The sequence below is a fragment of the Crossiella sp. CA198 genome, from assembly GCF_052078295.1.
GTDB lineage: Bacteria > Actinomycetota > Actinomycetes > Mycobacteriales > Pseudonocardiaceae > Crossiella.
Genome location: NZ_JBQJIM010000015.1, coordinates 170,518 through 226,924, shown reverse-complemented (window position 1 = coordinate 226,924; position 56,407 = coordinate 170,518). Strand labels below are relative to the sequence as shown.

Annotated in this window: 57 protein-coding genes (1 of these 57 cut by a window edge); 40 read left to right on the top strand and 17 right to left on the bottom strand. The window is 67.2% G+C overall.

From position 1 onward, the window contains the following. On the top strand, positions 1-922 hold the 3' portion of the coding sequence (locus ACTOWY_RS25730; protein ID WP_441312239.1) for a ThiF family adenylyltransferase. Its footprint begins 185 nt before the window's first position; the window shows 922 of its 1,107 coding nt (coding positions 186-1,107); the start codon falls outside the window, past its left edge; the stop codon is at positions 920-922. Positions 923-925: 3 nt separating this feature from the next. Here ACTOWY_RS25730 and ACTOWY_RS25725 read toward each other — a convergent pair whose 3' ends face one another. The 3 genes from ACTOWY_RS25725 to ACTOWY_RS25715 form a co-directional block, all read right to left on the bottom strand. Next, positions 926-3,085, bottom strand: a complete 2,160-nt coding sequence (locus ACTOWY_RS25725; RefSeq protein WP_441312238.1) for an ATP-binding protein — start codon at positions 3,083-3,085, stop codon at positions 926-928. A gap of 84 nt (positions 3,086-3,169) precedes the next feature. Continuing rightward, positions 3,170-6,103: an AfsR/SARP family transcriptional regulator gene (locus ACTOWY_RS25720; protein ID WP_441312237.1), complete on the bottom strand. Its 2,934-nt coding sequence runs from the start codon at positions 6,101-6,103 to the stop codon at positions 3,170-3,172. 235 nt (positions 6,104-6,338) lie between these two features. Next, the gene (locus ACTOWY_RS25715; protein ID WP_441312236.1) at positions 6,339-6,929 is read right to left on the bottom strand and encodes a hypothetical protein; all 591 of its coding nucleotides are present in this window, start codon (positions 6,927-6,929) and stop codon (positions 6,339-6,341) included. Between the two features lie 270 nt (positions 6,930-7,199). Here ACTOWY_RS25715 and ACTOWY_RS25710 point away from each other — a divergent pair, with 270 nt between their 5' ends. Genes ACTOWY_RS25710 through ACTOWY_RS25685 form a run of 6 tightly spaced genes read left to right on the top strand, consistent with a single transcriptional unit; the run spans position 7,200 to position 16,192 of the window. Continuing rightward, positions 7,200-7,997 carry a hypothetical protein gene (locus tag ACTOWY_RS25710; protein ID WP_441312235.1) on the top strand — a complete coding sequence of 266 codons (798 nt, stop codon included), beginning with the start codon at positions 7,200-7,202 and terminating at the stop codon, positions 7,995-7,997. Between the two features lie 37 nt (positions 7,998-8,034). Next, positions 8,035-9,162 carry a hypothetical protein gene (locus tag ACTOWY_RS25705; protein ID WP_441312234.1) on the top strand — a complete coding sequence of 376 codons (1,128 nt, stop codon included), beginning with the start codon at positions 8,035-8,037 and terminating at the stop codon, positions 9,160-9,162. Continuing rightward, positions 9,159-10,628, top strand: a complete 1,470-nt coding sequence (locus ACTOWY_RS25700) for a hypothetical protein (RefSeq protein WP_441312233.1) — start codon at positions 9,159-9,161, stop codon at positions 10,626-10,628. The genes ACTOWY_RS25705 and ACTOWY_RS25700 overlap by 4 nt, the downstream gene beginning before the upstream one ends. Continuing rightward, a complete protein-coding gene (locus tag ACTOWY_RS25695) occupies positions 10,625-11,944 on the top strand; it encodes an AAA domain-containing protein (RefSeq protein ID WP_441312232.1) in 1,320 nt (439 codons plus the stop codon). Before ACTOWY_RS25700 ends, ACTOWY_RS25695 begins: the two co-directional genes overlap by 4 nt. A gap of 16 nt (positions 11,945-11,960) precedes the next feature. After that, positions 11,961-13,202: a metallophosphoesterase family protein gene (locus ACTOWY_RS25690; RefSeq protein ID WP_441312231.1), complete on the top strand. Its 1,242-nt coding sequence runs from the start codon at positions 11,961-11,963 to the stop codon at positions 13,200-13,202. Further along, the gene (locus ACTOWY_RS25685; RefSeq protein ID WP_441312230.1) at positions 13,190-16,192 is read left to right on the top strand and encodes an AAA family ATPase; all 3,003 of its coding nucleotides are present in this window, start codon (positions 13,190-13,192) and stop codon (positions 16,190-16,192) included. The genes ACTOWY_RS25690 and ACTOWY_RS25685 overlap by 13 nt, the downstream gene beginning before the upstream one ends. A gap of 616 nt (positions 16,193-16,808) precedes the next feature. Here ACTOWY_RS25685 and ACTOWY_RS25680 read toward each other — a convergent pair. After that, entirely contained in the window at positions 16,809-17,204 is a 396-nt protein-coding gene (locus ACTOWY_RS25680; RefSeq protein WP_247757848.1) for a DUF397 domain-containing protein, read from the bottom strand. Between the two features lie 19 nt (positions 17,205-17,223). Then, positions 17,224-18,132, bottom strand: a complete 909-nt coding sequence (locus tag ACTOWY_RS25675; protein WP_441312229.1) for a DUF5753 domain-containing protein — start codon at positions 18,130-18,132, stop codon at positions 17,224-17,226. A gap of 549 nt (positions 18,133-18,681) precedes the next feature. Between ACTOWY_RS25675 and ACTOWY_RS25670 the strand changes: the two genes are divergently transcribed. From ACTOWY_RS25670 to ACTOWY_RS25595, 16 genes are all read left to right on the top strand, one after another. Then, entirely contained in the window at positions 18,682-19,191 is a 510-nt protein-coding gene (locus ACTOWY_RS25670; protein ID WP_441312228.1) for a hypothetical protein, read from the top strand. Positions 19,192-20,353: 1,162 nt separating this feature from the next. After that, positions 20,354-20,620 (top strand): hypothetical protein, encoded by a 267-nt coding sequence (locus tag ACTOWY_RS25665; RefSeq protein ID WP_441312227.1) that lies wholly within the window; start codon positions 20,354-20,356, stop codon positions 20,618-20,620. Positions 20,621-20,832: 212 nt separating this feature from the next. Beyond that, entirely contained in the window at positions 20,833-21,945 is a 1,113-nt protein-coding gene (locus ACTOWY_RS25660; protein ID WP_441312226.1) for a helix-turn-helix domain-containing protein, read from the top strand. After that, complete coding sequence (locus ACTOWY_RS25655) at positions 21,942-22,214, top strand: hypothetical protein (RefSeq protein WP_441312225.1); 273 nt, start codon at positions 21,942-21,944, stop codon at positions 22,212-22,214. The genes ACTOWY_RS25660 and ACTOWY_RS25655 overlap by 4 nt, the downstream gene beginning before the upstream one ends. After that, entirely contained in the window at positions 22,211-22,651 is a 441-nt protein-coding gene (locus ACTOWY_RS25650; protein WP_441312224.1) for an RNA polymerase-binding protein RbpA, read from the top strand. The genes ACTOWY_RS25655 and ACTOWY_RS25650 overlap by 4 nt, the downstream gene beginning before the upstream one ends. Beyond that, the gene (locus ACTOWY_RS25645) at positions 22,648-23,187 is read left to right on the top strand and encodes a hypothetical protein (RefSeq protein ID WP_441312223.1); all 540 of its coding nucleotides are present in this window, start codon (positions 22,648-22,650) and stop codon (positions 23,185-23,187) included. The genes ACTOWY_RS25650 and ACTOWY_RS25645 overlap by 4 nt, the downstream gene beginning before the upstream one ends. Before the next feature lie 41 nt (positions 23,188-23,228). Beyond that, positions 23,229-24,275 carry a DegT/DnrJ/EryC1/StrS family aminotransferase gene (locus ACTOWY_RS25640; RefSeq protein WP_441312222.1) on the top strand — a complete coding sequence of 349 codons (1,047 nt, stop codon included), beginning with the start codon at positions 23,229-23,231 and terminating at the stop codon, positions 24,273-24,275. Positions 24,276-24,321: 46 nt separating this feature from the next. Further along, positions 24,322-24,609, top strand: a complete 288-nt coding sequence (locus ACTOWY_RS25635; protein WP_441312221.1) for a hypothetical protein — start codon at positions 24,322-24,324, stop codon at positions 24,607-24,609. A gap of 101 nt (positions 24,610-24,710) precedes the next feature. Continuing rightward, complete coding sequence (locus ACTOWY_RS25630) at positions 24,711-25,097, top strand: hypothetical protein (protein WP_441312220.1); 387 nt, start codon at positions 24,711-24,713, stop codon at positions 25,095-25,097. Next, entirely contained in the window at positions 25,090-25,689 is a 600-nt protein-coding gene (locus ACTOWY_RS25625; protein ID WP_441312219.1) for a DUF3558 domain-containing protein, read from the top strand. Before ACTOWY_RS25630 ends, ACTOWY_RS25625 begins: the two co-directional genes overlap by 8 nt. Positions 25,690-25,809: 120 nt before the next feature. Further along, positions 25,810-26,922, top strand: a complete 1,113-nt coding sequence (locus ACTOWY_RS25620; RefSeq protein WP_441312218.1) for a hypothetical protein — start codon at positions 25,810-25,812, stop codon at positions 26,920-26,922. Continuing rightward, positions 26,919-27,683, top strand: a complete 765-nt coding sequence (locus tag ACTOWY_RS25615; RefSeq protein ID WP_441312217.1) for an ESX secretion-associated protein EspG — start codon at positions 26,919-26,921, stop codon at positions 27,681-27,683. Before ACTOWY_RS25620 ends, ACTOWY_RS25615 begins: the two co-directional genes overlap by 4 nt. 110 nt (positions 27,684-27,793) lie before the next feature. Beyond that, entirely contained in the window at positions 27,794-28,105 is a 312-nt protein-coding gene (locus ACTOWY_RS25610) for a hypothetical protein (protein WP_441312216.1), read from the top strand. 1 nt (position 28,106) lies between these two features. Next, complete coding sequence (locus tag ACTOWY_RS25605; RefSeq protein ID WP_441312215.1) at positions 28,107-29,120, top strand: WXG100 family type VII secretion target; 1,014 nt, start codon at positions 28,107-28,109, stop codon at positions 29,118-29,120. 23 nt (positions 29,121-29,143) lie between these two features. Further along, a complete protein-coding gene (locus ACTOWY_RS25600) occupies positions 29,144-29,413 on the top strand; it encodes a hypothetical protein (protein ID WP_441312214.1) in 270 nt (89 codons plus the stop codon). After that, positions 29,410-30,048, top strand: a complete 639-nt coding sequence (locus ACTOWY_RS25595) for a DUF3558 domain-containing protein (protein ID WP_441312213.1) — start codon at positions 29,410-29,412, stop codon at positions 30,046-30,048. Before ACTOWY_RS25600 ends, ACTOWY_RS25595 begins: the two co-directional genes overlap by 4 nt. A gap of 204 nt (positions 30,049-30,252) precedes the next feature. On the opposite strand, the gene ACTOWY_RS25590 is transcribed toward ACTOWY_RS25595, so the two are convergent. Then, entirely contained in the window at positions 30,253-31,524 is a 1,272-nt protein-coding gene (locus ACTOWY_RS25590) for an FAD-binding protein (RefSeq protein WP_441312212.1), read from the bottom strand. Next, positions 31,521-33,815: a tetratricopeptide repeat protein gene (locus ACTOWY_RS25585; protein ID WP_441312211.1), complete on the bottom strand. Its 2,295-nt coding sequence runs from the start codon at positions 33,813-33,815 to the stop codon at positions 31,521-31,523. The genes ACTOWY_RS25590 and ACTOWY_RS25585 overlap by 4 nt, the downstream gene beginning before the upstream one ends. A gap of 303 nt (positions 33,816-34,118) precedes the next feature. Between ACTOWY_RS25585 and ACTOWY_RS25580 the strand changes: the two genes are divergently transcribed. Both ACTOWY_RS25580 and ACTOWY_RS25575 read left to right on the top strand, forming a co-directional pair. Next, a complete protein-coding gene (locus tag ACTOWY_RS25580; protein ID WP_441312210.1) occupies positions 34,119-34,652 on the top strand; it encodes a GGDEF domain-containing protein in 534 nt (177 codons plus the stop codon). Positions 34,653-34,850: 198 nt separating this feature from the next. Further along, positions 34,851-35,183 (top strand): winged helix-turn-helix transcriptional regulator, encoded by a 333-nt coding sequence (locus ACTOWY_RS25575; RefSeq protein WP_247757867.1) that lies wholly within the window; start codon positions 34,851-34,853, stop codon positions 35,181-35,183. 4 nt (positions 35,184-35,187) lie between these two features. Here the strand turns inward: ACTOWY_RS25575 and ACTOWY_RS25570 are convergent, their stop codons facing one another. Next, positions 35,188-35,793: a hypothetical protein gene (locus ACTOWY_RS25570; RefSeq protein ID WP_441312209.1), complete on the bottom strand. Its 606-nt coding sequence runs from the start codon at positions 35,791-35,793 to the stop codon at positions 35,188-35,190. 217 nt (positions 35,794-36,010) lie between these two features. Between ACTOWY_RS25570 and ACTOWY_RS25565 the strand changes: the two genes are divergently transcribed. Then, positions 36,011-36,373: a hypothetical protein gene (locus tag ACTOWY_RS25565; protein WP_441312208.1), complete on the top strand. Its 363-nt coding sequence runs from the start codon at positions 36,011-36,013 to the stop codon at positions 36,371-36,373. A 76-nt stretch (positions 36,374-36,449) separates the two neighbouring features. Here the strand turns inward: ACTOWY_RS25565 and ACTOWY_RS25560 are convergent, their stop codons facing one another. Beyond that, complete coding sequence (locus tag ACTOWY_RS25560; RefSeq protein ID WP_441312207.1) at positions 36,450-37,082, bottom strand: prepilin peptidase; 633 nt, start codon at positions 37,080-37,082, stop codon at positions 36,450-36,452. A 401-nt stretch (positions 37,083-37,483) separates the two neighbouring features. Here ACTOWY_RS25560 and ACTOWY_RS25555 point away from each other — a divergent pair, with 401 nt between their 5' ends. The 14 genes from ACTOWY_RS25555 (at position 37,484) to ACTOWY_RS25490 (ending at position 49,492) form a co-directional block, all read left to right on the top strand. Beyond that, positions 37,484-37,918 (top strand): hypothetical protein, encoded by a 435-nt coding sequence (locus tag ACTOWY_RS25555; RefSeq protein WP_441312206.1) that lies wholly within the window; start codon positions 37,484-37,486, stop codon positions 37,916-37,918. Next, positions 37,912-38,775 (top strand): hypothetical protein, encoded by an 864-nt coding sequence (locus tag ACTOWY_RS25550; RefSeq protein WP_441312205.1) that lies wholly within the window; start codon positions 37,912-37,914, stop codon positions 38,773-38,775. Before ACTOWY_RS25555 ends, ACTOWY_RS25550 begins: the two co-directional genes overlap by 7 nt. 133 nt (positions 38,776-38,908) lie before the next feature. Beyond that, a complete protein-coding gene (locus tag ACTOWY_RS25545) occupies positions 38,909-39,616 on the top strand; it encodes an SAF domain-containing protein (protein WP_441312204.1) in 708 nt (235 codons plus the stop codon). Next, positions 39,616-40,452: a MinD/ParA family ATP-binding protein gene (locus tag ACTOWY_RS25540; protein WP_441312203.1), complete on the top strand. Its 837-nt coding sequence runs from the start codon at positions 39,616-39,618 to the stop codon at positions 40,450-40,452. Before ACTOWY_RS25545 ends, ACTOWY_RS25540 begins: the two co-directional genes overlap by 1 nt. Then, positions 40,449-41,900, top strand: coding sequence for a CpaF family protein (locus ACTOWY_RS25535; protein ID WP_441312202.1), 1,452 nt, complete (start codon positions 40,449-40,451; stop codon positions 41,898-41,900). The genes ACTOWY_RS25540 and ACTOWY_RS25535 overlap by 4 nt, the downstream gene beginning before the upstream one ends. Next, positions 41,897-42,820, top strand: coding sequence for a type II secretion system F family protein (locus ACTOWY_RS25530; protein ID WP_441312201.1), 924 nt, complete (start codon positions 41,897-41,899; stop codon positions 42,818-42,820). Before ACTOWY_RS25535 ends, ACTOWY_RS25530 begins: the two co-directional genes overlap by 4 nt. Beyond that, a complete protein-coding gene (locus ACTOWY_RS25525) occupies positions 42,817-43,710 on the top strand; it encodes a secretion system protein (protein WP_441312200.1) in 894 nt (297 codons plus the stop codon). The genes ACTOWY_RS25530 and ACTOWY_RS25525 overlap by 4 nt, the downstream gene beginning before the upstream one ends. A 49-nt stretch (positions 43,711-43,759) precedes the next feature. Beyond that, complete coding sequence (locus ACTOWY_RS25520) at positions 43,760-43,945, top strand: hypothetical protein (protein WP_441312199.1); 186 nt, start codon at positions 43,760-43,762, stop codon at positions 43,943-43,945. A gap of 76 nt (positions 43,946-44,021) precedes the next feature. Next, complete coding sequence (locus tag ACTOWY_RS25515; protein WP_441312198.1) at positions 44,022-44,438, top strand: TadE/TadG family type IV pilus assembly protein; 417 nt, start codon at positions 44,022-44,024, stop codon at positions 44,436-44,438. Continuing rightward, complete coding sequence (locus ACTOWY_RS25510) at positions 44,435-44,932, top strand: TadE/TadG family type IV pilus assembly protein (protein ID WP_441312197.1); 498 nt, start codon at positions 44,435-44,437, stop codon at positions 44,930-44,932. The genes ACTOWY_RS25515 and ACTOWY_RS25510 overlap by 4 nt, the downstream gene beginning before the upstream one ends. A gap of 2 nt (positions 44,933-44,934) precedes the next feature. Then, the gene (locus ACTOWY_RS25505) at positions 44,935-45,375 is read left to right on the top strand and encodes a pilus assembly protein TadG-related protein (protein ID WP_441312196.1); all 441 of its coding nucleotides are present in this window, start codon (positions 44,935-44,937) and stop codon (positions 45,373-45,375) included. A 57-nt stretch (positions 45,376-45,432) separates the two neighbouring features. Beyond that, positions 45,433-45,900 (top strand): hypothetical protein, encoded by a 468-nt coding sequence (locus ACTOWY_RS25500; RefSeq protein ID WP_441312195.1) that lies wholly within the window; start codon positions 45,433-45,435, stop codon positions 45,898-45,900. A 68-nt stretch (positions 45,901-45,968) separates the two neighbouring features. Then, positions 45,969-48,884 (top strand): BTAD domain-containing putative transcriptional regulator, encoded by a 2,916-nt coding sequence (locus ACTOWY_RS25495; RefSeq protein ID WP_441312194.1) that lies wholly within the window; start codon positions 45,969-45,971, stop codon positions 48,882-48,884. Positions 48,885-48,973: 89 nt separating this feature from the next. Then, positions 48,974-49,492 carry an NUDIX domain-containing protein gene (locus ACTOWY_RS25490; RefSeq protein ID WP_441312193.1) on the top strand — a complete coding sequence of 173 codons (519 nt, stop codon included), beginning with the start codon at positions 48,974-48,976 and terminating at the stop codon, positions 49,490-49,492. Here ACTOWY_RS25490 and ACTOWY_RS25485 read toward each other — a convergent pair. The 8 genes from ACTOWY_RS25485 to ACTOWY_RS25450 all read right to left on the bottom strand — a co-directional run bounded on the left by ACTOWY_RS25485 (position 49,479) and on the right by ACTOWY_RS25450 (position 56,200). After that, positions 49,479-50,351, bottom strand: a complete 873-nt coding sequence (locus ACTOWY_RS25485) for a class I SAM-dependent methyltransferase (RefSeq protein ID WP_441312192.1) — start codon at positions 50,349-50,351, stop codon at positions 49,479-49,481. The two genes, ACTOWY_RS25490 and ACTOWY_RS25485, sit on opposite strands and share 14 nt — an antisense overlap. Before the next feature lie 77 nt (positions 50,352-50,428). After that, positions 50,429-51,349: a DUF2797 domain-containing protein gene (locus ACTOWY_RS25480; RefSeq protein ID WP_441312191.1), complete on the bottom strand. Its 921-nt coding sequence runs from the start codon at positions 51,347-51,349 to the stop codon at positions 50,429-50,431. 30 nt (positions 51,350-51,379) lie between these two features. Next, positions 51,380-52,075 (bottom strand): dTMP kinase, encoded by a 696-nt coding sequence (locus tag ACTOWY_RS25475; protein ID WP_441312190.1) that lies wholly within the window; start codon positions 52,073-52,075, stop codon positions 51,380-51,382. Positions 52,076-52,095: 20 nt separating this feature from the next. Continuing rightward, positions 52,096-53,154, bottom strand: coding sequence for a hypothetical protein (locus ACTOWY_RS25470; protein ID WP_441312189.1), 1,059 nt, complete (start codon positions 53,152-53,154; stop codon positions 52,096-52,098). Next, positions 53,154-53,972 (bottom strand): hypothetical protein, encoded by an 819-nt coding sequence (locus ACTOWY_RS25465; protein ID WP_441312188.1) that lies wholly within the window; start codon positions 53,970-53,972, stop codon positions 53,154-53,156. Before ACTOWY_RS25465 ends, ACTOWY_RS25470 begins: the two co-directional genes overlap by 1 nt. After that, the gene (folE, locus tag ACTOWY_RS25460; RefSeq protein WP_441312187.1) at positions 53,969-54,670 is read right to left on the bottom strand and encodes a GTP cyclohydrolase I; all 702 of its coding nucleotides are present in this window, start codon (positions 54,668-54,670) and stop codon (positions 53,969-53,971) included. Before folE ends, ACTOWY_RS25465 begins: the two co-directional genes overlap by 4 nt. Before the next feature lie 139 nt (positions 54,671-54,809). Next, entirely contained in the window at positions 54,810-55,514 is a 705-nt protein-coding gene (locus tag ACTOWY_RS25455) for a 7-carboxy-7-deazaguanine synthase QueE (RefSeq protein ID WP_441312186.1), read from the bottom strand. Then, positions 55,511-56,200, bottom strand: coding sequence for a 6-pyruvoyl trahydropterin synthase family protein (locus ACTOWY_RS25450; protein WP_441312185.1), 690 nt, complete (start codon positions 56,198-56,200; stop codon positions 55,511-55,513). The genes ACTOWY_RS25455 and ACTOWY_RS25450 overlap by 4 nt, the downstream gene beginning before the upstream one ends. Positions 56,201-56,407 lie beyond the last annotated feature (207 nt).

Here is a 56,407-nt window from a genome sequence, read left to right as displayed (position 1 = left end):
CCGTTTCCCCGGCAAGACCCGAGGTGACGTGCTGGAGGACCTCGACTGCCTTCGTCAGGACGGGCGTCTCGAAGACGCCGCCGAACCAGACCCCGTCGAGCTGTCCGCGGCAGAGCGGGAACGGTATGGCCGCGGCCAGGCGTACTTCCGGTGGGTCGACCGCCTCCCGCGATCGACGAGCTGGGCAGCCCAGAAGTTGTTGCGGCAGGCGCACGTGACGGTCGCCGGGACCGGCGGCGCGGGTGGCATAGCCGCGCTGGCCCTGGCCGTCTCCGGGGTCGGCCACGTGCACTGCCTGGATCCCGACAGGGTGGAACTGTCCAACCTCAACCGCCAGATTCTGTTCACTGAAGCCGACCTGGGACGTCCCAAGGTCGAGGTGACTGTAGAACGCCTGCGGGCGCACAACTCCACCATCGAGATCACCGGGGAACGCACCACCATCGACGGCCCCGCCGTACTGCGCCGGCTGGCCATCGGCTGTCATGTCCTGCTGGTCACGGCTGACGACCCGCCAGAGATCCGGTCCTGGGCCAACCGGGCTTGCCAGGAGACCGGCACCGCCTGGGTGCACGCGGGCTACCACGGACCGCAGGTCAACATCGGCCTGTACCGTCCGGGCCCCGGGCCCTGTTATGACTGCGCTCTGGCCGCGCAACGGCAACGGCGAGCGGAGCAGCCGCCGGTGACCTTGTGGCCCGGCGCGGATCTGGCCACCCCGGTGCAGGCCGCGAACATCTCGTCGGCGGGGACGGCAGGCTTGATGGCCGCGCACGCGGTGATGAGCCTGATCACCGGCGCTCCAGCGTTGCCAACCAACTGCGAGATCGGCGTCAACCTGGCCACGCTGCGCGAAAGTTCCACGGTCGGTCCAGCGGAACCACGGTGGGATTGCCCGACCTGTGGCCCGGCCGGCGTCTGACCTTCATCGCTGCCCGCCGCCGACCCTGTGCTGGATGTCGGCGGCCCGGGTGGCCAGGGCCTCGGCTTGGGCCTCGTCGAAGCCGTCAAGCAGCGCGGCGGCCTCCTGGAGAAGCTGGTGTGCTCGCGCCAGATCACCGAGGTGTTCCCAGGAGGTCGCCGCCGTCACCAGCGCGGTCGCGAGGTACTGCTCGGCCCCGGCCAACTGCCGGAACAGCGCGGCGGCGCGACCGGCGATGTCGATCGACCGCTCGTGCTCGCCCAGCGCCTGCCGGGCCACCGCGGTGCGGTGCATCGCATCGGCTTCCCCGACCTGGTCTCCGGCCTGACGGCGTAGCTGGAGTTCCCGTTCGGCATGGGTCAAGGCTTGCCGGAACTGGCCCAGTTCCAGGCTGATCTCGCCGAGGTTGGCCTCCACGATCGCCTCCGGACGCCCACCACCGACCCGCCGGGCCGTCGGCAGCGCTTGCCGGAAGTAGGCCAGCGCCTCCTCGAAGCGCTGCTGGCTCTGCCGCACCTGCCCGAGACCAACGAGCGCGCCGTAGTGCCGCCTGGGGTTATCCAGCTCCTCGGCCAGGGCGAGTTCACTGCGGTAGTCGGCCTCCGCCTCGGCAAGCCGCCCCAGATCCGAGTAGGTGTTGGCCCGCAGGGTGAACAACCATGCCGCCGCGGCCCGGTTTCCGATCCGCTGGGCGAGGTCGACACCGTGGGTGTGCATGTCCACCCGCACCGCCCACAGCGCGCGTTGACGGAAGGTGAGAAACCGCGCGGCTTCGGCGAGACAGAGAGCCGGCTCGTGGAGCTGGTGACGGACCGCAGCGCCTAGGGCGGTGCCCAGGTTGTCCAGTTCGGCATCCAACCAGGCCAGCGCCTGCACCCGATCAGCCAACGGCACGTCGGCACCCACTTGCGCCAGCGTGCTGTCGAGGAACCACAGGCCGGGGAAGACGAGCCGGTCGGCGAACTGGGCAATGCGGGCATACCAGGTGATCACGGAGACCGTTGCCGACCGTCGATCCTCGGCGGTGTCGTCGTGGTCGGCTCGGTGGGCGGCGTAGGCGTGCAGCAGGTCGTGGCAGCGGTAGCGCCTGCGCCCGACCGGCTCCACGAGATGGGCCGCGGTGAGAGCCTCTAGCAGCCGGTAGGCACGGGCAGGCTCGATGCCGGCGAGCACGGCGGCGGCCTCGACGCCGAACTCCGGGCCGGGATGCAAGCCCAGTCGCCGGAACAGCAGGGCCTGGTCGGCGGGCAGCTGGGTGTAGGACCAGTCGAAGACGGTGCGTACGGCGCTGCGGTCGTCGCCACTGCTGCTGAGGGTATCCAGGTGGCTCTCCTCGCTGGTGATGTCCTCCACCACATCGGCGACGGTGGTGTGCGGGCGCACGGCGATGCGGGTGGCGGCTACCCGCAAGGCCAGTGGCAATCGCGCACAGAGGCGGATGAGTTCGGCCACCGCGGCGGCTTCGGCGTCGGCTCGCTCCGGGCCGATGATCCCGCGCACCAGGTCCTCGGCTTCGGCGGAGGTGAACAGGTCCACGGTCAGCGGGGTCGCCGCCTCGGCCACGGCCAGCCCGGTCAGGTTTGCCCGGCTGGTTACCAGCACCAGACATTTTGGGGCGCCGGGCAGTAGCGGCCGGACCTGGTCGGCGCTGCCCGCGTTGTCCAGCAGGATCAGCGTCTGCCGCTCGGCCAGCAGTGACCGGTACAGCGCGGTCTGGGCATCCAGCTCGGCGGGGACGCGGTCCTCGGCGACCCCGAGATCGCGGAGGAACGCGGCCAGCACCAGTGCCGGGGCGACCGGGGTGCTGGGACCGTGGCCGCGTAGATCGGCGTACAACGTGCCGTCGGGGAAGTGGTGCTGCGCGCGGTGCGCCCAGTGCACGGCCAGTGTGGTCTTGCCGACTCCGGCGGTACCGTCCAGCACTGCCAGCGCCATGGTTCCGGGGCTGGGGCGGGGGTGGGTGCTCAGCAGGGTGTCCAGGGCGGCGAGCTGATCGGCGCGCCCGGCGAAGTCCCGCAGCGCCGGGGGAAGCTGTCGGGGCGCCGACGCGGCTGGCAGCGGGGCGGGCGGGGACAGGACGAGCTGGTGGATGGTGCCAGCCTGCACTACATGTCCGGTGACGCTGCCACTGATCTGGTTGCGCACGTCGATCCGCTCGGTCACCTATCCAGTCTCGCCCGGTCACTGAGCACGCTATGCGGGATCTGGCGGAGGCCACCCGGTCGGACCAGCATCCCCAGGCCCGGGTCAGGACTCGTTGAGCTGGTCAAGCAACTCCTGGGCCTGCTGAGCAAGCTTCTGGGCGCTGGGGTCGGAGAACTCCGCCACACCGGAGAGGGCCTGCCGACACCACCGCCGCGCCTCCACATGATCACCGTGGTCCTGCCACACCCGCGCCAGACCTAGACACACCATGCCTTCCGTTACCCCGTCGGCTGCGTCGTGCAGCAACGGGAGGGCTTGCTGGTAGTGGTCGAGTGCTTCGTCGAAACGCCGCCGACCCCGGTAGAGGTTGCCGAGGTTGTTCAGGGTCTGGCCTTCGCCGTGACGATCGTGCACCTCACGGTGCGCCTCCAACGCTTGCTCGAAGTGGTCGAGTGCTTCGTCGAAACGCCGCAGACCCTGGTAAACGACGCCGAGGTTGTTCAGGGTCTGGCCTTCGCCGTGACGATCTTGCACCTCACGGCAAATGAGCAAGTCCTGCTGGAAGTGGTCGAGCGCTTCGTCCAAACGCCACAGGTCCTCGTAGAGGTTGCCGAGGTTGTTCAGGGCCTGGCCTTCGCCGTGACGATCGTGCACCTCACGGCGTATCGCCAGCGCTAGCTGGAAGTGGTCGAGTGCTTCGTCGAAACGCCGCAGACCCTGGTAAACGACGCCGAGGTTGTTCAGGGTCCGGCCTTCGCCGTGACGATCGAGCACCTCACGGCGTATCGCCAGCGCTAGCTGGAAGTGGTCCATCGCCTCGTCGAAACATCGCGCAAACGCAAGTGCCTCCCCCAAGTCATTCAGCGCTTGGCCCAGCGCCTGGGGATCATGGGTGTGCTCGGCTGCGGCGCGCGCATCCCGCTGGACCGTGATCCAGTCCGCTGCGTGCTTTCGGAGCAGGAAGAAGCGCTGGAGCCGGGCCGCAAGCTGATGGGCATGGCGACCGTCTCCGGAGAGAACGGCCCGAGCCGCGGCCGCGACCAGGGTGGGGTACTCGATGTCCAACCACGCCAGTGCGGCGTCACGCCCGCCGAATCGCTCCGATCGCGCATCCGGCCCGGTAGTCGGGTTTAGCCAGGCGTCAGCAGCTCCGGTGGTTTCCAGATAGTGCTCCATCAACCGGGTGCTGGCCTGGTCCTGATCCTCAGCGGATTCCTCCTCCCGGACACGCTCGTAGGCATACAGACCAATGAGGTCATAGAACCGCCACCACCCTACTGGCGGAATACCCGGCTCCAGCAGGTTGGCCCGGCGAAGCTCAGCCAGCAACCGGCTGGTGGTGCGCAGCGGCCGGTCGATCAACGCGGCAGCCGCCTCCACACTGGTCTGCGCGCCGGGGTTGAGCGCCAGCAACCGGAACAGTCGTGCCTGCTCGGGTTTGAGAACCTGGTAGGACAGGGAGAAGGCAACCCGGACTCCCAGGTGGTCGTCGTGCTGAAGTTCTTGCAACCGGCTGGCACTGTCTGCCAACAGTTCAGCCAACTCGGCTACCGGCCGCTCCGGCGCATCGGCCAGCAACGACGCGACGATCTTCAACGCCAGCGGCAGATACCCACACCAGCGGGCCACCTCAGCCGCGGCACCTGGTTCGGTGGCAATCCGCTGATCCCCATGCCGGGAGCCGCGCAGGTGATCGTCAAGTAGCTGCACCGCCTTGTCCGGGGTAAGGATCTGCAGGTCCAACTGCTCCAAGCAGTCCAGGCCGGACAGGGAGCAGCGGGAGGTGACTATCACGCGATGGGCCGCACTGCCCGGCAACAGCGGGCGCACCTGATCGCTGCTCGCGGCGTTGTCGGCGATGATCAGCACCCGCTGGCCCGCGCGGGCACGGGCGGCCAGCACCGAGCGGAACAACGCTGCGCGGTCACCCTCCTGACTCTGGTCGGCGGGCACACCCAGCTGCGTCAATAGGGTGAACAGCGCATCCTCTGGGCGTAGCTCTGGCTGGAGCGAGTGGCCACGCAGGTCGACAAACAACACCCCACCGCCGAACCACCCCCGATCCAGCGCCTCATGCGCGGCGTAGACGGCCAGGGTGGTCTTGCCGACCCCGGCCCGACCGCTAACCCTCGTGCCGATCAGCAACACTCGCTGCTCAGGCGAGGACTGGAGGCGCTCAAGCAGCCAGTCGACCTGCACCTTCCGCCCAACCAACCGTGGCCGGGGGCCCAGGGCCATCGGCGGACCCATCGTGAAGTCCGTGACGGCAGGCGCAGGCGCGGGCGCATCCAGTTCCGGAGCGGCACGCCGGATCTGCTCGATCCGGTTGCGCAACTCCCTCCCCGGCTCGGTGTCATGCTCGCGCGCCAGGTAGGTCCGGAAGGTGTCGTAGACCCGCTCGGCCTCGGTCGGTCGCCCAGCCCGATACAGGGCCAGGAGCTGGTAGCCGACCAGATCCTGATCATCTGGGAACAGGGATCGTGGCTCGTCGATCTCGGACAACACCTGGCGGTGCTGCCCCAGGGATAGCCGGGCTGCCAGCAGCAGATGCCATGCTTCCCCGCGCCGGAGCTGGAGGCGCTGGCGTTCGGTGCCCAACCAGGATTGGTCCTCGCTGAGGTTCTGCAACGCCGTACCCGCACCCTGCTGCCACTCATTGAGGGCCGCCTGGGCTGCTACGGCGACCTTGGCGGGGTCGGTGTGCGCGCGGGCGGCGCCGAGCTGGTCGAGGAAACGGCAGTAGTCCACATGCCGCCGGTCCACGGTGAGCTTGTAGGCGTCCGGCAGCTGCGGCAGGTCGGCCCTGTCCCCGAAGGTGCGCTGCAAGAGGTGACGCAGCCGCTTGGCAAGATCGGTCAGGCCGGTCTTGCTCGGCTTGTCACCCCAGAGCTGGGAACACAGCCGCCTTCTGGGAATCTGCCTCGTCTCCGCCAACAGCAGCAAGGCCAGGAGCGCCCGGTCCTGCTGGGCGCGGAGCGGAACACCCTTGCCGTGGTCGTCGAGGATCTCCACCGGTCCCAACAGCAGAAAATCCATCAGCGTCCCCTCACCCGCGATAGATCCGGCCAGGGTAGCCGCACTGCCTGGCGGTTGGGCTGATGTCGCCAGGATCTACCGCTTTCGGGCGAGTGTCCCCGTGGGACGCCGGAGCGGCAGGCCCTCGGCGTTGACACCGAGGGCCTGGCCGTCCGCGGTGACAGTCCTCGCCCCGGGAACGAGTTCGTGGACGGCCGCCATGAGCAATCGGATGCTGCTGCAGGTTCGTGGCTGGTTACCGGCCCAGCGCCCACCAGAGCGCTTCGTCTGCACCGTTGAAGAAGTCTTGGCCGTCGAACTCGGTGCCGCCGAGATAGACGCGGCCGGTAATCATGTGGTGTTCGGCGTCGGCCTGCGCCGGGGTCGGGCGGCGGTCCTTGCCCCATTCGGTGCGAGTGCCGGAAGTGAATTCGGCCAGTCCTTGCGTCCATGCCAGAGCGTGGATCTGCCCCTTGACATAGTCGCCTCGATCGCGAAGCGGGTTCAGCTCGCCAGCTCGCTGCATGATCTCATTCTCGGTGCGCAACGTCGGCTCAGGGTGCGCGATGCCCATCGCCTGAACGACGGCCAGTGCGTCCGCTTGGGTGCGCTCGACGATCTCCAGGGCGATGCAGCCGGGCCAGGGGTAGGGCTTGCGTGCGCCGGTCAGCCAGATCTCCGGCGCGTCGGAGGTCGAGTCGTTGCGCCAGAGCTGGGCGTAGAAGCTGCTGCTGCCCTCGTCCCAGCCCCAGATGCTTTGCTGTTCCCAGCCGGGCAGGTCGACGGCGTCGTGCAGTTGATAGCCAGGCCTGGCGGTGTGGTTACGGGAGTGGTCGGGAACGCTCATGGTGATCAGTCTGCCGTTCCCGAGTAGCTGACTGAAGGTCATCCGGCTGCCTCGGTCCGGACCATCTCGACGAACATCTCGTCGGGACCTGCCCCTCGCGTGCGCCGTAGTCCTCCTCGGACGACTGATCCTGGCTAGGTCGTGATCTGCCGAGTAGTCGTGACGCTCCTGCACATCAGACACTCTTGATCAAGAGAGCATCTACCTGCACAAATACTCAAAAGAGTGGCAATTACTGGAATATCTTGGAACTCTGCTACGGTTCCGGCCATGGCGGAGTCACTGGAGGACCTGGAGCGCCGCATCGGCGATCTCCGGAACGCGGTGCGACGGGCGGCCATGTCCGGCGACCGAGTCCGAGCAGGCGAATTGCGCGCTGATCTACGCAAGGCGGAGGACGCCTGGGGCGAGGCCATCACGGCGCTGACCGAGCCGGCGAAGGAGCCGGCACCGTCCAGTACCTCAGGGCCGATGGTGTCGATCCGGGACCAGGTGCACCAGGCCCTCACTGTTCTCGGCATTCCGGCCTCACCCAAGTTGATCGTCGCCGTACATGGCGCCTTCTTCGCGGGCGAACTGGTCGGGACCCAGCTGACCAGTCTGCGCCGCGACGAGGAACGTTCCTTTCGGTCCTCGCCTCACGCCCGCCCGTACTACCTGTGCAGTGCTCTGACCGCGGACCGGCTCGTGCCTGCCCGCGGCCTACTGGCGGTCTCCACCTGGCCGCTGACGCAGCGCGTCATAGGACCACTCAGTCCACGCGTGGACTTCCTCACCGCGGCCATCAGGCTGGCTGATCAGGTCAGCCGGATCGCGGAACCGACTCTGCCCGCGCAGCGGCTGCTGTGGCAGTTCGCCGCGAACATCCCCGGCGCCACCACAACCTTCGAGGCCATGGTGCCGGCCAAGGTTGCCGACGCGGCGAAATCAGAACTGACCATCCACCACGAAGCCGACCACGCACACCGTGCGGCGGCGGCATCCCGAGGCCGGACGCAGCTCGATGAGATCCATCAGCTGTTCGGCTCGGCACTCAAGCTCGTGCACCGCACCAAGAACGACGCTTGAACGAACTCTCTCCCGCGCTCCCCCGCGAAGGAAGACAGTGAAGGACATCAACGCCCGGCTCGACCGCATCCGCGGATCGGCCGAGCCACTCAAACACAACGCGCGGACCATCGCCGCGCTGACCAGCAACCCAGGCTGCGCACGCAGGGCCGTCCTGGACGGGGCGGCCGTTGACAAGCAGGCGCTCGCCGAACACCTCGGATTCGCCATTCCGTTCGGCATGTCGAACTTCGCCCTCGCGCGCGGCAACGCGTTTGAGGCGCACGTCAAGGCGAACGGTTGTGCTCAATTGTTGCGCCTTCTGCGTGAACAGCTTGGGCTACCGCTGCCGGAGGTGTCCTACGACGACCTCAACAGCGTTGCTGGGCACGAGACGTTGGAGGCGCGGTACCTCCGTTCGCGCCAACTGCTGGCGCATGCGGCGGACTCCAACCACGACGCCGGGACCCTGTTTGACCACCCGCTGTTGAGGATCGACATCGGCGGGCGCAACGTGTACCTCGAGCCGGACCTCATCGCGTTCCAGCTCCGGGATCGCTTCCACGTTGTGGAGATCAAGTCCTTCCCGATCATCGACCGGCAGGCGGACGGAAGCAAGGTCGCCGCGGCGGCGATCCAGTCCTCCGTCTACGTCCTGGCACTACGCGACCTCCTCACACAGTGGGGCGCCGACCCGGAACTCGTCTCGCACCAGGTGATCCTGGTGTGCCCCGAGGACTTCTCGAACTGGCCGACCGCCGCCCTGCTCGACGTGCGCAAGCAACTGACGGTCGTGCGACGCCAGCTTGCCCGGCTCACCAGCATCGATACGATCATGTCCACCTTGCCAGCTGGCCTGACCCTCGACCTGCGGCCCGATGAGACGGGCAAGGCGACGCGGCCGGTCGCCGAACTGGTCGACGCGCTTGGACAGCTCGAAGCCCGCTACGCACCGGAATGCCTCGCCACCTGCGAGATGGGTCGCTTCTGCCGAGCAGGCGCACAGGGACAGTCTGCCGCGCTCGGCCGGTCCGTCCAGGAGGATCTGGCTGGGATCGACACGTTCTCCGTCGCCCTCGGATTGGCCGACGGCACGCTGATGCCGGGTGCTCACCAACTCGAGGCGGCGCAACTGCTGCGGCTCGCTGACGCGCTACGCCAGGAATGCCTTGGCGGGGTCGCATGAGCACGCTCACCGCGCTGGCTCGCGCCCACGCGGCTCACCTCGGCCGCGCCCAGCCGATAACCACCGTGCGGCACGTCCACATCGCCGACCGCCCGCTGGTCTGCGTGCCACTGGCAATGGCCGGCGAGGCCAACGCACCGCTGGCCATCCTGGTGGGCCAGGACCGGACAAACCCGAAACTCATAGTTGTTCCGCAGCCACGGAACCGGACACAGCGTTTCGAGTTCGCCGACTCGCTCGCCCTCGTTGTCCTGAACTACCTTTCCACCTTCCTCACCTCCACCGGGCACGCGGTGGAAGCCCCACAGGTGTGGGTGCCCAGCCGCGCAGGCATCGACTGCCTCCGGTTGTTCGGGAGGTCCACCCGGCTTCGTCGCACCACCGGTCCCTACGCCGTGTCTGTTTCCGTGCCCAGACTCGGCACCTGGCTGAGCTTCCTCGCCGAACGCGCGGGATACCCAGGCTCATCGATGTTGCTGGCCGCTACTGACGTGCTGGCGCAGCACTGGGCGACTGGGCAGAGCGCCTACGAGGACAGTCAACTGGCCGCCCAGTTCGGCTGGGTTGAACCGCCGCCGGGGATGACCGGTCCGCAAGCCGCGCGCGTGGCCGAGGATCCGATCCGCTGCCCTCCGGCCGGCCCCGTCACTGACCCCACTTTCGATCGCGAGGTCCTGGCGCCAGCCATTGCCGAGTACGACGCCGCGGCCAGTAGGTCCGGACAGGCGCGAGCCATCGCCCGCTTGGAGGGCGTGCTGCTTGGCCAGCTTGACCCCACCTGGCACCTGCTGTGGCGTGTCATCGACCGGCTTCGACAGCTGCCGGCGGGAGAGCATGTGGCGGCTCGTTGGTCGCGAGACAGGGAGGACTATCTGAGGTTCCACGACCGTGTCGCTACCGGCGGCCTCCCGCAGCCGAAACGGGACAGCGCCGTTGCCGCCGCGATCGGGCTCAATGATCTCGAACGACGTCAGGCCGCCTACGACGCACAGCGCGCCTTCGACGATCCGCTGGTCATGGCTGAGCACCGCCTCAGCGGTGACGCGTTCGTCGGCACGGTCACCACCGTGCTCTCGGACCGACGAATTGGTGCGGGACGAGGTGCTGTCTTGCGGCCATTGATCACGGTCGCCACCAGCGATCGCGTCCGGCTTCAACCGGGTGAGGCGAACTTGCACGACCAGACGCGCCCGAAGCAGCGCGCCGAGATCATTTCCATGACCGCCACGACGGCTGACGAGCTGGAGATCACGGTGCAGCTCGCCGGCGGCATGGGCCGCGGTAGAACGCCTGCACCGCGCAGCGTGCCCGCCGTGGGCGACCGGGTCTGCTTCAGCAACCTCACCGACAGTTTCCAGCCCCGCGGAACTTTCCCGGACAGAGAGGACACGCCGTGGACACACGGCGGACCACCGGTCCAGCCGGGTCCGGTCAATGACACTGACGCGGCGGAGGAGTGGTCATGATCGGGGAGGACGCTGCCACCGAGGCGCGTACCGCCATCACCGCGGTGCTGACCGAATTCACCACGGGCGGATCTCCTGGTGTCGTGGTGGATTCCCCGCCGGGCGCGGGCAAGTCCACCCTTGTGGTCGAAGCCGCCACCCGGCTCGCGGAAAACCACGAGCCAGTAATGGTCGTCGCCCAAACCAACGAACAGGTCGACGACCTCGTCGACCGGATGGCGCGTGTGACCCCCGCAGTGCTGATCGGCCGATTGTCTGCCCAGGACTACGTGCCCACACCCCGGGTCAACCACAGCAACGTCGCTGTCGCCACCAACGTTACTGACCTCGGCCAGCCTCAGATAACCGTTGGCACGGCGGCGAAATGGGTGCACATCACCGACCGCCGATGGCCGTGGGCGATCCTCGACGAGGCGTACCAGATGCGCTCGGACATGCTGCTGCGCATCGCCCCCCGCTTCGACCGGGCATTGTTCGTCGGCGACCCCGGCCAGCTGGACCCATTCTCGACCGTGGACATCGACCGGTGGACCGGCCTGCGCTGGGATCCAATGCAAAGTGCAGTCGCGGCAGTGCTCCGCAACAACCCCGGACTGCCCGTCCATCAGCTACCGCTGTCCTGGCGGCTGGACACCTCGGCAGCAGCACCTGTATCCGAAGCGTTCTACCCGTTCACTGGATTCCGCGCAGCCACGGCCGCGGGGGTGCGGCAGCTCAGTTACCAGACCCGAGGGTTCGGTCGCCCAGACGACGAAACGCTGGATACCGCCGCCCGCACCGGCTGGGCTCTGTACGAACTGCCCGCGCGGCACACGCTGCGTACGGACACCGAGGCGGTACACGCCGTTGTCGATCTGGCCGAACGGGTGCTCCAACGCGGGGCTGTCGCGCGGTCGGAGCTGGATCCGGCTGGATCCCCGGTCACCCTTGACCGGATCGCGATCGGTGCCGCGCACCGGGACCAGGCCGCTGCGATCCGGTTGGCGCTGCGGGACCGCGGTATTCCCGCGATCACAGTCGACACTGCGAATCGCTTGCAAGGCAGCGAATACGACCTGACGCTCGTGCTGCATCCGTTGTCCGGACGCAGGGACGCCACGGCGTTCCACCTGGAGTCCGGGCGGCTCTGTGTGCTCACCTCCCGGCACCGGCACGCCTGCATCGTGGTGGCACGGGCCGGAATCCAGGAGCTGCTTGATGCCCACCCTTCCTCTGAACCAATGCACATTGACGTGCCGGCGAAGTTTCCGGACGGCTGGGAAGCGAACCAGGCCATGCTCGCGCATCTGCGCGCTCACCGAGTAGCCGCGCCCTGACCCCAGGAGTGGGACAGTGAAAATTCTGCATACTTCCGACTGGCATGTCGGTCGGACGACCTACGGGCAGTCCCGGTCCGTTGACCACGACTCCGTACTACAGGAGATCATAACCCTGGCCCGGAGCGAACGACCGGACCTGATCGTGCACTCCGGCGATCTGTTCGACCACGCCCGACCGTCCATTGAGGACATGGGCAAGGTCGTGACCGTGCTCAAGGAAGTGGCCGCGATCGCCCCGGTTGTCGTCGTTCGAGGGAACCACGACTCGGCGGCCATGTTCCAGTTCTTCAGCCACGCCTTCGGTATCGACCACGGAATCCATTTCGTTGACGAGCCGCGGAACCCCGACGCAGGCGGTGTGCTGAGGTTCCCCTGCGGCGATGGCACCGGGTTGCGACTGGCGGTGCTCCCGTTCGTACACGCCAACCGCGTTGTCGATGCCTTCGACGACGTCAACCACTGGCGCGCCGCGTATGCCGAGCGGATCGGCCGGATGGAGCAGGAACTGGCCGCCGAACTGCTGCGCGGCTTCGACCCGCGCCGCGACATCGCGATGTTCGCCGCGCATCAGTACGTCAGCGGCGCACACATCAACGGAAGCGAGCGGTCGGCACACGTAGCCGACTTCTATGCCACCAACCCAAAGCATGTGCCTGCAGTCGGTTACGCCGCATTCGGCCACATCCACAAACCCCAGCGGTTGCCGAGTACCCGAGTGCCTGGCCGATACGCGGGGTCGCCGATCCAGCTCGACTTCGGTGAGGCCGGTGAACAGAAAAGCGTCGTCCTCGTCGATCTGCGACCCGGTCAGCAAGCCGACATCGAACTCGCCGAGCTGGGCGGCGGGCGTCCACTGCGACGGTTGGACGGCACCCTCGACGAGTTGCGCGCACTTGCGCCGGCCGTCGGCCGTGAACTGTGCCTGGTCACCGTCCACACGCCGACCCACCTGCCGAACCTGACCGAGCAAGTCCTCGGGTTGCTCCCCGACGCGGTCGTGCTCGACGTCAAAGGGATCTGTGCGGACCAGAAGCTGGAAGTGCTCAACAAGCAGAGCGTTTCCGCGGACGCCGAACCGGACCTCAACGAGTACTTCCGCGACTTCCTCGCCGACCAGGGCAGCAACACCGTTGCCGCGGACCGGCTCATGGCTGCGTTCACGACCGTGCTGACACGCATCGAGGAAGAACAGCAAACACCGTTGCCAGAGGAATCCCTACTCACCCAACCGCTGGAGTCGCCATGCGGCCACTGAAACTCAAACTCGCAGGGCTTCGTTCCTACCTCTCTGAGGTGGAGATCGACTTCACCGACGTGAACCTGATGGCGATCGTCGGCGACACCGGCGCGGGCAAGTCGTCGCTACTGGAAGCGCTGTGCTTCGCCCTCTACGGCGCATGCACCTGGAACGCCGGGAGCGGCAAGGCGCTGGTTGCTGACGGTGGCGATGGCACCCTCCGGGTTGAACTGACCTTCCAGGCGAAGGGCAAGACCTGGCGCGTCACTCGAACCAACTCTGTCGGCACCTATCCCCCGGCGATCCACCAGCTCGAGGGACTCGACGACAACTCCCGATTCGACAACGCGGCCCCGGTCAACAAAGCCATCGAGAACCTCGTCGGCCTGAAACACTCCGCCTTCCTGAAGGCAGTCGTGCTTCCACAGGGTCGCTTCCAAGAGCTGCTCCACACCCGCGAAGCCGACCGCACCGCCATCCTCAAGGACATCCTCGGACTCGACCAGATCACCGAGGTACGCAAGGAGGCCACCCGACTGCACGAGCGGCTGCAACCGCTGCTGGAGAAGACACGACTGCACCGCGCCCGCCTGCTGCCAGACCCGGCAGGGACCATCAACGACGCCACCCAGCGCCTGGACGCCGCGACGAAACGCGGCAGACAACTCGAACAGGTCCAACGTGCGGTCGAAAACGCCACCCAGGCGGTGCAAGCAGCGACGGACAAGGCTGCGGAGTACCGTGCCGCGGCGCGCAACCTGAGCACGCGGATCCCGGCTGACACCGCACAGAAGTACGACCGTCTGATCGATCTCGCTACCGGCTTGGCAAGCGACCTTGCTGAAGTCGAGACAGAACTCGATCTGCTTGAGGACAAGGAGGGTGACCTCAAGCGAATCCTGGCTCGCGCCGACGCCGAAGGCACCGGAATGACGCAAGCCACTGAGGCAGCCGCGACACTGGCCTCGGTGCTTGGTCAACTGCCCGGCATCGCGGGCGCCGAGCACCATCTCAGTGGACAACGCGCGGCCATTGCCGAAGACCGCGCCAAGTTCGATCGCCGTGCTCACGACCGTGAGCAACTCGCCGAGCAAGCTCAACTGGCACAGAATCGAACCGCCAGCGCACAGGAGACACGTGACTCCGCGGAGCAGGAACACGGCCGGTGCGCCACGCTGCTCAACAACGCCCGACTGACACTCGATGCAGTATCCGCCGCGGAACAGAAGGGCGTGTCAGCGCGTGCGGAGCTACGTCGGCGCACGCTGGAAGCGGGCGAGGCAGAACAGACCGCAGAACAGGCCAGAATCGAGTTCGAGACCGCAGAACAGCATCTCGCCACGGTGCAGCGCGCGGACGCCGCGGCTCATGCCGCATCCGCGAGCGGCCCCGGGGATCCCTGCCCGATCTGCATCCGGCCGCTGCCCACCGACTTCGTTGCGCCGAGCACGACCGAGACGAAGCAAGCGAGTAGCGCTCGAACCACCGCACAGAGGCGTGCCAAGGCAATGGACGCCAAACATGCCGTGGCGGCTGCGGCGCTCAAGACCGGCCAGGCAACGGTAGAGACAGCGGCAATGGCGCTGGAGACGGCACGCACCGCCCATCGAGAGAAGTACGCCGCGGCAAGAGAAGTGCTGCCAGAGCTTGACCTTGACCAGAATGACGCGACGGTCCTCACCGCGGTTCAGACAGCGGTGAATCGGGCCGACGACGAACTACAGAAGGCCGTCCAAGCAGCCACGGTAGCCCAGCGCGCCTTGGACGAACACGACATCGAGTCGGTCCACTTGCAACGCGCGCTCACCGACCGCGAGACCGGCTTGGTCGTGGCGCAGCAGGACCTGGACCAGCGACGGGAGAAGGTTGCCGACACACAGCGCACCGTCCCGGCTGCCTATCGGATTGACGGAGACCTGCACTTTCCTGAGCTTGACCAGAGCCTCCAGCGTGCCCGCCTGCGCAGGGACGAACTGCGGGCCCTCGCACAGGAACTGGATACTGTCCAGGAGCAGCTCAAGCAGGCAGGTATCGAGAAACAGCGGCTTGACGACGATCATCGGAGCACCATCGACGAGCCTGCCGATCAGCTGGGTCGGCGCTTCGAGATCGTGGCGGAGCACATCCTCGACACGGTCATGCTGGCCGAGTTCCCGCCAGCACCCGAGCGCCCAGTCCCGAGCACCCTTGCCGGCGATGCACGATGGGCCGCGAGCGTGCTGGCCTCGGCCAAGGCCATCGTCAACTGGTGTGCGGATGCCGCGGCGGCGCAGGACAGACTCGCTGAGTCCTTCGCAGTTGACGCGGCGCAGAAACTCGAGGAGGCCGACGTTGCGGATCAGGAGACGCTGCGCGGTCTGCTGGTGGAGGCAGCCAGCGACGCGCGCATTGCCGAACGGGATCGCAGCAAGGCAGTGACCGAGCAACCGCTCTGCGCTGAACTCGACCACCGAATCTCCAGCGCCGCGCCCGCAGTCGACAGCCTCCACGAACTCGCCGCACTGCTGGCGGACGGCAAGTTCGTCGCCACCGTGGTTAAACGCCGTCAGCGCGCGCTGCTGGGCATCGCCTCGGAGTTGTTCCAGTCGATGACGCGGTCCCGCTTCGCGTTCTTCGACGACTTCCGCGTCGTCGACAACCAGACAGGTCAACCGCGTGAGGTCAAGACGCTTTCCGGCGGCGAGACCTTCCTGGCCAGCTTGGCCCTTGCTCTGGCGCTCGTAGAACTCACCGCACGCGGCGGTGGTCGGGTCGAGGCCCTGTTCCTCGACGAGGGCTTTGGTTCCCTGGACACCAACGTCCTCTCCGAGGCGCTGGACGCGCTCGCTCACCAGGCCGGCGGCGGGCGTCTGGTGGCCGTGATCAGCCACATGCGCGCGGTCGCTGAGAACGTGGACGACGTGCTGTTGGTGACGAAGGCCCTTGGCGGCAGTCAGGCCCGCTGGCTAACATCCGCCGAGCGAAACCAGGCCATCACGGACGAGTTGGTGACCGGCCTGCTTGAGTAGTCTCGCCACCCTGACGGTGCAGCTGTCCGACCACCTGACCAAGTTGATCGCCGGATAGTCCTGGGGCGAAGAACTGCCCACGTTGGTGACACTGTCGGTGCAGACGCTGCTGGACCTGACCGCACAGTAGCCCGCAGCTGGACCGGCCCGCCCGAGACGGCCAGCAAGCCGCACCAACTACGGGCCGCCCAGTTGGGCATCAGCAATGCGGAGATCATGTCGGCCTGCTGCACTGGTGATCCAGGCTCGACGCGCGACAGCAAAAGGCCACGCGGGAGGCGACTCCAAGTCGGTTTCTGCTCGGCGAGATGCGGCTGGTGGTCGTGTGGGGTCTGGACGGCGCGTCCAGACCAGATGAGGTGTCCCAGATGAGCGAGGAGGAGAGTGGGAGGCGCAGCGAAGCAGATTAAGTTGCCGGAAATGGGCCGCAGCGACGTTGCTGGTACGGCCCACGAACAACAGACGGACCTGGCGCGGGGCCTCGTCAGGTCAAGCGCTATCGCACCCGAACTCACCAGGAGCCACTCCGACTTCTCGGATAAGCACTCATGCTGGTTACATGACGAAGGGCTGTGACCGCCAGGCGGTCACAGCCCTTCAGTCCCACGCGAGTGGATCAGGCAGCCATCCGTCGCGCGAGCATCGCGCTCTCGGTGAACTCGCCGTCCCGCACGTCACCGAGGAACGCCTCGATCTCACCCGCGGTGAACTCCAGTTCTGGCGTGCCCTGCTCACCGACCGTGCTGCGGAACAGGTACAGACCATGACCTGTCAGCACGATCTCGATGCAGTGACCATCAAACTGTCCACATCGGACACCTTCGAGGAACGCGTCGAACTCCGTCGCCGTGAACCTCAACCGATGGTCGTCCTTCGCACGCCATGTCATCCGAGAGTTTCGTACCTCAACCCAGCCGTCCCGCCGGGCCACCTCTACGCACTCTTTCTTCGGATCACTCCGCTTCGCCTTCATGAACTCGTCCTCGGCGAACGCCGCAGGACCTGTGGTCATGCGCCAACTCCTTTCGTGCTCAAGCACTCCGCTCGAACTCCTCGGCGACGTGCTCCATGAACTCTCGTGACTCCGAGTAGCTCAGCGCGGCCGCAGTCAGCCGTGACCACGCGGCGTCGTGTGCCTTCAACGCCTTCTTGTCGTCGAGGTAGCTGATCCGGCCTTCACCTTCGACGTACGCCAGGTCAACGGGGCCGGCCACGCCGGGACTCGGCACGCGCATCAGCGTGAATCGGTTGCCGATCGATGAGCGCCGCTCTGCCGGGGCATCGAACGGGAGGACCTGTGCGAAGACGTTGCGCCGCCGCGAAAGCTTCACCACGTGCCGAATCGCTTTCGCCATGACGGCACGGCTGCCCCACACGCGACGCAAGCAGCTCTCCGACATCACCCAGCGCACCATGGGAGGGTTGGGCCCATCCAGGATCTCCTGACGTGCCAATCGTGCCGTTACGTAGTCCTCGAAGGTAGGGCCTTCAGTAGCCTCTGCCCCGCCGTCTTCGCCAGCGCCTTCCAGTTGCGCCTCGATGTAGGCGCGGGTCTGCGCCAGTCCGGGCAGTACTTCGACTACCGCAGCCCGGATCTCTTCGGCCATCGACTCCACGTCGACGAGTAGGCGCATGTCTTCGTGATAGGCGCGACGGTAGCCACTGTCCCAGTGACCACGCTTGTGGTTGTCGCGTCGAAGATCCCTGAGCACAGCGTGGTACTCGGGATCGGTGAAGCCGAGTTTGTTCGCCAGTCGCTCCAGGTCACCGACTGTGATGGAGCCAGCTCCCTTGAGCAAACCAGCAATCCGGCCTTGCCCGGTGTCGATGTAGCTGGCCGCGACCGCCTGAGTGACGTCGGCGGCCTGGATCATGTGGGCGATTTCAGCGCCCAGCACAAGCTTCTTGCCCGTGCGGATAGCAGGGCGTCCACCACTCACCGCAGACTCACTTCCTCTATCGGCTCCGAGCGTTGAGCATCCGGATCATCATCCCTCAGTCACTCAGCGTGCCGCTCGACTGTACCCGTTTGGATGCGTCGAGTTAGCTTGATTATCAAGCGAAGTGGTATCACACTAAAATTATCGAGCTGCGATGTTCGTCGGCAGGTTACCCGACCGGGGTGGGAGCAAGATCAAGGAGGTGTGCAATGACGCAGATCGCAGGAGGTCTTGCTGTTGCACTCCTGATCTTGCTTGCTGTGCTGGTCCTCATCGGCGCCGTAGCCGCAAAGTCCTTTGCTGCTTCGGACCGGCGCGCTGAACGTCGCCACGCGAACGCTGTTACCCGCGTCCTGCACCGGCTGGCCAACACCCCACTTGATATGCAGCCCCCCAGCGGCACGGAGTCCCCCGACCTTCGTGCCGCTGGGGTTCCACACCGCGGACGGCACCGGAGCAGGCGATGAGCACACCCACGTCCCCGCCGCCGAAGCTCCCCCTGAGTCGCGCGTGCGAGTCCGCATCCGTCCCGTTCGAGAGGAGCTGACCATGACCTGGGCTACTGTCCCGGCCACGCCCGAGACCATCAAGGTTCCCTGCCGCGACGTGTGCGGGCGCGGCCGATCGATCGCGGTCACGCCGCTGGCCAACGGCGACACCCTTCTCGTGGTTCCGCCCGGCGAGATCGCCCTTCTCAACGTCCTTCAAGCACACCAGCTCCGCGCGCGGCTCCGTCGGGCTGTCCTCCGGAGTCTCGGCCAGCCCATTGACGAACTCTCGTGCCCGGTCAGCTACGCCATCACCGGCTCCAACGTTGTGGTCCACTCCACCGTGAAGTGCGCTGACACCGTTGGGCGCGAGCGCACGATCACGGTCACCTCCCAGTTGGGCGAACCCATCAAGCTCGTATCGCCACCAGGCGAGCACGCGCTCCTACATCCCCTGGAAGTTGGGCGCCTTCGCGGCACGATCGCAACCGCGATCGACATCTCCTCAGCCCGTCCGGTCCGACTTATGCAGGCAGCATCAGCAGGCCCGGCCCTCCCCGTAGCGGGGTGAACCAATGGACCGCCACCTACGTACCGAGGAATCCGACCCCTACGCCGTACCAATCGCCCAAGCACTCCAGGCCGGATGGTCTCTCATACCGCAGGCCGGCGTCGGAGTCGCCGAGAACGCGCTCGTCCGGCACGGCGCCGACGCCACCGACGTCATCACGCTCCCAGAACTCGGCGACGCCCAGCTCATCCGGCTTCAAGGCGGACCCACTGCGGACTTTCCCCGCGACCCGGGCACCACTGTGGTCCGTCTCGCCGTGTCCCTGGACAACGCACTCCAATGGGCACGTGGCCCCGGGTACGAACTGCCTCCCCACAGCAACGAGGGGAAGGACGCATGACACCGCCCACCTTCCCTGCTGGCCCTCTCCCAATCGATGACGAGGCTCGCGCCATCCGCGAAATGTCCGAGCGATTGCGGCGCAAGGGTTTTCTGCAGGACAAGGTCACTGACCCCAGCACCGGCCGCCCGGCAATGCGGTGGGCGCGCTGGTGGGCTGGGCACCGTGAGGTCGTCATCGCCTCCGCTGACGGCGCGCTGGCCTACCGCGTCATCGCGGCATCGCCGTACGACGACACCAAGCCCTTCACCGTGCCCGCCGAACTACAGCGGTGGCGCGCCATCGGCGGATTCACCATCGTCGCGGAACAGCTCCTCAGCCTACCGCCCGTGCGTCCGGGGCACTTTCCTTCAGCGCTCAGCATGACCAACCCCCAAGCGGGTGCGGCCGCTGGCCGGACAGGCCAGTACCACAACCGGCCAGCGCCCCCGGCCCGGCCCGGCTCCGACGTCCCATCGGAGCCGGGCCGTGGCTCTCCAACCCGTTTCGAATCGGCAGCACACGGTGGCTCTGGGGAGTCGCTGTCCCCTTCGTCGTCGGATCGTGGTTCTCGATCGGCTTCGTGCTCATCGCCATGTGGGTCTTGCCCTGGAGATTGCTCCAGCTGCTCGACTTCCCCAGCATCGGATCAATCGACTCTCCGACGTAGGTGTCATCAGTCCCCAACCCCGGAAGCCTTTGCCCGCCAACAGATTGGCACCCGGGCGCTGACCACACTCGCGCACGAAGCGCTACTCGCCCGCGCGATCGGTGGGCTCGTGATTCTCGCCAGCAGGATCGTGTTGGCTGTTCTCCCGATTCTGTGGAAGCGGGGTGGACGTGGTGGCTGAACCGCACTTCGCTGCCTGCGAACACTGCCAGAACACCGGGAGCAAGACGCTCATCGGCCGTGCCAAGGACGGCCGGGCCACCTACGACCGCATCGTGTGCCCGGACGAAAGCTGTCCGCATCGGACCAGACGCCAGCGGCAGGTGGCCTACCTGTCCACAGTGGGGCTCGCGCGCCCGGTGCCCAAGTTCGCGACCCAAGACGACATCCCGCCCCGAGGGAAACCTATAGACGGGCAGCACAGCCGGAAGGCGGGTTGACCCGTGGCGACTCTTCCACCTACTCGCACCGGGATTGCGTTGCCTCCTGCGAACTCCCGGGTTGCCACTGGCAGTTCGATCGGCCCAGCCGTTACCAGCTGCCGCCGCCACTGTCTCGCCGACCGCGATCGCCTCACGACGGGCCCGGGTGACGGTGCTGTCGGCGGAGCCGTAGCCCCTTGGGGACCGCTACCCGAGGCGGGGCAAGCGCTATGAGAACACCTACCCCGGTCAGGCCCAGGAACTATCGCACGGGTGTCGTTCGTCCACTATGGACATTATTGAATCCTTATGCGCAAAGGAAACTTCCAATTTCCTACTGTTCGACCCCGAATGATTCTAGCGGCCAAGGGCACGTCCGAGTGGCGACCGAAACGAGTGGAGCAAACGTCATGGGATCAATGTTGCCCGCGGGGCACCGGGTACGGGCGGAACTACGCGCCCGACGCAGAGCCGAGAACATGACCTTGACCGCGGTCGCTGCCAAGACCGGCTACTCGGTGACAAAGCTCCAGCGCATGGAGACCGGCGGACGCGGCCTGATCCCGGACGACGTGGACACCTTGCTCACCCTCTACCAGGTGCCCAAGGGCAGGCGTGAGTACCTGGTCAAGCTGACAGCCCAAGCCGATGTTCAGCCTTGGTGGCAGGCGTTCAACGCCTGGCTGCCGGGAGCCTGGCGTGAGGAGATCCCGTTGGAGGACGAGGCCACCGTCATCCGCATGTACAACCTCGGGTTCATTCCCCCGCTGCTCCAGATCGCCGCCTATACCCGAGCGCTGCTTCCCATCCTGCACCCGGATCTGACCGGTCCGGTCCTGGATCGCCTGGTCGGTGTCCAAGCAACCCGCCAGCTCATCCTCGCCCGCACTCCCCAGCCACGGATTCACTGCCTGCTCGATGAAAGCGTCCTGCGGCGCCCAGTAGGTAGCCCAGAAGTCCAGGGCCAGCAACTCCAGGCTGTGGCCGCAGCAGCTGGGCTGCCGAACGTGACGGTGCAGCTGGTGCCGTTCAGCGCCGGCACCCATCCAGGCGTGGAGGGTTCCTTGACGCTGCTGGAGTTTGACAGCGCGCCGCTGATGGCCAGAACACCCGAGTCGGTGGTCTTCCGCGATACCAAGCCGGTCGTGGGCAAGGCCCAGAATGCATGGGAGGCGATCAAGGAGCAGGCCAGTTCGGAGAACGCCACCGTGAACAGGCTCAACCGCCGAGCACGCGTACTGCTGAGCACCACCACAGCCAGCAGGTACAAGAAGCGGCCCCGTGCTGGCGTACGAAGGGATCAGGCGCTCGATACGCAGCAGCGACGGGAACCAGATTCATGAGCGACGATCACACGCAACAGCCACACCTCGCGGAAGTGTTCCCGCTTCATCGCCAGCAGAGCCGGACTGAGCAGGTCGGCGAGCTGTTCGACTCCGAGGGTCTGCACGAGCAGATGCAGCCGCTCCTGATGGCGGGCATGGCCGACCTGCCCGAGGAGATCCAGATCCGGCTCGGCCGCGCCGCGCATGGCATCGACCTGGCGCACAAAGCCTTCGTCGAGATCGTCCAGTTGCTGGTCAAGAAGTCGCCGAGGGGTGAATCGTCGTGACAGGCAAGTCGCTCCGCCGTATCGGTGCTGAAAAATGGCCGGTGACTGTCTTCCGACATGACGAAGTCCATGCCCGGCGTGTCGTCCTGTACGACTGCCCGCGTGGCCACCAGTTTGAGATGCCCTTCGCCCACGATGCGGACCCACCATCCACATGGGAATGCCGTTCGCACAGCACAACATCGACTCGGACAGGAACCTCGCCGAGCGAAGAACCGCGAAGGAAACCGCCACGGACACACTGGGACATGTTGTGCGAACGCCGCAGTAGCGCCGAGCTGGAGCAATTGCTGACCGAACGGCTTGGCTGGCTTGACAATCACCGCGGCAGCCTGCTTCTCGACCAAGCCAACGAGACCGAGAAGTTCTTGCAAACACTGGGAATCCTGCCCATGGGAGGACAAAGGCCTACCGGAAACCATGGAGATCGACGATGACAAGCACATACACTCCTGACCTTCCGCTGAGCAGGGAGACTGGGCGAGTCCTTGACCTGTACCCGTCACTGGTCGACCTGAAGCCGTTGTGCCAGTGGGAACTACTCGCGCACCTGTTTCACCGACCAAAGATCGTCGAAACCCTCCGGCAGCATCCACTCTGGCAGGCGGTCACTACGGAACGGTTGGAATCCACGCGGCCCTTCGAGGTCCCGCTACGGGTGTCGCTCACGTTGCGGTCGGTCGGCTTGTTCGCACTGGGGATGCCTGTCAAGACCATCATCCAGCTGGATGGCGAGGCGCAACGCTCTGTCTACCGGCGGATCGCCGAGTACGTTGATCTGGCATGGAAACTGGCCACACCGCCGAGCGCCGCCCACAGCCGTTGGGAGTTCAAGGATCTGCTACTGGCCAACCTTGCCGGCGACCTGCCTCGCGGGCGGCGTGGCCGGGCTGTCAGGAGTTTCGATGTGGTGGCTGAACTTCCCGTGGCCGACCAGCCGCGAGTAACGCTGTGGCAGGCGGGGCCGTCGTGAACTCGACGCCATGGGAGTATCTCCGCCACGCCGTGGAGGCGATGCCTCGCAGTGCACCCGCGCAACAGACTGCTTGGTACGAGGCCGAACTGGCCGACTTCTTCGGCATGCCACACGCGGTGGCGGTGGCCAGCGGAACCGCCGCTCTGCACTGCGGACTGCTCGCCCTGGGCATTGGCCCCGGCGATGAGGTACTGGTGCCCGCCCTCGCTCCGGTGAGTTCGATCGCGCCAGTCTGCTACGTCGGTGCGGTGCCGGTCTTCGTCGACTGCGGCCCCAGCGGTGCGGGCCTGGACTTGGAAGACCTCCGCGCCAAGATCACTGTGAAGACCCGTGCTGTGCTGCTGGTCCACCACTGGGGTCGCACCGGTGATGTCTACCGCACCGTCGAACTCGCCGGCAGCCACGGGCTTCGGGTGATCGAGGACGCCACCCACGCGGTAGGCACCCGGACCGACGACCTATACGCGGGCACCCTCGGTGACCTTGGCTGCTTCTCCACACGGGACGGGAACCTGTTGTGGTCCGGCGAGGGCGGCTTCCTGCTTACCCACAACGAGGAGTTCGCCGAGCAGTGCCGCATGTTGCGGAAGCACGGCCTCGATGCGACGGCGCAGGGCCAACCGCTGACCGCGGCGGGCTATAGCTATCGGCTAGCCGAGCCACTGGCCGCGATCGCCCGCACCAACCTGGCTCGCCTGACCCCGGCGCTCCGCGAACACCGGCGCGCCAGCCAGTTGCTGTCCGGCTTGCTGCGGGACGTTCCTGGACTGACGCTGATCCATGAGGAGGGGCCGGAGCTGTGGAATCAGCACAGCCCGCTGCTGCGGATCGATCTGGGACAGCCTCGGGAATTCAGTGCCTACCTGTCCACGATGCACGGGGTGGCCACCAGCGTCGGTAGCCACCGACTGACCGCGGCCGACCAGGCCCCGGTGTTCGCCGAGTACGTCCGGCAACCGTGCCTGCGGGCACGGGCGGTTGTGGACACCACGCTGGCTGTCAGCCTCTCCGTGCGCTCCACCGATGAGGAGTTGCATGAACTCGCCGCCACGGTCCACCGCGCGGCACTCCACTGGAATCGGTAGCCCAACCAGAAGCCTGTTCCGGTCCACGGACAATTCGGGAGTCATCATGAACGAGTCATCCAGTCTGCCGCCTGAGACCATTCTCCTTTCCCTCGGTGACTTTGTTCGCGCCGAATCAGACGAACAAGCGGGCCAGGTACCATGGACAACAGTGGTCACCACGACGCGACGGGTAATCATTTACCCTGCGAATCCTGCTCAATTCACTCATGATGATCTGCTTACCGTCGAGGAGCTTCGTCGCGCGATGCAGGTTCTCTATGACTGGGGGTTCCGCTATCTAGCTGCGCGGGGCGAACTGCCAGGTCCGGAGTCGATGCCGCCAATCGGGTGAGAGCAACCCCTCATTCGTGCTCGAACGGGAACCGTTCAGCTGCGGCTGGCGGTCTGCGTTACTGTGGCCTGCGGGGAGTGCAGTGCGAGCAGGGGGTTGGGATGAGTGAGCTGGCTGGCTACTACGGCAGGTGGGAAGACGCAGCGCCGCCACCGAGCGGCGACTTGAAGATCAAGGTCAGTCGCGAGCAGGTCCTCCAGGCGTACTCGATCTTCATGAACGAGGGCCAGAACCTTCGGATCGAACTCCAGCAGCTTCAGGACAAGCTGCGCGTTCCCCCGTGTGGAGGCGATCCGGTGAGCGAGGACTCGGCGAACCTGATGACCTGGAGATTCGTCGATGCTCCAGATTCTTACTACAACCGATATTCCGGGTTGGCTGATAGCTTCATGGAGACTGCCGAGCAGCTCCGAGCTTCAGCCAAAGAGTACGGCTTTACGGATGAGGACATTGCTGGCGCATTGAAGGGGTACAAGCGCGTTGACTAAGCCCGTTCGACTGCTTTCGATCGCTGTGCTCCTGATGGTTGCGGCCGGATGCACAAACACTCCGGGCGTCGCGACCATGCCGGATGGCACGTCCACGACATCGCCATCAGCGACTTCTGCGCTGCCGCCGCGACCCAAGGAAATTCGGCTGGACGGGATCACCCCAGAGCAGGTGTGCGCGCTGCTGACTGAGGCACAGACCAAGCGGCTCGGAATCGACAGTATCCGCACCACGAAGGGTGGCGGTCGCTTCGACAACGCGGGGTGCTCGTTCTCCAAAGCCACAGCGAAGGACGGCTACGGCTACCTGGTCACGCCAACGACCCAAGAAGGGGCCGAGGTGTGGCTGAAGCCAGACGGCACCGTCACGGCGCGGATCGTGACTGCCGCTGGATACCCCGCAGTGGAGAACCGGCGGCCGAACGATAGCCGTGGCTGTTTCGTCGATGTCAGCGTCGCGGACGGCCAGCGGCTCGGAATCCAGTACTCCTACGACAGTCGTCCGGTGCCGTACACGCCAGATCAGTTGTGTGCCAAGGCGTTGGAGATGGCTGAGTTGGCGACCCAGGGTTTGATCAAGCTACACGGTTAGACAGGACGGGAACGGGGGGTTGTCATGGGTGAGGGACCGCAGATTCGGCGGAACCGGTTCGAAGGCGTTCCGCTGGACCAGAAACACGCCTGGATGCAGCAGGGCCAAGGCACGAGCGCGGTGAACGACGCGATCGATGCCATGCGGGGGATGCAGCGCATCGCCGCCGACGCCGAGCACGCGGTCCGCAAGGGCCTGGAGGCCATCGGAGTCGGCTGGGCCGGACAGGCCGCCGAGGCCATGACCGCGGCCGCGCGGCCAGCGGTGGCGTGGGCCCAGGGGGCGCAGGATACCGCGGTGTCGGGCGGGACCTCGGCGTCCTCGCATGGGATGACCTTCGCTGAGACCAAGCCGAAAGTCGAGGCGAGCCAACCGGTTCAGGAGCCCGGAGTCGGGGCCTTGGTGCTGGGTGCGTTCAGTCCGGCCGTGGTGGTGGCGATGCAGCACGACGTGCAGCAGCAGTTGGCGGCCAACCGGGCCCGGGATGATGCGGCCAACCGGGCGCTCTATGGCTACGAGTCCACCGCGCGGGACCGGGTTGGCGCGTTGCCGGTGTTGCCGGAGGCACCGAAGATCGCCCTGGACAGCGGGGGCACCCCGCCTCCGCCGCAGCCGCCGCCGGTCCCGCCGGGCGGGCGGAACCCGCGTGACCCGCGGCAGCGGGATCTCCCGCGCCCGGGTGGCACCGGTGCCGATCCCGGCCGGCAAGGCCAGGATCCCGGTCGTGTCCAGCCGGGCACCGGGACCGATCCGGTGCGGCCGGTGGAGAACACCCCGGATCCGACGTTGCAGGGCGTGGTCCCCAGCGGCGCCGGAGGCAGCAACAACCCTGTGCTGCCCCGGGTCGAACCGTCACCGGTCGGCGGTCCAGGCCAACCGGGCGGCGCTGGCGGTGGCGGTGGGTTCATGGGTGGCTTCTACGGCGGTGGGTCCGCCGGTGGTGGTGTGGGAAGCGGTGCCGGCGGTCCCGGTGGGGGGCCGCGCGGGCCAGGCGGTCAGGCGGGAGTCGCTCCCGGCCAGCCGGGCGCTCGCGCCGCTACGCCGGTGGCAGGTGCTGGGCGTGCTGGCGTGGGCGGGCAGTCCTTCCTGCAGTCCCCGACCGGTGCGGCAGGTCAGCAGGAGGAGGACGCCGAGCATGAGAACAAGTTCAAGACCCTCTCCGATGACATCTACGGTCTGGACGATCTGCCGCGGATCCCGCCGCCGGTGATCGGAGAACACCACAACCTATGACCGCCCACCCCGCGCCGGTGACCATGTTGACGGTCGCCGAGTTCGATCTGCTCTGGGAACTCGCCGAACTCGGCGAGACCCCGTTGAACCTGGAGATCATCAGCAGTGGCGCCGATTGGGAGGAACGCGCTCACCATCGGCATGCTCTGCTGACCGGCCTCGCCACCCGAGGTCTGATCGTCCACAGTGGACTGGATCCTGCGCTGCATGAGGCTTTGGCGGGACTGGCGAGGTTCGACTGGGCGGTGGACGCGCGGCTGTGGGCCACCGATGGGCTGGTGCGTGCGGTGGGAGCGGTGGCAGGTCCACAAGGGACGGTGGCGGTGCGCTACGGCGCAGAAGTGCGGCTGGGCGTTGTGCCCGACTACGCCGTCGTGGCCACCGTGGTCGATTTGGCCGGCGAGATCAATGCCGGACCAGGCGAGTCGGTCAGCGTCCGTGCTGCGGCGCTGGATGCGGCCAGGCAGACCACGACGGCACCGGGTTTCGCCGACGCGCTCACCGAGAGCGGAGAGCCCGCGGTGGTGGCGCGCAAGGTGGCGCACATGCTCGGGACGGTGCGGCGGGGCGGGCAGTTCGGAGTGACGGTCCGGGATCGAGGACTTGGTCTGCGTCGCGCGCCGAGGGTGGTGGCCTTTCACGACACCGGCCAGGGTCGGTATGTGCATGTGCGCCGGGACGGTTGGGCCACGATCACTCCGGGTGGGAGCCGCCAGCTCCTGGCGCAGGTGCGGGCGTTGGTGGACGAGCAGCGCGGGTGAATCGCTTCGCTGCGAAGTCGCACCGGAGACGGGGGCCCGGAGGTGGTGGCGGGTGGACAAGGACGGTCGGGTGGGACGGCCCGGCCGGAACAGGGAGGGAGTAGTTCGGGATGAACGGCAACAGGGGTCACGTGGGTGTGGCCACCTCGCATGTGAAGCAGGTGGCCGAGGTTTTCGCCGGGGAGGCCCGGATGATCCGGGAACAGCATGCGCTCGTGCGGACCAGCGGTGTCTCCGCTTCGTCCTTGGGGCAGGGGTTCGTCAGCCATGGCGAGACCTACCGGCAGTGTCTGGAGCGGCTGGCCGCTTCGGTGGAAGCGTTCGGTCTGCACACCGAGACCATCGGTTCGGTGTTGCTGGAGTCCGCCGGGGACTACGGGCGGACCGAAGGTGGCAACACCCAGTCGTTCCGGGGGCGCTGAGATGGCCTCTGCCGGTACGTGGAGCGACATCAGCAAGTTCTGCGAGAGTCTTTTCACCTTTGGCCGCAGTGATGCCCAAGACGAGATCAACCGTTTCGGGCGTGAAGTTCAGGCGCAGATGCCGCAGTTTGTGCAGGACGCGAAGGATCTCGCCGCGGGCCGGGACCTGCTCGCACGGTCTGAAGGCAGCTTCGCCACCTCCGATGAGATTCTGGTGGCGGGCGAGGCGGGACTGCGGTTCTTCCAGCGGTACCTCCCGCACTACAACGAGTGGACCTACGAGAAGATCAGCTTCGAGCATGACATTCTCCAGCGCTACCACAAGTTCCGTGGGATGAACTTCGCCGCGTTCCGGGACGACGCCGAGCACTTCGCGAAGGCAGGGGCATCACTGGGCGAGGGGCATGGGCGGATGAAGCAGTCCTTTACCGGGCTGATCACGCACTGGAGCGGTGATGCCTCCCGGGCCGCTGGTGAGCACGTCGATAAGTTCCTTCGGGCTTCGGAGCAGGTGACCGCGCGAGCCACGGATTTCGGTCGTGTCCTTGCGAAGAACGCCGCGCACATGGAGAAGGTCGTTCGCCAGGTGGCTGGGATGACCGCGGATTTGTACAGCGTGGACTGTGGTGGGCATTCGCCGGGTACGGTGGAAAAGATGATCAAGGTGGTGCGGGGCAAGTCGGACAGCCCGTTCCTCAACTTCCTCGCTACCGGCCTGGACGTCACCGGTGGCGGGCTCAAGTCGGCCAGCGGGATGCTCCCGGAGGCTGGGGCGGCGGCCAGCTCGATGATCGATTTGGGTATGGGGCTGATCTCCCATTTCCGGAAGTGCCTGACCGAGCAGTTCCAGCCGGCGTTCAAGAACAAGTACGAGCGGTTCGTCAAGGAGATCTGCACGGCATCGGAGGACAACCTCAACAAGATGTGGGCCGGCTTTGCCGAAGCAGCCAAGGAAGTCCCGCGGGATGCCTTCGCCGGAGTGCCGCTCATCGTGCCCCGCCCCGTCGGAACCTGACCCCGGAGAGGAGACCTGCGCACATGGATCAGTTGACGGCCCACCTGTACCGCCTGGAGCAACTCGGCGCCGAGACCGACGCGCGTGCTGAGCGAGTTGCCGCCGAGTCCCGGGCCGAGGAAGCGCACTACCGAGCGTTGGCTCAGAGCAGCATGAACGCGGTGTTCGAGCTGGTGCGCGAAGCAGAACCGAAACAGGAGTCTGAGCCGGCGCAGCCCGCTCCGGTGAAACCCCGGCGGCCCGTGGGTGATGACGACGAGGACTTCGCCGACATCGACTGGATGAACGGATGAGCGGCGGCACCTTCGGGGCGAAGCGCGGCCGGGCAGGGATGGCGTTGCTGCGCAGCGGGATCGCGGTCGGCATGGCCGTGGTGCTGTCTGGGTGTGGCATCACCGTCTGGTACCCGAACCCGACCACCACTTCCGTCTCCAGCACCACTTCCGCGCCGCCGGCGCCCGCCACCCCACCGCCGGTAGGCCGGCCCAAGCAGCTGCGGGAAGTGCCACCGTGCAGTCTGCTGACCAAGGCACAGCAGACCGAGCTGGGCATCGACACCGATGAGTTCGAGTCGAACTACCCGGTTGAGAACTCCGGGCGATGTTCCTGGCTCGGCTTCGACAAAGGGAAGGTCGCGCTTGCTGACCTCCGGGTGACCAAGAGATACAAGGACGCCGGCCTGGATCAGCTGTACCGGCGCAGGTCGGAGTTCCCCGCCTTCACATCGGCCACTGTGGACGGTTATCCGGCGGTGCGGACCAAGGACGACAAGGACTCGTGCATGCTGCATGTCGGGGTCGGTGACGAGCAGAGCTTCGAGGTGAACCTACTCGCGGTCGACCTGGCCAAGCCGTTGTATCCCAACGCATGCGAGTACGCGGAGGCGATCGCGCGGGCCGTGCTGCGCAACATCCCGGAAGCTCGTTGAGAAGCAGCGCGGGATGGTGTCACCCGGGTGAGCGATGCTGCGGGCATCCGCCCCACCGGGGATCGAGCGTGGTTACGCTGTGACGACGTGGGGTCGCCTACCTCCCCCCTTTGGCGGCTCCACGAGTTGGGTGCTGGTCCGCCCCTCCCCCCTGGCGGGCCAGCACCCGTCATGAGCGGTGCCCCGTGCAAATCGCTCGTCAGCTCACCCGCGGATGAACGGGTGCGCGTAGAGGGTGCCGTTCGCAGCAGTGACGTCGTGGAACCACCGGTTGTTCGACGCGGTCATCGAGATGATCGCCTCGGGGAAGTCGCTGTCGGCGTGGCGGAGGGCCGCGGCAAGGTGGATCAGTTCGCCCGCTGGCAATTTCAGGTGAGGAGTAGTGATCCTGGAGGTCAGCAGCGGGTAGGCCAGCAGCAACCCGACCGGCCCGTACAGCTGGTCCTGGAGGTCGGCGCCGGCCGAGGTGAGGAAGCTCTCCGCGGCTTCATCGGGCAGGAGCACATTGCACCAAGGGTGCGGGGACTGGTCGATGCCTGCCTCACCGATGACGAGTTCGCCCTCTTCCAGGCGGTTGGCGAAGTTCCAGTACGGAAGTCGAGTCGGGGCCTCGCGTTCGAAGCCTTCCAGCGCCGTGGCCTCGTCTGCGGCTTCGGTGAACGCGGCTGTTTCAACCTCGAAGGAAAGCGCCCCGGTGTCTCCGAGCTTGATGTGGCCCTCGATGTGGTCGACGCGGCCGTCGCGGACCAGATGGCGTTGTGCGTTGAGGAAGGTGGTGAGGGATGGGCATTTCAGCTTGCGGCAGCGCACGATGTCCGGTGCCGGCACGAGGCGCAGGGTCGCGCGGGTGATGATGCCGCTGCGACCGTAGTTGGCTCGGACGGAGTCGAAAAGGTCGCGGTGTTCCTGGGGCGAGCAGTGCAGCAGTGTGCCGTCAGCGGTCATCACCTGCAGCGCGAGGACGTTGTCGGTCTGGGCGCCGTGTTGATGGCTGGTTCCGCCGAGGCCGCCGACTGACAATGTGCCGCCAACGGACAGTCCGATGTAGTCGGTGAGCACTGGCGGGGTGAGCCCGAGAGGCAAGGTTGCCTGGAGCACCTGGCTCCACTGCGCACCGGCGTCGACCACGATGTGCTCGGGCGCGACCTCGTGAACCTGGTGGAGGCCCCGCATGTCCACGACGATCCCGCCGGATGCCTGGGCCTGGCCGGCCAGCGAGTGGCCCTGTCCACGGGGGACGACCGGCAGGGAATGGTCCGCGGCGAAGCGCAGGATCGCACTGATGTCGCTGGCACGGGTCGGGCGCGCGACTGCGAGAGGTTGGTGGTGCACCAGCCCGCCGTAGTCGCGTGCTGCCCAGTCGAGGCTGTCCTCGTCGATGTCGAGTCGTCCGAGGAGTTCCGGCACGGGCACAGCGCCGAGCCTGGACGCGCTCGTCCAGGCTCGGGCGGCCGGGTCGAAGGCGAGGTAGGTCACGGGGTCTCCCTCGGCGTTGGGCGGGGCGGGACGGTTTCGTTGGCCCGCAGGGTGTCCAGCAACCGGTGACGCATCTCGGCCGCGCTGGGCTCGTTCACGTCGCTGAGCAAATCCGCCGCGGCGTTCCACGACGCGTGCGCATCCTCCAGTTCGCCGCGGTCAAGGTGGAGCTGTCCGAGCGTGCGCAGGGTGTCGGCCTGTCCCCACAGGTCGTCGGAGTCAGCGAACGCGGCAAGGGCGCGGTTCAGGGCCTGCATCGCCTGATCGATGTTGCCTTGGTCGCGTTGGTAGGAAGCGATCTTTTTCAGTGCGCATCCCGCCGACTGGCGCTCGCCGATCTGCTCGAACACTTCCAGGGCCGCGGTTACGTGTTCCAGCGCCTCCTCGATCTGGCCCCTGTCCCGGCAAGCTTCGGAGAAGTACGAGGTGGTGATCGCATAGCCCCACTGGTCGCCGACGCTGGAGAACAACCGTCTGGCCTCTTCCAGGTGCAGACGGGCCGATGGATGGTCGCCGAGTACGTCGTGAGTCCTGCCGAGCCCCAGATGGCTCCACGCCTGTCCAGCATGGTCGCCGAGGTCCTCCCGGGTGGAGAGCGCCTGCTGGTAGCTGGCCAGGGCCTCCTCGTTCTGCTGTAGATCGAGGTAGGCGTTGCCGAGGATGTGGGTCAGGGTGGCGTGCGCATGCCCGTGTCCTAGCTGCTGGGCGAGGTCCTTCGCGTCCTGCACCACCGGCTTCCACAACTGCCAGGGGTGCCGGTGGTACAGAAAGTCGTTGAGGGCCACGGGCAGGAACACCGCCTCGTCGAGCTTCCGCTTCGTGCCCGCGGCGGTCGCCGCGGCCAACGTGAGCAGTTCGGTCTCGCACCACTGCATGGCTTCGTGCTTGGTGGTGAAGGCAAGCGGCTCGGCCGCGTCCTCGGCCGCATGCACAGCCGGCAACGCGCGATGGGGCCAGAGCAAGTGAGCCGCGGCGTGCGCGCTGTGCAAGTAGAAACTGACAGCACGGTGTATGGCCGCGTGGCGTTCTGGCTCAGGCTCGTGTGCGAGGGCAAGGTCGGTGGCGTAATCGCGGACAAGATCGTGAACCGAATAGCGGTTGGTCGTGACCGGTTCGATCAGGTGGATCGCGGCCAGCGCGTCCATCTGCTGCTGTGCTTCGTCCCGGCTCGTGCCAACCAGGGCAGCGGCGGCTTCGGTGGTGACGCCGTCGGTCGGATGCAGGCCGATGAGCCTGAACAGCCGCGCGGTCTTGGGCGCGAGCGCCTTGTAGGACCAGGACAAGACGTCCCGTGCGGCGGAGGACTCGTCCTCCGTGGCGAGCAGGTCAAGGCGGCGGCGCGCCGGGGACAACTGTTCGGACAACTCGGCCAGAGTCATGTTCTCCAGGAGCGCCACCCGTTCGGCTGCGATGCGCAGCGTCAGAGGCAGCAGGCCGCACTGGCGGGCAAGCGTGCTCGCGGCGTCGGGCTCGTCGTCGACCCGGGCGCCGACCATGCCCCGCAATAGCACCAGGGCGTCGTCCAGGGACATCGGCCGTAGCGTCACGCGGACGGCACCGTCACGGACGGACAGCCCGGACAGACGACTGCGGCTGGTCACCACAACCAGACAGGTGGATGAGCCGGGCAGCAATGGGCGGACTTGCTCAGCGGTCGCAGCGTTGTCCAGGACCATCAAGGTCCGGGTGCCTTCCAACTGGGTCCGGAGCAGGGCGGTCCGCTCATCGAGGGTGTTGGGCATGGCCGAGGGGCCGATGCCGACGGAGTTGAGCATCCGGCCAAGTGCAACCACGGGCTCGATTGGCTGGTCGATGGCGTACCCGCGTAGGTCGGTGTAGAGGATCCCGTCTGGGTAGTGCTTCGCGATGTCGTGCGCCCACCGGACGGCCAGCGCGGTCTTACCTACCCCAGCTGGGCCGTCGATGGTGATCAGGCTGGCGCGTTGCCGTGCCTGCTGCAGCAGGTCGAGCTGGCGGACCCGGCCGACGAAGTGACGGGCCGCGGGCAGTTCAGCAGGCCGGGCGCGGTGGTGGGCTCTGGTTCGCCGCGCCGCTCCGGCCAGGGCGGCCAACTCGCCTTGGGCATACAGGGCTCGGTCGATGGTCAACGCGATCTCGGGGCTCGGCTGGCGCTTGCCTTGCTCCAGGTTGCCCAGGTGGCCCTTGCTGATATGAGTGCACAGGTGTAGATCAGCGAGGGACAGTCCACGCTCTCCCCGGAACTCGCGCATACGGGCGCCGAAGTCAGCAAGTTCGGTGGCTTCCGGCGTCGTCTCGCGTCTTCCGTTCATCTGAAGACCCCTCTCCCCTGGTCTTCTCTAGCCGCCCTCGCCGACACTGAACGTGACAGTCCGCTACGAACAGCGAGCGAGCCGGTCAGAGGAGACGAGGATATGTCCGCCACCAGGTGCCCTGCCCCAGGTTCCGGGCCGCCACCCGCCCAATCTCACCCGGACGATGGACAGCGCGGCACCCGCGCGGCGGAACCCGACCAGCTGGCAGCTACCACCACGTCGCGTGCTGGCCGGGCCGAGGCGCAGGCGCGGTCCTGCCCCGCGTGCGGGCACGCTGTCGACTCGCCGAGGTTCGATCGCGTGACTGGGCTCCTGGACCGATGGGACTGGGATATCGAGGCTCCACGCGCGATCGAACATGCCGCGGCCCGTGATGCCGCCGTTGCCCTGCTCATCCTCGACATCGACGAGTTCAAGACTGTCAACGACAGGCACGGTCACCTTGCCGGCGACGCGGTGCTCCGCGCGGTCGCCGCGGCCCTGCGAACCGCTGTCCGGCAGCAGGATGTGCTCGCCCGGTATGGCGGCGACGAGTTCGTCGCGCTGTGCTCGGTGGCAGAGGCCGGTGAGGTGATCACCATGGCCCGCCGGATCACCCGGGTCGTGCGGGAGTTGGAGGTCCTAGCCCCATCCGTGCACGGAAGCGGCACGGTGCCGATTGCGGTAACCGCTGCGGTCGGGGCGGCGTTCCTGTCGGCGAGCTACGGGCGCGCCATAGGGATAGAGGAAGCGCTGAAGCATGCCGACGCGGCGCTGCTGGAGGCGAAGACGATGACCGCGGTGCGCGAGTGCTTCGTGTACCTCGGTGCGGGTGTAGGAGGTGGCCGCAGATGAGATTGATGAACTTCGCCGCGACGAGCCGGCCGAGAACTGATTTTCGGGAAGTGTTTGGAGACGCGGTGCGACTTTCCCAATCGACGGAGCCTTTATCCGCGGCCCAGCGGTGAGGAGATTGTCGAGCGATTGACCGGAACACAGGGATACGGCAGGCAGTCGGCGGGGAGTTGCCGCGGCCGGACAAGGGGAGCAGTCATGACCAACGACATCGACTGGACAGCGGTCCAACGGGTCACCCACGTCATTCGCGGAGACTGGGCTCTCGCAATAGTTCGAGCATTGCGGGAGCGGCCATTGCTGTTCTCCGAACTGAAGATGGTCATCGAACGCGAGCAGCTCATGCCAGGATATGTGCTGCACGACAGCACACTTGCCCGGAACCTGCACAATCTCGTTCAACAGGAAGTGCTCAGCCGCCGAGAACTGCCTGGAGGGTTTCAGCCCGGCGCGGAATATCGACTGACTCCGTTCGGGGAGGATGTCGTCCGGGTGTTGCGCGAGGCCAGTCGCTGCCGGCAGCCCAATTGATGGCTCAGCACGACCGGGCCTCACGTATCGAGATCGCCGTGACCTTCCACCTGTCATCGTTGTTGCGGACAGTGACATCGACAATCCGACGATCAGGCGAAGAATCCGCAACTCCTCCACGTGCCTTATATTTTCGCCACCGTGAGACATCGACACAGTCGACAATGTCTATCTCGACAGGAAACTCGGGAACCCGCACAGCCTTCACTCGCGGCGCGGTGACCGGCAAACCCAGCGTGATCAGCCCAGCAATGGAGTCCGCGTAGAGAAGTCCGCGGATATCGGTAAGGGCCGGAGCTGAGGTATACAACGCGAGCCCGTTCGAATAATGGTTTGACGTGGCCGCGGCAACGGTAAACTCGTGCCACATGCCCCGGTAGGCGTCAATCGCCAGCCGCGTGGCGTTGCTGCCGGCCCCGGGCACGTCCGCGACTGCTGAACCCGATGATGCAGGCGACACGGCGCTGGTCGAGGTTGCGGACGGCAACGGCGTGGCCTGGTGCAGCTCGTGTGTCCCGCAGCCTGTGAGCATCGCAGCCGAGCACAGCAGAATTGGCGTGTACATACAAGATCGCATCGACATCGAGTTCTCCCAAAGCAGGTTCTTCATCAGGTCTACTCGCTGTTCCCTTGCTCGCGGAACCGCAAGTGCGACTCGCACTGCCGCAAGTTCAGAAACCTTCACACTTCTGGTTGCACTCAGAGAAGAGAAGTGCCCATGCTTGCACCAATGCGAGTCCATGCTCGCGTTGACGCAAGTCGGGAAGCGTCCGGTAGGCAGAGTGCGCACGAGTTGAGCACGTTCATCGAACTGACCGGGAGTGACTATGCACGCAGGTGCGAAAAATGTCGCCGCAATTGCGATAGCAGGCTTTATTGGCGGGACAGCTGGAGACCCCGCCACCCTCAGCGAGAGCGACTCCAGCCGACCGGGCGTCACCTGCGAGTACCGGGTACTCAACACTGCAGGGGTGCACCGTACACCGTCGGAGATTTACTCCAAACCCAGCTTCAAGATACTGCGTCGAGACGACATCGTGTGGGCCGAGCAAAATTCCTACCCGCATCCAACCGAACAGCACATCTTCGTTCGTGAACTCGTGGGTGGTGGCTGGGTGATCGCGGACTTCCTCAAGCGCACCACGAAGCACTGCGATCTGCCCCAGGCACCCTCGCCGCACGAGCAGTAGCTCGTGCAACGGGCCGACCACCCTCCCTCCCCCCAGGTGGGTGGTCGGCCCGCCCGATGGTGGGTGAAGTAGCTGATCAGAGCGTGGGCGGCCAAGTGTGGCCGAGGAGCAACACCAACAGGCTGGCACCGATCAGAAACGGACCGAGAGGGACTTCGCCGACCCGGCCACGCCGTCGAAGCCGCGCGGCCACCCGCGCCACAGCCAGCGTGATCGCGGCGGTCAGGTAGCAGAGCAGGAGCGCCGAGCCAGCCGCTGACCAGCCCAGCCAACCGACAACCAGCCCGCACAATCCGGACGCCTTGACGTCGCCGGCCCCGAGTTGACCAGGGGCGCCGAGGTAGATCACCAGATGCACGACCAGCGCGACCGCGGTGACGAGCACGGCTCGGACGAGCGCCCGATGATCCTTCTCCGCGGCTGCGGCCAGCGTGAACAGCGCCAGCAGGGCCGGGTAGCTCGGCAGTGTCAGGCGGTTCGGCAGGCGCCTCTCGACCAGGTCGGTCGCTGCCAGCACAACCCCGACCACCGCGAACCAGCCGAACGCGAGCAGTACGGGGCGCCCACCGAATCGCCCGGCCAGGGCCAGCCACGCCAGGGCGGCGCATATCCCGACCATTGCCCTGACCTGCACCGGTAACCGCCAGGCGAGCGCTACACCTGCCGCACCGCCCAACGCGGTCCAGCCCGCGACCAGCGCACTGTCCACAGCTCCTCCGAGAGGCAAGCGCCATCGACCGGTGCCAGACCTCGTTTCTGTGCCGCAACGCTCGAATTCCGCCGCAACGCCAGAGCGCAGGACCGCGCCCGAAAACCACGCTACTCGCACAATCGATCTGGATCATTACCTTGGGCGCAATGATTAGCCCAATAGTGTGAACAAGGTGTCGCGGGTCCACACTCGCGTTTGCGCGAGCCTGGACCCGGCCCTGTACAACCAGTTTGAAATGAATCTCGAAGTTCGCCCCGGAGGTTGTCGTGCATATCCACCACTGTCATCTCGCCAGGAGGTACGCGATACCCCTGCTCGTTGTCGTGATGGGCATCGCCACAACCGGGTGCGAACAGCAGACGGTCGCGCGCCCCTCGACCAGCGGTCCGGCGGCGAACGTGGCCACTAGCACAGAGCCACCGACGCGGTCGGTCCAGGACCAGGTACTGGCGGCCTACGACGGCATGTGGGCCGCGATGAGCACGGCCGCGGAACGCTCCGACCCCACCGCGCCGGAGCTGTCCCAGCACGCCGCGGATTTCGCCCTGAACAAGATCATCCGAAGCTTACGCATCGACAGCGACAACGGCGTGGTGACCAAGGGCCAGGTCAAGACCGCCCCCACAGTCACCGAGTTGACCCCGCCGCAGGATCCCCGGGAGGCCCGGGTCGCCGACTGCGGGGACGACGGGGAGACCGCGAAGTACACGCGTGCCGGTGTGCGGGTGCCGGATTCCAGCGGAGGGCGTCGCAAGATCCAGGCCCGGCTCAAAGTCGTTGCCGGCCGGTGGGTGGTCACCGACTTCGCGATGCTGGAGGTGGGGTCATGCTGACCGCGATGTTCGTCTCCGCGACGGTGGCTTGCGTGGCGGCCCTGCTGCCTGCCACCGCACAGGCAGGCCCGCCCCGAGGCGGAGTGTGGTCGCACATCGGCTGCGGCCAGGGTGGTAGCCCCGAGTGCGAGGTGCTCGCCGGGCAGAACTCGGTCGCGGGTGCCGGATCACGCCCCGGCCCTGCGGCCCCGGCGGGCAACGCGAAACCGGTCTGCGTTTACACGCCGGTGGACGATCCGGCGACCCTGAACTCCTTGGCCTTCCGCCCTAACGAGCCGCCTGGTCCGCACTTGGCTCCCGGGTCGCGCTACTACCTCAAGCAGTGCGAGGGCGAGGCCCCAGGCTGGGTCGTACTGTCCCCGGGAGCGGTTCCTCCCCCACCGTCGCCGCGTGAACTCGCCGTGCAGGCGAGGTCGCGGCTGCGCCCGCCGAGCCCGGTCATCTCGTTCAGCCCAAGCACGGCCCAACTGGTCAACCTGCCGACCTGGCTGTGGATCGACCCGGTGCGCTGGCGACCGGTTTCGGCGACCGCGGGGGTTCCGGCGTTGTCGGTGACCGCGATCGCCACGCCAGTCACGCTCTCCTTCGCCATGGGCGACGGTGCCACCGTCCACTGTGGCGGACCGGGCACCCCGTTCTCCGGCAAGGACAATCCGGCTGCCGCTTCACCGGATTGTGGCCACACCTACCGCGTGGTCACCGGTAACAGCGCCCGCGGCGAGTTCCCGGTGACCGCGACCATCCGATGGCGGATCACCTGGGCTGGCGGCGGGGAAAGCGGCGGCCTTCCTGATCTGACCACCACCACGACCGTGACCGTGCGGATTGAGGAGGCCCACTCCCTGTCCGTCCGTTGACTGAGCCGACCCGCGCTCACCGGATCACGCAGCAAGAAGCAGGCAGTCACAACGAAAAACCTTGTCACGAAAGGCTCGTCGAAGAACACATGTCGACGCGTCGCGATGGCTTTTTGCCTGGAGGAGGTTGGTGATGGCTACTTCGGTTTCGACCATGCAGGGCGTGCCGACGCCGGACGCGTTGGCGAGTACGTGGGGTGGCCGTGACGGCACCGGCAAAGCGTCGTCTCGCATGAGCGGCGCGAACCGGCGCCGGAGCATCCCCCACCTCCTGCTGGGTGTGCTGCTGGTGGTGGCGTGTTCGGTCGGCGGAGTGCTGGCCGGGATGCGGTTGGGCGACCGCGAGAGCGTGCTTGCCCTGGCCCGTCCGGTCGCGGTGGGACAGGTCCTGGCGGCGCAGGATCTCAAGCAGGTGAACCTGGCGGCGGACTCCGGAATGGATGCCATCCCGGCATCCGCCGCGTCCACGGTGGCGGGACAGCCAGTCGCGTTCAGCCTGCCAGCCGGGTCGTTGCTGACGCGTTCGGCGTTAGGTTCGCCGCAGATTCCCTTCCAGGGCAAAGTGATTGCCGCGTTGGGTCTAAAGTCCGGACAGTTTCCGCCCGACTTGACACCCGGAACGACGGTGCTGGTTCTCACGACATCACCGCAGGGCGCCACGACCGGAACACAGAACGCACAGACCTCGGGCTGGACCGCCGTGGTGACCGGGATCGCCTCCCGCGAGACCGAGCAGACCACGGTCGTGTCCCTGCAACTGTCCGAATTGGACGCTCGGTCGTTGGCCTCGGCACCGGCCGGGCAGCTCAGCCTGGTGGCGACATCGGGAGGTGCTCGCTGATGCTTCTCGCGATCTGTTCGCTCAAGGGGTCCCCCGGAGCCACCACGTTGGCCGCCGCTCTGGGCGCCCGATGGCCCGCCGGGCAGAATCCGATCCTGGTCGAGGCCGACCCGGCAGGGGGCGATCTGATGGCCCGGTTCCGCCTGGCCGACGCGCCGAGCCTGGTCACCCTCGCCGTCGCAGCCCGCCGCAGCACCGAACTGGGGCTGCTCGCCCGGCACACGCAGCGGCTTCCCGGAGGTCTGCGAGCGGTGATCGGACCGGTCGGCGCCGAGCAGTCCCGCTCAGCGTTGTCTGTGCTGGCCTTCGGCGGGCTCTCGACACTGCGGCGTGCCGCCGACCAGCCGGACACCACCGTCATCGCTGACTGCGGCCGGGTCGACCCGGACTCGCCCGCGTTGCCGATCATCCGCGATTCCGACGCCATGTTGCTGGTAGCCCGTCCACACGATGACGAACTCGCACACGTCGCCCTCAAACTACGCGAGGTCCAGCGCTGGTCCCGGAGGCCCTGTTTCGTGCTGATCGGCGACGGCTACCCGACTCGCGCGGTGTCCCAGGCGCTGAGGATCCCGGTGCTGGGGCGCGTGCCTCGCGACGACAAGGGCGCCGCCGTGCTGTGTGGACACAGCAACAGCCGACACAGCCCAGTGAAGTCCAGGCTCGGCGAGGCCGCGGCCCGAATCGCGATATTGGCCTTGGCGCACCGGCATGCCGGCAACCGCGACGGCACCGGGCCACCGTCGGCGCGGCGGAAGACGGTTCCCGGCACCCCAGTCTCCGGTGCGACGCTGCAGCCCCTTTGTTCCCGGACACGAAACGGCGCGGACACATGAGCACACACGCCTTCGACGCCCCACAGAGGTCGCACACGTCGAACGGGGCCGATCCGAACTCGGCCCGGCCGCACCTGCCCGGCCCGGCAGAGCTGCCGCACCGGCCCAACAGGGAAACCGAGGCGATGGAACGATTGCGGCGGCGGCTGCGCCAGGACCTCTCGGAGCGGCTGAGCGAACGCATCCACGCCGACGAGAGTGCGGGACGCGCCCCAATGGGCGCTCAGCAGCGACGCCAACTCGCCCAGTTGATCCTGGAGAGTTCCGTCGAGGCCCACGCCCAAGCGGAGCTGACGAACTCAGCGGGCGGCGGGATGCTGGTGGCGCCAGAGGTCGAGCAGCGCGTGATCCAGGCGGTGCTCGACGAGGTGTTCGGCCTTGCTGGTCTGGAACCTCTGCTGGCCGACCCGGAGATCGAGAACATCAACATCAACGGCTGCGACCGCGTTTTCGTCCGCTACGCCGATGGCCGCCGGGCTCGCCGGGCACCGGTGGCCAGCTCGGACACCGCACTGGTCGAGCTTATCCGCGACCTGGCCACCCGCAGCGGAGTGGAGGAGCGGCGCTTCGATCGCGGGTCGCCCTTGGTTCACTTCCAGCTTCCCACGGGAGAGCGCGTTTCGGCGGTCATGGCCGTGACCCCGCGTCCGTCAGTGTCCATCCGGCGGCACCGCTTCCAGAAAATCACCCTGGCACGGTTGCGGGAGACGGGCACGATCGACCTGGCGTTGGAGTCGTTCCTGGCCGCGTTGGTCCGGGCGAGGCTGAACGTGTTGGCCACCGGCGGTACCGCGGTCGGCAAGACCACACTGTTGCGCGCCTTGGCCTCGGCGATCCCGAGGTGGGAACGTTTGGTCACCATCGAGGATGTCTTCGAACTCGGTTTGGGCGAGGACACCGAGGCACATCCGGATGTGGTCGCGATGCAGGCCCGCGTACCGAACCTGGAAGGGGTCGGCGAGGTCTCGCTGTCGTATCTGGTGTGGCAGTCGCTGCGCATGTCGCCGGATCGGGTCATCGTCGGCGAGGTGCGAGGCCCTGAAGTGATCCCGATGTGCAACGCGATGTCGATGGGTAACGACGGCTCCATGGGCACCCTGCACTCCTCCAGCAGCCGAGGGGCGTTCACCAAGTTGGCCGCCTATGCGGTGCAGGGACCGGAGCGGCTGCCGGTAGAGGCGACCAATCTCCTGGTGGCCAGCGCCCTGAACTTCGTGGTGCACCTGGACAAACCGCGCGATGATCCGGGCAAGCGGGTGGTCTCCTCGATTCGCGAGGTCGTCGACGCCGACGACCGCCAGATCATCAGCAATGAGGTGTGGCGGCCGGGTCCGGACCTGCGTGCCGTGCCGGGCGCTCCGTTGCGGACTGAGACCCTCGACCTGCTCGTCGCCGCCGGTTACGACCCTGAGCTGGCCGCTCGCCGCGATGGGTGGTGGCGGCTGTGACCCCAACCGTGGCGTTGTTCGGGCTACTCGGCGCCGGCCTGGCCGTTGGCATCCTGTTCATCCGGACGGGCCTGCGCCGCGGCCGACCCGCCCGCGACGGTGGGGCATCGCCGTGGTGGCGCACGTGGTGGGTCGCGCACCAAGACCGCAAACTGGTGGGCTGGCTGGTGGCAGTGGTGATCGCCGGCCTGGCTGTCGGCTCGGTGACCGGCTGGGTGGTTGGCGCCGTCCTCGCCGCGCTCGCGGTCGCCAGCCTGCCAAGGATCCTAGGCTCCAACACCGACCACAAACAGGACCTCGCACGCATCGAAGCGATCGCGTCCTGGACTGAGATGCTGCGCGACACCCTGGTCGCCGCCGCCGGTCTGGAACAGGCCATCCTCGCCACCGCCCCGGCCTGCCCGGCAGCGATCCGCGAGGAGATCACCGAGCTGGCCCTCCGCCTGGAACGCGGTGAACGCCTCGCCCCGTCGTTGCGCCACCTCGCCGACCAACTCCACGATCCGACCGCCGATCTGGTGATCGCCGCGCTCGTGCTGGCCGCCGAACACCAGGCCCGCCAGTTGGCGGACTTGCTCGGCGAACTGGCGGGAGAAGCCCGCGAGCAGGCATCCATGCGGATGCGAGTCGAAGCCGGTCGGGCCCGCACCCGGACCAGCGCGCGGGTCATCGTGATCACCACGCTGAGCTTCGCCGTCGGCCTGGTGCTGTTCAACCGCGGCTACCTCGCCCCCTACGACTCGGCGCTCGGCCAGGTCATGCTCGCGCTCGCCGGCGTCCTCTTCGCTGCCGCGTTCGCTTGGCTGACAAGGATTGCCCGGCCACGTGGTCCTGAGCGGTTCCTGACTGAACTGTCCACGATCCGCACCCATGACGCTGACGTCGGCGGGCTGCTCGCGGGGAAGGGGGTGCGGTCATGATCTCCGCGTTGCTGTGGGGCGCTGGACTTGGGGTTGGGCTGTGGGCACTGGTGGTCTACCTGTTCCCACCGCGGCCACCCCTGCGCACCCTGGTCGCGAGTCTCCACGCGACGTCCACGCCGCCACCGATCCTCACCGCGGACTCCGTCGGCTGGGCACTGTGGGTCGGCAAGCCGTTCATCAAGCCACTGGCTGCTCTTGGGCTGCCGAACCGCAAGCTGCGCAATGACCTCGCGGTCACCCGAAGGAGTGTCGAGCGCCACTTGGCGGAGAAGGCAGTCTTGGCGTTGACCGGGTTGTTGCTGCCACTGTTGACACAACTGACGCTCATCCTCGCCGAGGTCAGTCCGGGCTGGACAATCCCGGCGGTCGCGAGTCTCCTCCTCGCCCTGGGTGGATTCCTCCTGCCGGATATCACGGTCCGGCAGGAAGCCGAGCGACGGCGCGCGACGTTCCGGCTTGCCCTGTCGGCCTACCTCAACCTGATCCGGGTCCTGCTGGCCGGCGGCGCCGGGGTCGACGGCGCCCTGTCCGACGCGGTCGTCGTCGGTCGCGGCTGGGCATTCCAGCAACTGCGCCAAGCTCTGCTCACTGCCCGCATCACCCGCGTCACCCCCTGGGCCGCCTTGGGACGGCTCGGAGCCGAACTCGATGTGCACCAGCTGTCCGAACTCGCGGCCTCGGTCAGCCTTGCCAGCGCTGAAGGCGCCCGGGTGCGGGCCAGTCTCGCCGCGAAGGCCGCCGCGTTGCGCACCCGCGAACTCACCAACGCCGAAGCCGAAGCTCTGTCAGCTACCGAACGCATGAGCCTTCCCGTGGTGATGCTGTTCGGCGGATTCCTTGTATTCATTGGATTTCCCGCACTCATGAGCGTGCTGGGAGGGTTGTGAGTTCCACCAGAACAGTCCACACCGGACTACGAACCGCAGGGAGAAGTCGATGTTCACCGAAGTTCACATCCTCAGCGCCCGCATCCGGGCCGAGCTGGAGCGGCTGCGCCGCGACGAGGCGGGTTACTCGACCGAGGCGGTCGTGGTCACCGCTTTGCTCGCGGCCCTGGCCATCGCGGTCATCGCGATCATCGCGATCAAGGTCACTCAGAAGGCCAAAGGAATCAACCTGTAGGCCGGTGACCACGATGCCTCGACGCCCTAGCCAACCAGTCACGCCGAACACGCGCGATCGTCCACACCGGACACGTGTGCGGACCGCGCTGCGCCGACTGCGGACGGATCAACGTGGCGCCGGAACAGTCGAACTCGTCATCGCCACGCCACTGCTGTTGCTGCTGATCCTGCTGATCGCGCAGTTCGCGCTCTACCTGCACGCCACCCACATCGCCCAGGCCGCCGCAGCAGAAGCCCTGTCCGCGGCACGGGTATCCGGTGGCAGCGCAGCCGCGGGCAGTTCAGCGGGGCGACGTGTCCTCGCGCGGCTGGGAAGCGGCCCGCTGCGCGCGACCTCGGTCGATGTCCAGCGGAGCAGCGCCCAAGCCTCGGTGACGATCACTGGGTCCGTGATCAACCTCATCCCGTTCGTTGCCTTCACGGTTCATGCCGAAGCCGTTGGACCCGTTGAGAAACTCACCTCACCGACCAGCACCGGAGCGGGGCCATGACCGCCGCCTGCCAACCCCACCCCCGGGCGGTATCGGCGCGAACCCGGTTTCGTGCGCTGCGTCGCGAGGAACGGGGTTCGGCCGCGGCCGAACTCACTCTGCTCACTCCACTGCTGGTCCTGCTGTTGTTGTTCGTTGTCCTGTGTGGACGCGTGGCGAGCACCAAACTGCGGATCAACGACGTTGCCCACCAAGCCGCTCGCGCCGCCACCTTGGCTCGCATCCCGTCGCAAGCCACCGCCGACGCCCAGTCCACCGCCAGCGCGGCCTTGGCATCGGCCGGGATCACCTGCCAATCGCTGTCGGTCTCCACCGAAACCCAGGGACTCAAGCCCGGTTCCACGGTGACCGTGACCGTCTCGTGCAGTGTCGGACTCGGCGACCTGACCATGCTCGGTGTTCCCGGCTCGCGCACCTTCCAGTCGAGTTTCTCCTCACCGGTCGACGTGTGGCGCGGCACGTCCTCGCGGGCCCAAGCAGGAGGTGCGGAATGACGATGACAGTATCGACGCGCCACCGAGCGCGATGGCTGCGCCACGACGAGGACGGCCGGGTGACCGCGTTCGTCATCGTCATCGTCACTGCGGTCCTGCTGTTCGCCGGCCTCACTCTTGACGGCGGCCTTGCCCTGGCAGCCAAGGTCCGCGCGTTGGGCGAAGCACAGGAAGCCGCACGGGCCGGTGCCCAGGAGATCGACCTGGCCGCCTACCGCGCCAACGGCACCCTGCGACTGGCACCGCGACAGGCGAGCGCTGCCGCTCGTGCCTACCTCGCCGCCGCGGGCCACAGCGGCACCGTGTCCATCGCAGGCAACACGGTCAACGTGACCGTCCTCGTCAGCCAAGCCACGCAGCTACTCCGACTGGTCGGCATCGACTCGATCACCGTCACCGGCACCGGCCAAGCCCAGCCACTACGCGGAATATCCGGACCGTAATCCCTTGACCCCGCGCCACCGCTCGAACCAGGCGCGGCAGCGGAGAAGGAGAGCACGATGGGGACGATTGAGGAGATCGAACGGCGCATCGAGGAAGCCGACGCCGCTCGTAGCGCGAGGAGAACCGCCGCGGCGAAACGGGTCGGCGAGCTGGCCCACCAGCGCGCCGCCGTCGCCGAGCGACTGGCCGACATCGAGCGGGACCTCGGCGAGGTGCTCGCTGAGTCCAGTGACATCATCGAGATCGACGAACTGGCCCGGTTCACCGAGGTACCGGTCGCGGATCTCACACGATGGCTGGACTGCCGCAAGACGGGCCGCGTCAAACGCAAGCGGTCCAACGCTGGCGCACCCGCCACGAAGAAGGACCAGAGCCGAGGCCCCTCCGTAGCAGAGACCTCGGCGGCAAGTCAGGCATCCACAATGCCTGTGCCCGCTGAACCTCACGCAGACACCGTGAACACGCCGGTGCGAATGGCGGCGGCGCGATCCGACTCGGTCGTCCTGCCAGGGCTGCGGCAGTGAGTCCGGCCGTCTCCGGTCAGCGGGCATCCGACGGCGCGCGGGAGACAAGGGGTCACCACGCCGGGTGGATGTTGGTCGCCGCGCTCCGGTTCGCCGGCCGGATGCTGCGTGGACTACTCGCCGCCGTCGTGCTGTTGGCTCTGGTGACCGGCCTCCCCTGGGCCCTGGTGCACTTCGTGGGTTGGCCGCTGCCTGACCGCATCCCGACCTGGGACGAAGCCGAGGCCACCCTGCTCAACCCGATGAGCGCGCGGTTCCTGCTCAACACCCTGGCATGCCTGTGCTGGATCGTGTGGTTCCTCTTCACCATCGACATCACCCGCTGCGCCGTCGACGCGGCCCGCGGCATCACCTGGCCGGAAGTCCGGCCGACCGGCCCCCTGCGCGGGCTCGCCGCCGCGCTGGTCGGGACCATCGCGCTCACATTGCTCGGCAACCGAACCTCGGCCGCACCACCGGCCACCGCAGCCGTGCTCACCGGCGATCTGACACCGGTCGCGGTCACGGCCCCGCTTCATCCCCGCCCGCCCCAGCCTTCGGCCACCATCCACCAGCGGGACACGATGACCCTCGACTGGTCCGCGCCCGCGCCACCCGGGACGGTGAAGGCCACCGAGGAGGTCCGCCTCCCGCACATCCAGGGCGCGACCGTGGTCTACGACAGCCTCTGGCGGATCGCCGATCGGATGTTCGGCAACGGGAACCGCTGGCCCGAACTCTACAAACTGAACCACGGGGTGCTCCAACCCGATGAGCGAGTCCTGACCAAGCCCCACCTCGTCCGCCCTGGTTGGAAGATCACCGGCTACATCCCCTCGCCCGCACCGCCCGTCGCGCGGCCACCCGACGGGCGGCAGCCAGCGGCCCCGCCTACCGAGCCGCCGAAGACCACGCCCCCACCGGCCAGCACACAGCCCGTACCGAGCACCACACAGGTACCGGTCGGCGACGCCGACACCGCCGATCACACGGACGAGCAGGACATCGCCCGGCAGCCCGGCCTGGACCTGCTGACCGGCGCCTTCGTCAGCATCCTGCTGGCCGGAGTGACCAGCGCCGCCGCGGTGTCCGTACGGATGTGGCGCCGCCGCCGCTACCGCATCGGCAGCGGCGACCGCTCCGACCTGTACCGTCCGATCGCGCCCGTGGTCCGTGCCCTGCGCACCGCCCACGATCACCGTGGCCCAACCGGCCTGGACGAGGTCGAGGTCATCGAGGCGGCGCTACCGCCGCCGGTACGAATCTCTATCACCGGGACGGGCGCTGCTGAACTGGACGACGAGCCCGCTGCCGTGCCAGCACGGGTCGGCGTGCGCGCCGGATGCGAACTCGCGCTCAACCTCGCGAGCACCCGTGGGCTCGGCCTGCTCGGGCCGGGAGGGCCCGCCGCTGCCCGTGCACTCCTGCTGCACCTGCTGGCCCAGCACATCCAGGACGGCGAGCACGTCCGAATCCTGCTGCCCGCCCCCGACCTGCTCACCATCTTCGACAGCGCCGACGCCGCACATCTGCCATCCACGGTCAGCGTGGTCGATTCCCTCGACACCGCCCTGGGCGAGATGGAGACCGAACTCCTCACCCGGACCCGAACCGTGATCGACGGGACCACCCTGCCGCGCCAGCCTGGCACGCTCGTCCTGCTCGGCAGCCCGGCCGCACATGCCGAGCGCCGGCTACAAGCCGTCCTCGACAATGGCTCCTCCCTGGGCATGGCGGGCGTCCTCCTCGGCCAATGGCCTCCCGGCGCGAGCGTCCGCGTCCGTACGGACGGCACCGTCAGCGCGGCCAGCACCGGCCTCGACGCCAGCCTGGCCGGAACTCGTCTATTCACCCTGCCCGCCACCGACGCCACCGAGCTGCTCACGGTACTTCGCGAAGCCGAAGGACCCGCCGACCCCACGGGGAAACCGGTTGACCGTCACGGTGAGCCATCGCCGACCGCCAGTGCCGCGTCCACCCGAGTCGACGTCAACGAGCCTCACCTCCCTGGCCAGGACGACACGTGCGAGGAACACACGCGGCTCGAACTGACCGAACCGCGCTACACCACCGGGCTCACCGATGCGAACCCGACACCGCGGCTGAGGGCACTCCGCGCACAACCCGCGCCGGTCGGGGCACCGCCCGACTCAGTAGTCCCACCTGGTGCGGTCGACACCGACCGGAACGGCGCTCACCGCGGGACGCCCCAGGATGACGAGCTGGTGTCCGAGCCCGCGGTGACGCCACCTCTGGCTCTGCGCGTGCTCGGATGCGTCCACCTGGTCCTGCTTGAAAACGGAGTTGGCCGGGACCTCACCGCGGCACTGACCCGCAAGCAACGCGAGGTGCTCGTCTACCTCGCCCTGCACCCCGATGGTGCGCGCCGGGATGCGGTCAGCGACGCCGTCTGGCCCGACAGCCCGATTTCTCGCCCCTTCAACAGCTTCCACAACGCACTGTCGATGTTGCGGCGAGCCCTGCAGCGGGCAACCCGCGGCGGCATCAGCGAGATCATCGTCCATGACGACGGCCGGTACCGGCTCGACCCGAGCATCGTGACGACCGACTGCGGACGATTCCGGACGGCGCTCAGCGCCCGCGGCAGCCTCAAGGACAGCGACCGCATCGACGCACTCCACCAGGCTGTCGCCCTCTACCACGGTCATCTGGCCGAGGACGTCTCCTCATGCTGGATCGAGCCCTACCGCGAAGCCGCCCGCCGCGATGTGCTCGACGCCCTCGGCATCCTCATTCGCGCCCACGCCGAGACCAAGCCGGACACTATGCTTGCCCTGTTGGAGAAGCTGCGCACCCTCGATCCGTACAACGAAAGTGTCTATCGCGACATCATCCGCACTCAGGCTCGGCTGGGCCGGCACGAAGCGATCGGGCGCACGCTGACGCTGCTGGTCACCACCCTTGACGAACTCGGCCAACAACCGGGCCAGGACACGGTCAACCTGGCCGAGTTCCTGCGACGGCGCGGCACCGCCGCCAGCTGACCATCCGTGCTCTCGACAGGCGGGACGCCGTACACGACCTCGCCCGGCACAGATCAGGTTCGGTCGCCTGTCGGCATAGGGTGAGCCTGGTGATTGACCAGATGACCGTGGAAGCGGCGGTCGCCGACGCTCGCCTTGCCGTCTTGGAGTTCGACGACGCTCGGGCATGGCTGGAACGTGCCCGGCAGAAGCCGCTGGAGCCGCTCGCGGCCGAGGTCTGGGTCACCGAACCGTCATACCGCCACATCCTGCTCGTGCGGCACCGCGTGCGCGGATGGGTACCGCCTGGAGGCACGGTCGAGCCGGGCGAGACGCCGCGGGCAGCCGCGGCCCGTGAACTCGCGGAGGAGACCGGCGTTCCAGGTGAACTGCTGCCCGTCCCGGCCGCCGTCACCGTCCGCTCCTACCGCGCCGACTGGTCGCCGACGCTGGGCCTGTCCTACGTCGCCATCATCAGTCGCGAGGTGCCGCTCGGTGGGGAAAGCGGCCAGCCTCCGAAGTGGTTCAACCTGGACGAGGACTGGAGCAGTGCCTTCCCCGAGGATCGCCACCGCATCAGCGCGTACGTGCGCCGACTGGCGACGGAGTACCCGTTCAGTGCCCGCTGACGTCTGCCGCCAGGGCGCTCAGGGTTTTTTCCCGGGGGCGCAGGGCGACCACCACGAGCCAGCTGGTCACGGTCGGCGCGGCGGGCGTGGTCAGGGCGTATGCCTTGGCCAGGATGCTCATCCGCTGGGCGTGGGTGAACTTCCCCTCGGGGCGGGCGAAGACCGGAATCGACAGCCATGCCTTCTTCTCGGCCATGGTGCCGTGCTGGGCGATGATCTCGGTGTCGAGCACGGTCATACCCGCCGCGGACAGCTGCTCGGTGACCGCCTCCAGCGACAGCTTGGGAGGCGCTTCGGCAGCCGGTGGCGGGGCGTAACCGTAGTCGCGGGCCGCGACCTGACGGATCAGGGTGTTCAGCGACGGTCCGGTACGCGCGCGCTTCTCATCCGGGTGGCGGACACCGGCGAAACCGCCGCCGATGTTGAACACGAACCGGCCACCCGGACGAAGAATGTGGTGGGCTGCGGCGAAGACCGCGCGCACGTCGGTCTTCCAGATCGCGGAGTTGCACACCATGGCATCGGCCAGGCCGGGGACGTGGTCGCCGAGTTCTTCGGCTGGTGCCGTGACCCAGCTCAGACGCGGATCGGTCAGGCTACGGCGGCCGACGCGCTGCATCGCGGCGGCGTTGTCCAGGGAGATGACCCGGGCCTGGGACGGGACCAGTTCGAGGATCGCCTCCGCGGTCGCGCCGGCTCCGCCGCACAGGTCGACCACCAGGCGGCTGTCGGCGAGGTCGGCGCGACGGGCAAGGTCTCGGCTGGCGGCTCCGTACATGGGAAAGCTACGGGTGAACGCGGCGTACGCCTCAGCGGTGGTGTCCTCGTCCCAGCCGACGACAGCGTCCAGGGGTGCCATCGCGGGTACCTCGCTTCACGGAGCAGGGGCCGACCTGTCAGCGGCTGGCCGCTGACGAGCCAGGCGGGGTAGTCAGATCAGAAGAGAGAGCCCTGTACTGCGGTGGCGGGCGAGGTGAAAGGACCGAACACGATGCGGCGCCCTTTGAGGGCACCGAGGTCGAGCACGTAGTCCACATCGTCGCCACCACCCAGAACAACCAGCACCTGAGTGCCGACGCACGAGACGACGGTGAAGCCGTGCTCGCCTTCGCGCAGGTCGTGCGGATACAGCACCCGTACGCCGTCTGCGACGCGCATGCGGTCGCCTTCGGCAGGTGGGGCCCACTTTTCCAGCATTGTCGAGGTGTTCATGGCGGCGAGCGCATCAGCGACGCGAGCGACGTGATGGTCGTGGGTCGCGCCGGCGGCGGACAGGTCGGTCAGGGTGGCCAGTGCCTTGAGCTTGGCCGCGGCCCGGACGGTCTGGGACATCCGCAGCTCGCGGGTGACGGCGTCTTCGAGGTGACGCACGGCGCGGCCGTCAGGGCTCTTGCAGAAGTAGGTGGCGAACAACGCACCCTGCTCGTCGAGCCGGGATCGCTTGCGCGGTTCGGCCGCGGTGCCGACCTTGGTGGCACCGTCGGCGAAGGTGGCCAGGTACAGCCAGTGCGGTTGGTCCATGTACCGGCGCAGAGCTTCGGAGGCATGGCCGTCCTGGTGGTACTGGTGGGCGAATCGGAACTCGTCCTGGCGGAAGCACCGGGGGCACTGGTCGCTTTGCCCAGCCGGGGCGCGGTCTGGGCAGGCGATCGCTTCGACGCGCACGGTGTCGGCGAACTGGTACCGGCCGGTGCACCACCGTTCCGGGCCGGTCGCGAACCCGAGTTGCCAGTTCATGACCTCGGCGTAGACCAGTGGTCCGCCGGGCAGCGGGGCGAGCAGCAGCCGAGGGGCCCCGGTTGCCCAGGTGATGCCGTGGCACACGTACTCGCCGTCGGTCGGCCGGGTCGCTGGCATGGTGCGGTCCTCATGGTGGGTTCGGGATGGTCAGATGGCGAGTTGGAGGCGGTCGGCAAGGGCATCGGCTGCGGTCTTGAAGACCGCGTCGCGATCCATGTCGGTGACGTCCAACGACAGCCAACCGCTGTGCTGCTCCTGCTCGTGCAGCTTCGCGAGAACGATGTTCTGGTAGCGGATGAAGTCCTCGTCGCCACCGCCGGAGTGCCCGGTTTCCAGAGAGGTGAACTCGCCCTTGCGGGCGAGCGCGTCGCGAGCGTTGATACGCAGGAAGAACACCAGGTCGGGTTCGGTGAGGTGGGAGAAGACCTGCTCGGCAAGGCCGGTGGAGACGTCCGGGTTGACGGCGTAGCGGGCGAGGATCTTGTGGTGGGCGTTGTCGAGGATCACATGGGTTCCGGCGGCGAGCGCGGGCTCGATCACGAGTGTGTCCTGGAGGGTGTACCAGGCGGCCAGCGCCAGCAGCCAGTAGTGGTCGCCGCACGCCTGGGCGATACGGGGGTCGCGGCGGTAGACGAGCGCGTTGAGGCGGTCGATGTAGTCGGACAGCCCCGGGTCCATGGGGACGTCGGTGCGATGCTTGCCAATGAGGATCGCCTCGTGGCCGGCGTCGTTGAGGGCTTGGTGCAGGCGGGTGGCGAGGGTGGACTTGCCCGCGCCGTCGATGCCGACGACCGTGATCTCCCGTCCGCGCGCGGGGCTGTCGGGCCGTACCGCGTTCGTCATGTGGTGTTCCTCCAGGGGTTTCAGATCGGCCGGGCGGCCAGGCGGTCGGCGATGATCTCGCGGATCCGGCTCACCAGGACAGTCCGCCGCAGAATGACGTCGCGGTGACGCTCGTTGGACAAATCCGCGGGGTACTGGCGGGCGAGATTGTTGGAAATGACATGCAGGTAGCCGAACCCGATTCCCGCGCGGAACGCGGCTGCCCCCATGGGGCCGATCTCCGGATCGACGAAGGCGTGACCGACGTGCTCGCTCAACCAGTCCCGGTTCTCCAGCAGGATCGAGGGCGAGGTGACGTGGACACCGGTGGTCACGCCCGGTTGGGCGGTAGCGAAGTCACCGAAGAAGTCGGGCCACGTGACGAGCGTGCCACCGACAAGGCTCGTGTTTCCGGTCGCGAGCCGCGTGTTGGGCTCGATCTCGGGGTTCAGCGCACCGACTTTGCCGACGTAGACGACGTCGCGGGCGCCGAGTTCGGCCAGACGCGTGAGGACCCGCCCAGCGACGTCGCCCCAGATGCTGTGCAGGAAACCGAGGTAGACCACCCGGCGGCCGTGGACATGGGTGCGCTGCCAGGCGTAACTCGGTCCGTAGGTCCACGTGCCGCCCTTCGGGGCGAGGTGCGCCAACCCCCATCCAACGATGACGAGGTCGCCGTCGAGGTTGAGGTTGAGGTCCAGTTGTCCCACTGCCGCATGGGATACCGCGGGGTCGGGCAGTTGGTGGCTGACGGTGTCGGCCGCCCTTCCAGTCATAGCCAGGTACGTGGCGATGATCAGCGCGTAGTGGTGGACGTAGTCGACACCGGGGAACGCCTTGACGACCAGGTCTCGGCCGTGGATCTGGGCGGTGGGGCGCTCGAAGTTGAACACCTTGCCGTTCTTCTCGTGCGCCGAGATCACGGCCTGGCGGTCGTAGTCGCCGATGACGCGAACGCTGTTCCAGTCGTGGTCCTGGATGAGGTGGTGCACCTTGATCCGCAGGTAGCGCAGCAGACGGTCCGGGGCCATCGTGTGCCCGTGCACCGCGATGGGCGCCGTACGCAGCGCCGTGCCCTGGGCAGCCGTCAGGAGGTCCATCAGGCGGCCTCCGGAATACGCACGCTGCTGCCCGCCGCCTCGCGGACGACCGCGATGTTCCGTCGGATCAAGTCGAATCGTTCTTCGGGGATGGGGCCCAGGTTCTCGATCCGTGGTGTCGGGGGCTTCTCGTAGGGGCCGTCGGACAGCATTGCGATCCCCATCGCACCGAGGATGACCGGGGCGGCGCCGTCGACGGAGGCGATCCATTCGTGCTCGCGCTGTTCGAGGAGTTCCAGGTGCCCGGTGCGGCCGAGGCCGAGCAGCCGGTAGACGATCCGCTTTTCGACCATGCCGTGGTCTGCCAAGTACCGGGTGGCCGTCCAGCGGGTGCGGCACAGTTGGTCTTCGGGCGCGGGGCGCCGGGAGGCGGGCAGCGCGATCGCTCCGACGTAGTCGCTGGAGACGAAGTGGTCATAGCAGCGCAGCCACTCCTGATCGTCCGCCGCGTGCAGTACGACACACAGGCGGAACTCGTCGCTGAGATCGCGGATCTCCCAGGCGGCCTCGTCGCATGCCTTGATGGTGGCGGGACCGTCACGCATGACGTCAGGCAGGATGATCTCGCGAGCCTCGACCGCGCGCGCCGCCGCGACCAGCTGTGTGGCTGGCAGGGCGTAACCGAGGTCGAAGACGCCGTTGTCGACGATGATGTCCGCTCCCCGCTGGGCTTCGCGGCGGAAGAACGTGCGGTAAGCGGAGTCGGTCAGGACCCGCTGGGCGGCCACGTGGTGGACGCGGGCAGGCGCCTGGGCGACGAAGTCGTCCAGATAGTCAGACGGTGCGATCACGGAGACATCGATGCCCTTGGCCTTCAAGCGTTCCTCCACCGATCGGTCGCGAGGGAGAGGAACTGTTGGGAGAGCACTGGGTTGCTTCCGAATCGGCCGTTGGCCTGCAGTGTGGTGGTGCGGGCGGCTTCCATCCGCACCCCGCGCAGGCTCATGCACAGGTGCGTGCCGCGGACGGCGACCGTGATGTCCTCGCTGCCGATCACCGCGGCGATCTCGTCCGCGACCTGCTGGGTGAAGCGCTCCTGCACCTGAAGGCGCCCCGCGTGCCGCTGCGCGATCCGGCCGAACTTCGACAGCCCCACCACCTCACCGTCGGGCAGGTAGCCGACGGCGACGTCGAAGTTCATGGGCAGCAGGTGGTGCTCGCACAGCGACCAGACACTCATGCCACCGACCACGACCAATTGGCCGCTCAGACTGCTCTCGACGAAGCACGTCGGCGCGGCCGACGAGTCGGGAGCGAGAAAGGCGCTCCACCATGCGGCGACCCGGGTCGGTGTGTCCACCAGCCCCTCCCGTCCGGGATCCTCGCCGAGTGCGGCCAGAAGTTGGCCGACAAGATCGGTGACGTGCTCGATGTCGACTGGTCCCGGCGCGGCGGTGCCAGGTTTCGGCAGCAGGGCAGGGCTTTCGGCGGGTGACGGACTGTAGAGGGTGTTGGTCATGGACTTCGCCTCGCTTCCTGGCCAGAGAAACAGGTGATTGATCACGTAAGCGGCCACCAGCCGCGACGACGTCCGCGAGCATTCTGGTGGTCTCGATCAGGCCCTCAACAGTCGTTCGCGGCGTGTGCGGGTGCGGCGGTATCTGGTGCCGACGCGGAAGAGCTGTGCGCTCTCGTGCTCCATGCTGGTAACGGAATCACCGGGCACCGGTCAGGATGTGCAGGCGAGTGGAGACGTTCCACCCGCGCTTGGTTGCCGGGCCGTGGAGCACGTCCAGGCCGGCCAGGACTTTCTCGCGGGTGGTGCCTTCCGGCATCACCCACACCGGGTCCAGCTGGTACTCCTCGACGAGCTGGCCAATCTCGTCGAGGTCGCGCTCGGGGTCGGTAACCACGAACTTGAAGGCCGCACGGCCCGTCCTGGCCAGCGCCGTGAGCGCCATCGGTCTGATCCGAACGGAATAGGGCATGCCGGAGTTCGCGAGTTTCGGGCTCACCACCCACAGATCGACCAGGGGCGCCAGCTCCGGGGTGGGCGTCATCGTCCCGTTGGTCTCGACCTGCACCCGCGCGGTCGCCACGCCGCGGGCGATGGCGGCCATGGCAGGTTGCTGCAGCATCGGCTCCCCGCCGGTGAGCACCACCAGGTCCACCGCGCGCTCGCGCACCCAGGACACCAGCTCGGTGACGGGGACCCGCTCACTGACCTCGGCCGGGTTGTACTTGCTCCAGTCCCAGCTCTCCGGGGTGTCGCAGAAGCCGCAGGTGAGGTTGCAGCGGGAGAACCGGACGAACGCGCAGCGCTGCCCCGTCCACGGCCCTTCGCCCTGGAACGACTCGAACTTCTCCGCGAGAATCGCTGACCCCGCTACGAGTTCCGGGGGAACAGCCGGGACGTTCACGCTGCCACATCCCGTTCCCACAGCCCGGTGCTGCTCCCCGACTCGACGCGGACGGACACCAGCCGACCGCGGATGCCCGGCTCGACGTTGTCGATGAACCAACCAGCCAGGTAAACAACCAGAGCGGGGCCGGCATCGCGCAGTTCCGCCTCGGCAGCGGGCACACCCAGGTGCGTCACGAACTGGCTCAGATCACCGAAATCGGTGACAAACCCGAACTCGTCGAGTCCATCCGCGCCAAGGACCAGCGTGACGTCGCCGTGGCTGGTCAAAAACCTCTTCGAGATCGTGATCTCGCCGGTGATGCCGTCACAGCGTGCCGAGGTGGTCGCGGTCTCCGAGACCGTCATCGCGACCAGCGTGATCGGCATGACCGATTCGATGTTGTCCGCGAACCACTCGGCGAGGTGACCGGCAAGCAGTTCGCTGGTCGGATGGAAATCGACCTGGTCGTTGAGCAAGCGGTGATCGAAGGTCTCGTCCAGGTAGTCCCCAAGGGACGACAGGTCGCCGCAGCCGTCACCGTGCACCAGCGCCGAGGCGGTGACGGAGTAGCTGTGTCCGTGATTACGCCTGCACTTGTGTGTCGACGGCAACTTCCGCAACTCGTGGCTGGCGCTGAAGCCGAACGAACGCGTGATGCTCAACCGCCCGTCCGCGACTGACTTCTGGTCAACGGTCGTCATGCAGCCCTCCTTCCTCGATCCGCCCCGAACGGCGATCAGACGATGCGTACCGGCGACGAAACCGGCCACTGGCGTACCGGACCCGCACCGTGACGGTCTGAGCACCTCCGCCACCGAACAACCTTACTGCGATACCCGAAAGGCGACAAGGTGAAGATGGGCGTATCCGGGTGACTTTGCTGCCTTACGACTAAGGTCAACGGCGAG

Excerpts from the sequence above, each read along its gene's own strand:
- ACTOWY_RS25475 (WP_441312190.1), bottom strand. The coding sequence starts at position 52,075 with ATGACGAACGCGGTACGGCCCGACAGCCCCGCGCGCGGACGGGAGATC.
- ACTOWY_RS25670 (WP_441312228.1), top strand. The coding sequence starts at position 18,682 with ATGACCTGGGCTACTGTCCCGGCCACGCCCGAGACCATCAAGGTTCCC.
- ACTOWY_RS25575 (WP_247757867.1), top strand. The coding sequence starts at position 34,851 with ATGACCAACGACATCGACTGGACAGCGGTCCAACGGGTCACCCACGTC.
- ACTOWY_RS25570 (WP_441312209.1), bottom strand. The coding sequence starts at position 35,793 with ATGAAGAACCTGCTTTGGGAGAACTCGATGTCGATGCGATCTTGTATG.
- ACTOWY_RS25485 (WP_441312192.1), bottom strand. The coding sequence starts at position 50,351 with ATGGCACCCCTGGACGCTGTCGTCGGCTGGGACGAGGACACCACCGCT.
- ACTOWY_RS25660 (WP_441312226.1), top strand. The coding sequence starts at position 20,833 with ATGAGAACACCTACCCCGGTCAGGCCCAGGAACTATCGCACGGGTGTC.
- ACTOWY_RS25645 (WP_441312223.1), top strand. The coding sequence starts at position 22,648 with ATGACAAGCACATACACTCCTGACCTTCCGCTGAGCAGGGAGACTGGG.
- ACTOWY_RS25525 (WP_441312200.1), top strand. The coding sequence starts at position 42,817 with ATGATCTCCGCGTTGCTGTGGGGCGCTGGACTTGGGGTTGGGCTGTGG.
- ACTOWY_RS25720 (WP_441312237.1), bottom strand. The coding sequence starts at position 6,103 with ATGGATTTTCTGCTGTTGGGACCGGTGGAGATCCTCGACGACCACGGC.
- ACTOWY_RS25610 (WP_441312216.1), top strand. The coding sequence starts at position 27,794 with ATGAACGGCAACAGGGGTCACGTGGGTGTGGCCACCTCGCATGTGAAG.
- ACTOWY_RS25635 (WP_441312221.1), top strand. The coding sequence starts at position 24,322 with ATGAACGAGTCATCCAGTCTGCCGCCTGAGACCATTCTCCTTTCCCTC.
- ACTOWY_RS25450 (WP_441312185.1), bottom strand. The coding sequence starts at position 56,200 with ATGACGACCGTTGACCAGAAGTCAGTCGCGGACGGGCGGTTGAGCATC.
- ACTOWY_RS25565 (WP_441312208.1), top strand. The coding sequence starts at position 36,011 with ATGCACGCAGGTGCGAAAAATGTCGCCGCAATTGCGATAGCAGGCTTT.
- ACTOWY_RS25685 (WP_441312230.1), top strand. The coding sequence starts at position 13,190 with ATGCGGCCACTGAAACTCAAACTCGCAGGGCTTCGTTCCTACCTCTCT.
- ACTOWY_RS25615 (WP_441312217.1), top strand. The coding sequence starts at position 26,919 with ATGACCGCCCACCCCGCGCCGGTGACCATGTTGACGGTCGCCGAGTTC.
- ACTOWY_RS25595 (WP_441312213.1), top strand. The coding sequence starts at position 29,410 with ATGAGCGGCGGCACCTTCGGGGCGAAGCGCGGCCGGGCAGGGATGGCG.
- ACTOWY_RS25545 (WP_441312204.1), top strand. The coding sequence starts at position 38,909 with ATGGCTACTTCGGTTTCGACCATGCAGGGCGTGCCGACGCCGGACGCG.
- ACTOWY_RS25680 (WP_247757848.1), bottom strand. The coding sequence starts at position 17,204 with ATGACCACAGGTCCTGCGGCGTTCGCCGAGGACGAGTTCATGAAGGCG.
- ACTOWY_RS25550 (WP_441312205.1), top strand. The coding sequence starts at position 37,912 with ATGCTGACCGCGATGTTCGTCTCCGCGACGGTGGCTTGCGTGGCGGCC.
- ACTOWY_RS25700 (WP_441312233.1), top strand. The coding sequence starts at position 9,159 with ATGAGCACGCTCACCGCGCTGGCTCGCGCCCACGCGGCTCACCTCGGC.
- ACTOWY_RS25585 (WP_441312211.1), bottom strand. The coding sequence starts at position 33,815 with ATGAACGGAAGACGCGAGACGACGCCGGAAGCCACCGAACTTGCTGAC.
- ACTOWY_RS25605 (WP_441312215.1), top strand. The coding sequence starts at position 28,107 with ATGGCCTCTGCCGGTACGTGGAGCGACATCAGCAAGTTCTGCGAGAGT.
- ACTOWY_RS25540 (WP_441312203.1), top strand. The coding sequence starts at position 39,616 with ATGCTTCTCGCGATCTGTTCGCTCAAGGGGTCCCCCGGAGCCACCACG.
- ACTOWY_RS25640 (WP_441312222.1), top strand. The coding sequence starts at position 23,229 with ATGCCTCGCAGTGCACCCGCGCAACAGACTGCTTGGTACGAGGCCGAA.
- ACTOWY_RS25505 (WP_441312196.1), top strand. The coding sequence starts at position 44,935 with ATGACAGTATCGACGCGCCACCGAGCGCGATGGCTGCGCCACGACGAG.
- ACTOWY_RS25510 (WP_441312197.1), top strand. The coding sequence starts at position 44,435 with ATGACCGCCGCCTGCCAACCCCACCCCCGGGCGGTATCGGCGCGAACC.
- ACTOWY_RS25520 (WP_441312199.1), top strand. The coding sequence starts at position 43,760 with ATGTTCACCGAAGTTCACATCCTCAGCGCCCGCATCCGGGCCGAGCTG.
- ACTOWY_RS25480 (WP_441312191.1), bottom strand. The coding sequence starts at position 51,349 with ATGCCAGCGACCCGGCCGACCGACGGCGAGTACGTGTGCCACGGCATC.
- ACTOWY_RS25715 (WP_441312236.1), bottom strand. The coding sequence starts at position 6,929 with ATGAGCGTTCCCGACCACTCCCGTAACCACACCGCCAGGCCTGGCTAT.
- ACTOWY_RS25695 (WP_441312232.1), top strand. The coding sequence starts at position 10,625 with ATGATCGGGGAGGACGCTGCCACCGAGGCGCGTACCGCCATCACCGCG.
- ACTOWY_RS25495 (WP_441312194.1), top strand. The coding sequence starts at position 45,969 with ATGTTGGTCGCCGCGCTCCGGTTCGCCGGCCGGATGCTGCGTGGACTA.
- ACTOWY_RS25500 (WP_441312195.1), top strand. The coding sequence starts at position 45,433 with ATGGGGACGATTGAGGAGATCGAACGGCGCATCGAGGAAGCCGACGCC.
- ACTOWY_RS25710 (WP_441312235.1), top strand. The coding sequence starts at position 7,200 with ATGGCGGAGTCACTGGAGGACCTGGAGCGCCGCATCGGCGATCTCCGG.
- ACTOWY_RS25630 (WP_441312220.1), top strand. The coding sequence starts at position 24,711 with ATGAGTGAGCTGGCTGGCTACTACGGCAGGTGGGAAGACGCAGCGCCG.
- ACTOWY_RS25655 (WP_441312225.1), top strand. The coding sequence starts at position 21,942 with ATGAGCGACGATCACACGCAACAGCCACACCTCGCGGAAGTGTTCCCG.
- ACTOWY_RS25535 (WP_441312202.1), top strand. The coding sequence starts at position 40,449 with ATGAGCACACACGCCTTCGACGCCCCACAGAGGTCGCACACGTCGAAC.
- ACTOWY_RS25600 (WP_441312214.1), top strand. The coding sequence starts at position 29,144 with ATGGATCAGTTGACGGCCCACCTGTACCGCCTGGAGCAACTCGGCGCC.
- ACTOWY_RS25470 (WP_441312189.1), bottom strand. The coding sequence starts at position 53,154 with ATGGACCTCCTGACGGCTGCCCAGGGCACGGCGCTGCGTACGGCGCCC.